Genomic DNA, 56,971 nt, shown 5'->3' with positions numbered 1-56,971 from the left:
GTGGCCGACGTCGAACGGCCGGGTGCTCGCGAAGGTCACGCGCACGACGTCGCCGAGCGTCGCGAGGGTCGGCGTCACATGAGCGGGCAGGTCCCACGCGTGGAGCGCGTCGAACACCGCCTCGGCGTACCGCGCTTCGAAGATCATCGATCCCGCGTGGACCTGGTCGATCTCCAGGAGCTCGAACTCCAGCGCGGTGACGACGTCCGCGACCTCCTCCGTGCGGCGGACGCGGTCCTTCGCCAGGCCGAACTCGCGGACGAGCACGCCGAAGCCACCGCCGAGCGTGTAGCCGACGACGCCGACATCGCTCGCGTCACCGCTCAGCGGTGCCAGGCCGTGCGGCGCTGCCCGCTCGATCACGTCCTGCCACACCGCGCCCGCCTCGGCCCTCGCGGTCCGGGTGGCGGGGTCGACCTCGACGCCGTTCATGCGCTTGGTGGAGATGAGGACACCGCTGGTGGGCGTGGTGAGGCCGTGGCCGGTGGCCTGGACCGCGTGGCCGAGCCCGCGGCTCTCGGCGTACTCGACGGCTTCGCGCACGTCATCGGCGTTCTCCACCGCGAAGATGATCTGAGGTTCGTGGCGAAGCCCGGTCTGGAAACCGCTGCGTTCGTCGTCGTAACCGGGGTCGTCCGGGTGGAAGATCTGCATGTTTCCAGCGTTGTTGAGCTCGTCTTATATGTCCAACATCTAGATGTGCTGACTTCTATAATCGTTGGTTATGGAGATTCGGCAGCTGGAGTACTTCGTCGCGGTGGCGGAGGAAGGTTCGTTCACGCGGGCCGCGGAACGGGTGCACGTCGCGCAGCCGGGCGTCAGCGCGCAGATCCGGCGGCTGGAACGCGAGCTGGGGCACGACCTCCTCGACCGGTCCGGGCGTGCCGTCACGGTGACCGCCGTCGGCGCGGCGGTGCTGCCGTTGGCACGAGCGGCTCTCGGGTCCGTGGAGTCGGCCCGGCGGACCGTCGAGGAGATGGCCGGGCTGGTGCGCGGCGCCGTGCGCGTCGGGATGGTCGTGTCGTGCGGGGTGATGGACGTGCCCGAGCTGCTGGCGGCGTTCCACACGTCGTTCCCGGGTGTGGAGATCACCTTGACGGAAGCCAACTCCGACGAGCTGGTGTCGTCCCTTGTGGACGGCCGCCTGGACCTCGCGCTGATCGGGTACGCCGGTCCCGCACCGGACGGGCTGGCGGTGCGGGTGCTCGCCGACGAACCGCTCGTGGTCGCCGTCACCGACGCCGATCCTTGGCGCGCAAGGGAATCCGTGCCGCTGGACGAGCTGCTGGAGCGCGGGGTGATCTGCCTTCCGCCCGGCACCGGGTTGCGCGGAGCGCTCGACGAGGCGTGCGGGACGCGACGGCCGCGGATCGCGTTCGAAGTCTCCGCTCCGCCGATGGTGATCACGCTGGCGCGGCGCGGACTCGGCCCGGCCGTCCTGGCGGCGTCGATGGTGCCGCCGGACCTGCACGCGGTGCGGATCACCGATCCGGTCCCGTCCGGGGCGCTCGCCTTCGCGTGGCGCGCGGAAGGCCCGCACAGCCCGGCCGCACGGGCGTTGATCGGGCTCGCGGAAAACCGGGTGACAGCGCCGTAGGGCTCCTGTCACGATCATCGGCATGTTCCTGGTCGCGGTGTGCAACGAGTTCGCGGGTGTTCCCGCGGACGCGCTCGCCGCTGCCTCGGCACAGCTGGCCGGCGCCCGACTCTGACCCTTTCCCAGTCCTCCCCTCAGGACCGCTGGGGGAGGGTCGTGGCGGTCCAACGGTTCTGAGCCTCCAGCTGAACGCCTTTCGAGGAACAGGAAATGAAGCAAGAGTTCGTGCGCGCCAAGCCGCACCTCAACATCGGCACGATGGGTCACGTCGACCACGGCAAGACCACGCTGACCGCCGCCATCACCAAGGTTCTGTCCGAACTGGATCCTTCAGGCACGACCTTCACGGCGTTCGACCGCATCGACCGCGCCCCGGAGGAGCTGGCGCGCGGCATCACGATCAACATCGCGCACGTCGAGTACGAGACGCCCACGCGGCACTACGCGCACGTCGACATGCCCGGCCACGCCGACTACGTGAAGAACATGATCACGGGGGCGGCGCAGCTGGACGGCGCGATCCTCGTGGTGTCCGCGGAGGACGGCACCATGCCGCAGACGCGGGAGCACGTGGTGCTCGCGCGCCGGGTGGGCGTGCCGCACGTGGTGGTGGCGCTGAACAAGGCCGACGCCGTGAGCGACCCCGAGCTGCTCGACCTGGTCGAGCTGGAGATCAGGGACCTGCTGTCGCGGTACGGCTTCGACGGCGACGCCACCCCGGTGGTGCGGGTGTCCGGCCTGCGCGCGTTGCAGGGCGACCCGGAGTGGGTGCGGTCGGTCGTGGCGCTGCTCGACGCCGTCGACGAGCACGTGCCGGTGCCGGAGCGGGACCTCGACGGCGCGTTCCTGATGCCGATCGAGAACGTCCTGACCATCACCGGTCGCGGCACCGTCGTGACCGGCGCGGTCGAGCGGGGCGTGCTCGGCGTCGGGGACGACGTCGAGGTCGTCGGTCTCGGCGCCGCGGTGACCTCGGTCGCCACCGGCATCGAGACGTTCGGCAAGCCCATGCGGCAGGCCCAGGCGGGAGACAACGCCGCGGTCCTGCTGCGCGGGGTGAAGCGCGGTGAGGTGCGGCGGGGCCAGGTGCTGGCCCTGCCGGGCAGCGTCGCGCCGCACACCCGGTTCCGGGCGTCGGTGTACCTGCTGTCGCACGCGGAGGGCGGCAGGCACACCGGAATCACGTCGAACTACCGGCCGCAGTTCCACTTCCGCACCGGCGACGTCGTCGGTGTGGTGGAGCTGTCCGGCACCACGCTCGCCATGCCGGGCGACACCGTCGAGGTGACGGTGGAGCTGGGCAAGGCGGTGGCGATGGACGCCGGGCTGGGGTTCGCGATCCGCGAGGGCGGCAAGACCGTGGGAGCGGGCACGGTCCGCGAGGTCCTCGCCTAGGCGGCGGCTGACGGCCCGAGAAGGTGGTCGCGCCGCCTGGAGGAAGGCGCGCCGGGAGACGTCCCGGCGCGCCTTTCCCGTGCGGTCAGCCGGACTCGTCGCTCGTGGAGTGCGCGGTCCCGACCGGCTTCGACTCCGGCGAGCCGCGTTCGCGCAGGTAGACGCTGAGGATCGCCATCGACGCGATGGCGAGGAACTCGGACTGCCAGTTCTGCAGCGACCGGCTCCAGAAGTCGGCGCTGAAGAAGTACGCACCGAGCCCCATCGGCTCGGCGAGCGGGTCGGAGTTGTTCGAGTACCAGCCCGCGACCCACTGCAGGCCCCACGAGAACAGGAACAACGCCAGCATCACGAGGCCCAGCGACTTCGAGAACACCGCGGTGCGCCAGCCGCCGGCACGGGCCCACTTCGGCGACGACTCGTCGGCGAACCGCCCGACCTGCTGCTCCCGGTCGCTCTCCAGACCGACCTTCCCCGCCGGCTTCGACTCCGGCGAGCCCTTCTGGACCAGCCAGACGGTGGCGGTCACGTACAGGAAGAACTGCAGGTACTCGGACTGCCAGTTCTCCACGACGTCGACCAGGAAGTCGGCGGAGAACAGGTACGACCCCAGGGTCAGCACCGGCTGACCCAGCGCGGCCTGACGCTCGTTGTACTCGGCGTGGCCCGCGAAGAGCTGGCCCACCAGCGCCGCGAGGAAGAGACCGAAGAAGACGAGCGTCAGGCTGTGCTCGCGCAGGAATCTCCTCATAGGACCGGATGCCCTGCGCCCAAACCCCTAAACGTCGAGCAGGGGCACGACCTCCTTGGTCCAGAACTCGAAGAACTCCTCCTGGTTCTTGCCGATCTGCTGCACGTAGACCTCGTCGAACCCGGCGTCGGCGAACTCCTTGAGCTTCTTCGCGTACTGCTCCGGGTCGGGGCCGCACGGCATGGAGTCGCGGATCATCTCCGGCGTCACGAGCTCGGACGCCTGCTCGAAGTGCTTGGGCGTCGGCAGCACCTGGGCCAGCTCACCGGGCAGGCCGTCGTTGGGCCACAACCGGTGCGCCGTCGACACCGCCTCCTCCTCGGTCCGCGCGTAGCAGATCTTGAGGCCGCTCTGGGCGGGTCCGCGACCGCCTTCCTCGCGGTACTTCTCGACCAGGTCGCCTGCCGGGCCGACGCTCACGTAACCGTCACCGCAGCGCGCCGCCAGCTTGACGGCCTTCGGGCCGAACGCGGACACGTAGATCGGCACCGGGCGTTCGGGCACGGTGTAGATGCGGGCGTTCTCGACGGTGTAGTGCTTGCCGTGGTGGGTGACCTCGTCGCCCTGGTGCAGCGTGCGGATGAGGCCGATCGCCTCCTCCAGCATCTCCAGCCGCACGTCGGCGGACGGCCAGTGGTCGCCCAGCACGTGCTCGTTCAGCGCCTCGCCGCTGCCGACGCCGAGGACGAACCTGCCCTCGGTCTGGACGGCCGCGGTGGCCGCGGCCTGGGCGATGACCGCCGGGTGGATGCGGACCGTCGGGCACGTCACGGCCGTGGTGATCGGCAGCGCGACCCGCTCGGACAGGGCGCCGATCGTGCCCCACACGAACGGCGACTGGCCCTGCTCGTCGTTCCACGGGTGGTAGTGGTCCGAGATCCACAACGCCTCGAACCCGTTGTCCTCGGCCATCTTCGCGTGCCGGACGAGCTCGCGCGGGCCGTGTTCTTCTGACGAGAGGAAGTAGCCGAGTTTCACGGGAGGAACTCCTGGATCTTGGTCTGCACGCCCCTGCGCAGCAGGTCCCAGGCATCGGGATCGCCACGCAGCACGGCTTCGGTCATGTCCTTGATCTGGTCGAACGTCGCGTGCGGCGGGATCGGCGGCACGTTCGGGTCGCAGCGCACGTCGAGCACGGTCGTCCCGTCGAACGCGAGCGCGGTGTCCCACGCGGCGCCGAGCTTCTCCGGGTCGTCGACCTCGATGCCCTGCAACCCGATCGATTGCGCGAAGGCCGCGTACGACAGGTCCGGAAGGGTCTGCGACTCCTCGAACTTAGGAGCGCCGCCCATCGCGCGCAGCTCCCACGTGACCTGGTTGAGGTCGTTGTTGTGGAAGACGCACACCACACAGCGGATGCCGTAGTGCCGCAACGTGAGCAGTTCCGCCATCCCGTTCATCTGCATCGCGCCGTCACCGACCAGCGCGATCAGCGGCCGGTCCGGCTGGGCGAACGCGGCGCCCAGCGCGTACGGGACCGCGCAGCCCATCGTGGCGAGGGTGCCGGACAGCGACGACCGCACCCCCTCCTTGATCTTGAGCTGCCGGGCGTACCAGTTCGTCGCCGAACCGGAGTCCGCGGTGACGATCGCGTTGGCGGGCAGGCGGTCCGAGAGCTCCGAGACGATCCGCATCGGGTTGACGGGGTCGGCGGGCACCCGCGACTGCCGGTCCATGACCTCCCACCAGCGGGCGACGTCCGACTCGATCTTCTCCCGCCACGAGCGGTCGGTCTTGTGCCGCAGCAACGGGATCAGCGCCCGCAGCGTCTCCAGCGCGTCACCGACGAGGTTCACCTCGGTCGGGTAGCGCATGCCGATGGAGCGGCCGTCCAGGTCGATCTGCACGCCGCGCGCGGAGCCGAACTTCGGCAGGAACTGCGAGTACGGGAAGTTCGACCCGACGATCAGCAACCTGTCGCAGTCGCGCATCATCTCGTACGACGGCCGGGTGCCCAGGATGCCGATCGAGCCTGTCACGTACGGCAGGTCGTCGGGCAGGACGTCCTTGCCCAGCAACGCCTTCGCGACTCCCGCGCCGAGCAGGTCCGCGACCTCTCCCACCTCGGCGGCGGCACCGCGGGCGCCCTGCCCGACGAGGATCGCGACCTTCTCGCCGGAGTTGAGCACCTCGGCGGCGGCGCGCAGCTCCTCGTCCGACGGCACGGTGACCGAGAACGGACGGGACGGCGGGCTGGACGGGATGTGCTTGAACTCGTGCTGGGGCGGCTCGTAGTCCTGCTCCTGCACGTCGTTCGGGATGATCAGCACGGCCGGGGCGCGCTCGGTCCGCGCGGTGCGCATCGCCCGGTCGAGGGCGTTCGGCAGCTGCTCGGGCACCGTGACGTCGACCAGGTACGAGGCGACGTCGCGGAACAGCGAGTGGAGGTCGACCTCCTGCTGGTAGCTGCCGCCGATCGCGGTGCGGGCGGTCTGGCCGACGATCGCGACGACCGGCACGTGGTCGAGCTTGGCGTCGTAGAGACCGTTGAGCAGGTGGATCGCGCCGGGGCCGCTGGTGGCCAGGCACACGCCGACGTCGCCGCTGAACTTCGCGAACCCCACGGCGGCGAACGCGGCCATCTCCTCGTGCCGGGTCTGGACGAACTTCGGGTCGTTGTCCGCCTTGCCGAACGCGGCCACGATCCCGTTGATGCCGTCGCCGGGGTAGGCGAAGACCTGCTTCACGCCCCAGTCGCGCAAGCGTCCGACGACGTAGTCACCGACGGTCATGAGGAGTTCCCCTCCAGGACGTACACCGTGTAGGCGGACCGGATGATCGGCTGCGCGACGTTGCGGACGCGCACACCACCCGGGGTCATGCCCTGTTCGGTGCCGAAGTGCGCGTGGCCGTGCACCGCGAGGTGCGTGCCGGTGGCGTCGATGGCCTCGCCGAGCAGGTAGGAGCCGAGGAACGGGTAGATCTCCGGCGGCTCGCCGCGCAACGTGTCGGGCACCGGCGCGTAGTGCGTCAGCGCCACCTTGATGTCGGTGTCCAGTTCGGACAGTGCGCCGCGCAGGTCGTCCGCGATGTCGCAGGTGTGCTGGATGAACGCCTTCATCTCGCGTTCGCCGAACGCGCTGCCGCACTTGCCCGCGAACCCGCCGCCGAACCCCTTCACGCCCGCGACGCCGATCGAGCAGCCGTTCACCCGGTGGGTGAAGGTCGTGCCCTCCAGCACGTGGATGCCCTTGTCCTGCAACGTCTTGGTGACTTCGAGCGGCTTGTCGTCGTGGTGGTCGTGGTTGCCGAGCACGGCGACCACCGGCACCGGGAGGTCGGCGAACTCGTCCGCGACCACCTCGGCCTCCGCCACGGTGCCGTGCCGGGTCAGGTCACCGGCCAGCAGCAGCACGTCCGCGCGCTCGCCGACGTTCTCCAGAGCGGGGCGCAGGTGCCCGCGCATGTCCTCGCCGAGGTGGATGTCCCCGACCGCCGCGACGCGGATCATCGCAGGTCCTCCTCACCCTCCGGTTCACCCGCCGGGGTCACCCGGACGTCGTTCAGGATCTTGAGATCGGGCGCGGCCTCGCGCAGGACCTCCTCGATCAGCGCGCGTCGTTCGGCGCAGGCCACGTCGCCGGAGAGCATCGCGTTGTCCCCGCGCACCGTGATCCGGACGCCGAGCTCCGCCGTTCTGGGGTCCTCGGCCACCGCCCTACGCAGATTTGCCGCCAGGTACTGCTCGGATTCCATTGCCGCCCCTCCCGATGATCTCCAAGCGCTCGATGAGCAGCAGGAACGCCTCGGCGTACGGCGAGTGCCTCGTGTCCTCGCGCACGCGGTCCCAGTCGATCTGCTCGCGGAGAGCGCGCGCGAACGGCAGCAGCTCGCTGAAGTCGCACCGGTGCCCGTCCAGCACCAGCAGCTTGCTGGTGAGGACGAACGTCGCGGGCATCACCGGCAGCAGCACCGACCCGACGGGCATCTCCTCGGCCAGCGCCAGGACCTCGTCGGTGACCGGCCGCTCGTTCGGCCGGAACAGCAGGTCCACCAGCGAGTCGCCGTCGTAGACCTTCAGCAGCCAGTCCTCCGGCGGCTCGGCGGCGCGCATCCCCGCCCCCACCAGCACCCGCACGGCCTCGGTGGCGTCCTCCTCGCGCACCAGGAGGTCGACGTCGTGCTCACTCGTCGGTCCTCCCCGCGCGTAGCCGGCACAGCCTCCGGTCAGGGCGAACGGGATCTCCGCGCCACGTAGTGCCTTGGCGACCTTGGTCAACGTCCGCAGCAGTTCCGCCTGCACGTCGCTCATGCACTCGCGGTTACCCGGCGGCGCGCGGGGTGAACCTCAGTCCGTGGCGAGGCGCGCGTGGGTCTCGGTGTCGTAGCGGACGCCGTCGTAGAGCAGCCGGGCCCGTTCCACCCCTTCGGTCAGGAAGCCCGCCGCCGTGGCGACCCGGCAGGACGCGGGGTTGTCCAGGCGGTGCGCGAGCTCCAGGCGGAACAGGCCCAGCTCCGCGAAGGCGAACTCGGCGACCGCCCGGCAGGCCCTGGTCGCGAGCCCGCGGCCCCGCGCCTCCTCGCGCGTCCAGTAGGAGATCCAGCCGGTCAGGTGACGACGCTCCACGCCGGACACGGTGACGTTGCCCGCGGGCACGCCCTCGTGCAGCACGGCGAACGAGTAAGCGCTGTCCGCGTGGCGCCGGGTGGTGAGCAGGTCGATCCACTCCTCGGCGGCGGCGAGCGAGTCGATCCGGGCGGCGAACTGGCGTTCCATGAGCGGTTCGCCCGCCGCCGCGAGGATGATCGGCGCGTCGTCGGGCATCCAGGGCCGGAGCAGGGGGTCCACGCGTCCAGCGTAATTCGCGCCGGCGGCGGCAACTCGGGCGTGCCGCCGGACGTCAGAGGGACAGACGACAAGGGAGAGCTGATGGTCATCTTCGGCTGGCGCACGACGATCGAGCAGCTGCGGATGCTGCGGCTCGTGTGCGGGAACTGCCACCACCAGTCCGCGCACCACCTCTACCGGCGCCGCACGAGGCCGACCCTGTTCTTCATCCCGCTGTTCACCATCAGCAGCAAGTACGGGCTGCAGTGCACGTTCTGCGGGGTCTCCTACGACATCACCAAGATGCACGCCGATCAGCTGGTCGGCTGACGGCAGGCGTCGCAGCCGGGCGCGAACTCGTCGGTCGTGACGCGCCCGCACTCCGGGCACACCAGCTCCAGGAGGCAGACGGACTCGCCCTCGGGAACGACCTCGGCCTCGCCACCACGCTCGTCACCCGCCATTCCTCCAGCCTACGCGCGGTCCTCGCCGACAACTTTTTTGTTCAAGACCGCCTCCGCAGCCTTGACAAGAAAAGTTGTCGGTAAGAGGATGGGACCATCACGCCGGCACGAACGGGAGAAGAACCGATGGGTCACGAGTTCAAGAGCACCGACGAGATCACGGTGCCCGCCTCCGTCGAGGACGTCTGGACGGCCATCGCGACCGGACCGGGCATCGACTCGTGGTTCATGGGCCGCAACGAGGTCGCGGACGGCCGGGTCAGGACGGCGTTCGGCGAGTACGGGCCGACGTTCGAGGTCACCGGGTCCGAGTCGCCGCACCGCTTCGCCTACGGCACCGGCAAGGCACCCGACGGCCGGTTCATCGCCCACGAGTTCCTCGTCGAGGGCCGCGGCCACGGCAGCACCGTGCTGCGCATGGTCACGAGCGGCTTCCTGCCCGGCGACGACTGGGCCGACGAGTTCGAGGCGATGACGCTGGGCGGCGCGCTGTTCCGCGCCACGCTCGCCACCTACCTGACGCACTTCGCCGGCCGCACCGCCCGGCCACTCACCGTCTTCGGACCGGTGGTCGGCGACTGGGACGACGCCTGGAAGAGGCTCGACGCGGCCGTCGCCGAGAAGCTCCCGGACGCCGTCGAGTACCACCGCAACGCCCACACCGTCGGCCTGCGCACCGACAGGGCCCTGTACCGCTTCCTGCGCGGCTTCGGCGGCCCGATGATCGCCGCGCACCACGTCTTCGACGGCGACGAGTCCGAGCAGGACTGGCAGAGCTTCCTCGACACGACCCTGGGAGAGCAGGGATGACCCGCTTCACCACCTCCGCCGACGGCACGGAGATCGCCTACTCGGTCACCGGCTCCGGCCCCGCGCTCGTGCTCGTGGACGGCGCGCTGTGCCACCGGATGTTCGGTCCCTCCACCGAGCTGGCGTCCGTGCTGGACAAGAACTTCACGGTCTACACGTACGACCGGCGCGGTCGCGGTGAGACGGGCGAGGGCGTGACGCCGTGGTCGCTGGAGCGCGAGGTCGAGGACGTCGACGCGGTCATCAAGGCGGCCGGCGGCAGCGCGTTCGTCTACGGCTCGTCGTCGGGCGCGGTCCTCGCGATGGAGGCGGCCTCCCGCCTGCCAGGCATCACCCGGCTCGCGCTCTACGAGGTCCCGTTCGTCGTCGACGACACCTACCCGGCGCGGCCCGCGGACATCATCGAGCGGATGAACGCCATGCTGGAGCGCGGCGAACGCTCGAAGATGGTCTCGACGTTCATGAGGATGGTCGGCGTGCCCGGCATCGGTCTCGCGGTCATGAAGCTGACGCCGGTGTGGAAGAAGCTCAAGCTCGTCGCGCACACGCTGCCGTGGGACCTCGCGCTCCTCGGCTCGGACGGACGCGGCTCGAAGCTGCCGGCCGACCGGTGGAACGTGAAGGTGCCGACGCTCGCGATGGACGGCGGGAAGAGCCCCGAGTACCTCCGCAACGCCATGAGCGACGCGGCGGAGGTGCTGGGTGCGGACCACAAGACGCTGCCGGGTCAGACGCACGTGGTCAAGTCCTCGGTCATCGCGCCGGAGCTGGTGGAGTTCTTCTCACGGGCCCAGCGCACCGCCGGTCCCATCGCGTAGCCCGCCACGACGAACAGCCCGCCGACCAGCAGCCACCCCACCGCGCCCCAGCCGAGCACGACGGTGGTGAGCAGGGCGGGGCCGACCATGCGCGCGACGGCCGTGCCGGTCGCGAAGAAGCCCTGGTACTGGCCCTGCCGGTCGGCGGGGGCGAGGGCGAAGCCGATCTCCCACGCCCCGGAGGCGAGCATCATCTCCCCGAGCACCTGCAACGCGGCGGCCACGACGAGCAGCACCGCCGCGGACCAGGCGCCGAAGCTCGCCGCCGTCACCGCGAACACCACGCACGACGCGAGCATCACGAGACCGGCGTTCGCGACGAGCTTCGACGCGCTGCCGAGCCCGGTGACGCGTCCGGCGATCCGCACCTGGAACAGCACGACGGCCGCGGTGTTGAGCACCAGCAACGCGGCCGCGAGCCAGGTCGGCGCGGCGGTGCGCTGCACGATCCACAGCGGGATGATCAGGCTGAGCAGCGGCATGTAGAGCAGCATCACGGCGTTGACCAGGGTGACCAGGGCGTACGGGCGGTCCTTGAGCACGTCGAACCGGCCCGCGGCCTTGGTCATCACCGTCTCCGGCAGCGTCGCCAGGATCGCGGCGGCGACGAGGAAGCTCACCACGTCGAGGACGAACACGGCCGTGTACGCGGCCTCCGTGCCGATGTGCAGCGCGACACCGCCCGCCGCCGCGCCGATCGCGATGCCCGCGTTGGCGGTCGACTGGATGCGGGCACGGGCCCGCGTGCGCTCCAGCGGCGTGGTCAGTCCGGCGAGCAGGGCCTGCCTGGCCGCCTGCAACCCGCTCTGGCAGCTCGCGTACACGCACATGACCAGCACGAACGCGATGAAGCCTCGGGTGAGGAGCAGGACGCCGATGCTCGCGGCGGTCGCGCCCGCGAGCACGACGGCGGTGGTGCGCGGCCCCCACCGGTCGGCGAGGTGCCCCAGGGCGACCCCGGCGACGGCGCCGACGCCCCACGCGAGGGTCAGCGCGAGGCCGACCCGCGTGGCGCTCAGGCCCACGACCTGGGTGAAGTACAGCGCGGAGACGACGATGAAGCCGCCGTCCCCGATCGAGTTGCTGAGCTGTGCGCCCGCGAGCCGCCTGGTCATGTCTTGACCGTAGAACCGCGATTGACCCTCTTCACGGGCCAAGTCCGACCGCTTTTCTTGGGCCAATCCGCCGCGCGGTCAGGGGTGCATCTTCGCGCCCTTGAAGATCTTGTCCACGGCGTTCTTCTGGCCGTGCACCGCGATGCCGACCAGGTCGAGGTCCTGGGTGTGCACCTTGCGGACGGCGGCGCGGTTGTCGGCGTCGTTGCCGGTCGCGAACAGGTCGGCGGTGAAGATCGTCATCGGCTGGTTGCGGGTCAACGCGCGCTGGTGGGCCTTCTTGACCAGGCCGGCGTCGCCTTGGAGAACCACGACGGGCTGGCCGAACATCGGCAGGTACCGCACGTCGTCGGCGTCGACGTACGGCTCACCGCGCAGCGTCTCGGGGAGCCCGCTGATGAGGAAGGCCGTCACGTTCAACGCCTGCCAGCCAGCCAGGTCGTCGCGCAGCAACACAGCGATCTTGGTGTCGAACATGGCCACCACGATCGTGGCAGCACCCGTTTTCCGTCTTGTACGTTCCTGACATGACCGTCGCGGCCTGGAAGCCTGCGGTGGAGGGCATCAAGGAGGTCTTCCACGCCTCCTTCACCACGCACGTCTACCCGGCGCACACGCACGACGCGTGGACGTTGATGCTGCTCGACACCGGTGCCGTGCGCTACGAGCTGGACCGGCACGAGCACGGCGCCCTCGTGGACGGCGTCACGCTGCTGCCCCCGCACGTGCCGCACGACGGCCGGTCCGCGCACCCCGCCGGGTTCCACAAGCGCGTGCTCTACCTCGACGGCTCGGTGCTGCCGTCCACACTGGTCGGCAAGGCCGTCGACACGCCGATGCTCGCCGACCCGCTGCTGCGCCACCGCGTGCACCAGCTGCACCTCGCGCTGGACGAGCCGTTCGAGGCCGCGAGCAGGCTGGCGTTGATCACCGAACGGCTGGCGCACCACTTCGCGGGCACCGCGCCTGCCCGCCACGCCGACCCGACGCTGGCCGACCGGTTGCGGCAGCTGCTGGACGCCTCGCTGCCGGACGGGATGACGCTGACCGCGGCGGCCCAGGAGCTGCGGACGAGCCCGACGCACCTGGTGCGGGCGTTCAGCCGCCGGTTCGGGCTGCCGCCGCACCGGTACCTGACCGGGCGCAGGGTCGACCTCGCACGCGGGTTCCTCGTGGAGGGACGGCCGGTGGCGGAGGCGGCGGTGCTGGCCGGGTTCCACGACCAGTCGCACCTCACCCGCCACTTCCGCCGTGTGCTGGGTACGAGCCCCGGCCGGTTCGTACGCTGAGCCCGTGCACGTCGGCATCCTCGGCCCCGTTGAAGCCCGGTCCCCCGAAGGCGAGATCGCGATCGGTGGGCCGCGTCCGCGCACCCTGCTGGCGTTGCTCGCGGTGCGGGTCGGCGAGATCGTGCCGCTCGACCGGCTGGTGGACGAGCTCTACGGCTCCGCGCCACCGGCGGACGCCGCGAACGCCTTGCAGGCCCAGGTGTCGCGGCTGCGGCGGGCGCTCGGCGACGCCGGGCTGGTCGAGTTCCACCCGGCCGGCTACCGCCTCGCGCTCGCGCCGGACCAGGTCGACGCGCACCGGTTCGCCGCGCTGGCCGCCGACGGCGAGAAGGCGTTGGAGCAGGGCGACGCGCGGGCGGCCGAATCCCTTCTGACACAAGCACTTCAGCTCTGGCGCGGCCCCGCGCTCGCCGACGTGCCCGCCCCCGGCCACGCGACCCGGCTGGAACAACAGCGGTCCGCGGCCACGAGCGCGCTGGTGGCCGCACGGCTGCGGCTCGGCACGGCCGACGTGGCGGAGATCGAGGAACTGGTGCGGCAGCACCCGTTGGACGAACGGCTGCGCGGCTACCTCATGCGGGCGTTGCACCAGGACGGCCGCCAGGCCGAGGCGCTGCGGGCGTTCGAGGACGCCCGCGCGGTGCTGGCGGAGGAGCTCGGCGTCGACCCGTCCGCCGAGCTGCGGGACGTCCACCTGCAGATCCTGCGCGGGCAGACCCACCGCACACCCCCGGCCCAGCTGACCAGCTTCGTGGGCAGGCAGGACGAGCTGCGCCGGATCGCCGCGCTCACGTCGAGGCTCGTCACGCTCACCGGCCCCGGCGGCGCGGGCAAGACCCGCCTCGCGGTGCAGGCCGCGCCGTCGGCGATCTTCGTGGACCTGGCACCGGCCAAGGACGTCGCGGCGGCGACGTTGCAAGCGCTGGGGCTCAAGGAAACCGTGCTCGAACCCCAGGACCGGCTCACGCTGGCGCTGCGCGAACGCGACGCGGTGCTGGTGCTCGACAACTGCGAGCACGTGGTCGTCCAGGCCGCCCAGCTGGCCCAGCACCTGCTCGGCACGTGCCCGTCGCTGCGCATCCTCGCCACCAGCCGCGAGCCGCTCGGCATCATCGGCGAGACGCTGTGCCCGGTGCCGCCGCTCGACGCGGAGCAGAGCGTCGCGCTGTTCACCGACCGGGCCCGGCTGGTGCACCCCGCGTTCGTGCCGGACGAGCACACCGCCCGCATCTGCCGCGAGCTCGACGGGCTGCCGCTCGCCATCGAGCTCGCCGCCGCCCGCGTGCGGACGCTGACCACCGAGGAGATCGCGAACCGGCTGGACGACCGGTTCCGCCTGCTCACCAAGGGCAACCGCGCCGCCGCACCGCGCCACCGGACGTTGCGCGCCGTCGTCGAGTGGAGCTGGGACCTGCTGTCCGAGGACGAACGCGACCTCGCCGCGTGCCTCGCCACGTTCGACGGCGGCGCGACGCTGGAGGCCGTGGAACGGGTGTGCGGGCACGACGTCGAGGTGCTCGACGCGTTGGTGGACAAGTCGCTGGTGGAGGCGGTCGACGGCCGCTACCGGATGCTGGCGACCATCCGCGAGTTCTGCGCCGAGCACAAACGCGTCGACGCCGGGCACGCCGCGTACTTCGAGGACCTCGCCCGGCGGGCCGACCCCGAGCTGCGCCGCCACGACCAGCTCCGGTGGCTCGCGCGGATGTCCGCCGAGCACGCCAACCTCGTGCAGGCCGTCGAGTGGGCCACCGAGCACGACCCGGACCGGGCGCTGCGGCTCGTCGGCGCCCTCGCCTGGTACTGGTACGTGAAGGGCAGCCGCGCGGAGGTCGGGGACGTCGCCAAGAAGCTCCTCGCGCGGGTGCCGGAGGAGGTCACCGAGGAGTACGCGACCCTGCTGGCCCTAGCGGCCCCCGACCGCGTGGAGGCCGTCCTGCGGCAGCTGTCCGGCCCGATCCGGCAGCCGTTCGTCCTCGTCGCCTGGGCGTTGCTGACCGGCCCGCCGGACCCCGGCTCGCCGCGCACCCCGCTGCAGGAGGCCGTCCGGACCAGCGACGACCCGTGGATGCAGGGCCTGCTGGGGTTCAGCGACGCCTACACGACGTGGGTCACGACCGGCGACCGGGCGGAGGCGATCCGCGCGGCGCGCGTGGCGCTGGGACGGTTCCAGGACCTGGGCGAGCGCTGGGGCCGCGCCCAGATCATCGACGTGCTGGCCTCCCTGACCGAGGACCCCCGCGAAGCCCTGGAGCTGACCGACGAGGCGCTCAGGGCGGTCTCCGAGCTGGGTGCCGTCGAGGAGCTGGCCGAGCTGCGCGTCCGCCGCGCCGACCGGCTGCTCGACCTCGACCAGGACCAGGCGGAGCGCGACTACCGGCTGGCGCTCGACCTGGCCACGCGGGCCGGACTCGCCACCACCCGCACCCTCGCCACCGCGGGCCTCGCCGAGATCGCCCTCCGCCGGGGCGACCCGGCACGGGCCGAGGCGTTGCTGCACGAGGCCCGCGGGGAGGCCGGGTCCGGGTGGAGCCACGCGACGGCCCAGCGGCAGGTGGAGGAGGCGCTCAGCGCGCTGGCGCGTACTCGGGGAGCTTGATGGCCGTCGCCGCGCGCAGGTCCATCCGCGCGACCGCCGGCATCTTCGGCAGCAGCCCGTACGCCCGGTCCCGCAGCCACATGCCGAGCCTGCTGCCGGGCGCGAGGAACGGCCCGGGGTTGCCCTGGCAGCCACGCGCGTACGGGCCGACCAGGGCCTCGTACCGGGCGAACGCGTCCCCGCCCGCCGCCAGCTCCCCCGCCAGCACGTAGGCGGACACGACGGCGAGCCCGGTGCCCATGCCGCCGAGCGTCGACCCGTACCCGGCGTCGCCGACCAGCGTGACGCGGCCGGAGCTGACCGTCGGCATCCGCACCTGGCTGATCGAGTCGAAGTAGACGTGCGGTGCCACCAGGTCCGGCATGAGCTCCGGTGGCACGGACGACTTGTACATCAACCATCCCGGCGCGCTGATCACACCGGGCGCGCACGTGAGGTCGCGGTCGTCGCCGTCGGTGTCCCAGATCGCGAAGTAGTAGCCCTGGAACTTCGGCCGGTACTCGGGGAAGACCAGGCGCCGCACGCCGGACCGCATCCCGTCGGCGCCGATCACGAAGCTGAACCTCCGTGACGCCCCACGGGCGAACGTGACGTCCACGCCGTCGCCGTCGTCGTGCAGCGACGTGATCCAGTCGCCGAACACGTACTCCGTGTCGGCGGCAGTGCGTTCGTAGAGCAACCGCGAGAGATCGCCGCGGAGGATCTCCACCTCCCCCGCGGTGAACGACGCGGGCAGCCGTGCCCGTTCGCGTCCGTCGAGACCGCGGAACACCATGTCCCGCGGCGTGGTCCGGGCGGCCCGCACCGCGTCGAGCACGCCCATCCGCCTCAGCACGGACAGGTGCGCCTCGCCGCGGAAGTCGACGGCCTGGCCACCGGGGCGCAACGACGGCGCCCGTTCGACGACGACCGGGGTGAAACCGAAGTGCCGCAACCAGTAGGCGAGCGCGGGCCCGGCGATCCCCGCTCCCGAGATGAGTACGTCCATGCCGGGAAGGGAACGCCGGGCCGCTGACCGTCCGCCTACGACTGGCTGATGATCTTCAACATCTGCTGGACCTGGCCCTGGCGCGTGGTCACCACGCGCTCGGCGTACGCGGTGGCCTCCGGGTTCGACCCCTCCTTCTGCTCCTTGAGGGCCATCTCCACGGCGGAGCCCTGGTGACCGGCCATCAGGTTGAGGAAGGTGGCGTCGAACTCGGCTCCGCTCTGGTTCTTGGTGTCGTCGATGACAGCGGCGTCGAGCAGCGGCTCGCCACCGTGGGCGGCGTGCAGGCTCGCCCCGTCACCTTCCGGCTTGTCCCAGAGCTTCAGCCAGGACTTCAGCATGTCGAGCTCCTCGCGCTGGGTCACGTCGATCGCGCCCGCGAGGTCCTTGGCCTCCTGGCTGGTGGCCTTGGACAGCGCCACCTGCGACAGGCTGATGCCGAGCTGCAGGTGGTCGACCATCATCTGCACGAACACGACGTCCGTGTCGTTGAACCGCGCGCCGGCCGCGGGTGGCGCGGCGGAGGACGCGTCGTGGCCGTGGGCACCCTGGCCCTGCGGCACGACCGCCTCCCCGCCGCACCCCGCGAGCGCCAGTGCAGCGACCGTCATCACGATCACCAGGCGCTTCATCGGATCAGACCCGCTCCCACAGAGCAGGGACGATCGGCGGCTCCCAGCCGGTCAGCGTGGTGTGGCCCTGGCGGCACCGGTAGGTGGCACCGCCGAAGGTCACCTGCGACCCGGTCGCGTACGCGACGTTCGGCGCCCACGACCCGCCACCGCCACCGGGCTGCTGGGTGGGCTGGGTCGGGTTCGGCCGGGTGGGCTCCGACGTGGGAGCGGGCGGCTTCGTGGTGGTGCTGGTGGGCGGAGGCGTCGTGGTGCCACCACCACCGCCACCGTTGATGTTGACGTCGATGCAGTTGTAGAACGCGTTGCCGGTGTCGGCGATGTTCCAGACGGCGAAGATCTTCTGCCGTCCGGAGAACCCGCTCAGGTCGATGGTGTGCCGCACCGACCCGGACGGCGCCGCGTTGCCGCCGTCGACGAACCCGACGCGCGTGCCGTTGATGAAGTACTCGTAGTTGCTCGTCTTGTGCCGGGCCGTGAAGGTCCAGCCGATCGTCAGACTGGTGCCGGTGCTGGTCACCTGCCAGTTCTTGTTGTCGTCGTTGAGCTCCTCGAAGTCGCCACGGGCGCCGTTGCAGTTCATCATGCCCTTGGGACCTTCCGAGCTCTGCGGCTCGAAGGTCGGCGCTCCACAGGGGACGGTCTTGAGCGCGCACTGCGCCGACCGGCTGGGCGGCGACGAGACGTACCCGTGCGCGCTGGCCGAGCCGACCGGCGAGATGACCACGATTGCAGGGACAGCGGCCAGGACCAGCGCCGCTTTACGCGTGAACTTCATTCTTTCCGAACTCCTCGGATCGTTCCCGGACAGGGGGGAATCCCGTAGGCAGGGGGGCGGGAACCGGAAGCGCGCTCCAGCGACGCTCACCGATCCAGTTTCGGTTGGTCTAGACCATAAACCGGTCTTCGGAAAGTGGTCAAGTGACCACGACTGACGAACCGAAGCCATTGTGCACCAACAGGTCCACCACACAAACCGGTACCACCGGTAACCCGTTCGGCCGCACCACCCCCGCCACTCGGCCCACCGGTAGGACCTCCGGAAAACGGGTACACCCCACCCATGCGTGATTTCGACGAACCCAGCAGGGCAGCGGGCCCCGGCGTGGTGGCCGACGGACCGGCAGGCGCGCCAACGGTCCTCGTGATCGATCCAGCAGGCGAGGCCCTGCACAACGAGATCCCCGCGACCTGGCGAGACCTGACCGACCGCCTCCGGGTGGTCTGGCTGCGCGTCCCGGCCGCACCGGGCTGGCAATCCACAGTGGACACCGTCCTGACCAGGCACAGCGACGAGGAACACCCGGTCCTCGACGTCGTCTCCAGCGGCCCCATCGCGGCAGAGGTCCTGGACCTGGCCCGCCAGCACGAGGACCTGGTCCGCTCGGTCCTGCTGGTGGACCCGGAGGTCGAAGTGGACGATCCCTTCGCCAGGACGATCGTCCGCAGCCACAACGCCGAGGACGACCGAATCCCGCCCCCACTCCCCCTGGGCCACCCCGACGTCGTGTTCAACGTGGTCAAAGCCCTGAACGAGCACTCATGACAGCTTTGTCGAAACTCGACTGAACCGGACACAACGGCCACCCGTATCCCCCGGCAGGGAACCGAGACGGGAGGCATTCATGCGTGCGCGTCTGCTCATGATCGTGCTAGGCGGCCTGCTGGCACTGACGACAGGCTGTTCCACGGTCAGCGGCGGCAACGCGGGAGAACCAGCGGCCAACGAGGCCGACGCGACGTTCTCGCTGCGCATGATTCCCCACCACCGCCAGACGATCGACATCGCCAAGGTGGCGATGGAACGCTCCCAGGACCCGTTCGTGGTGGACGTGGCCCAGAAGATCGCGAACGCGGAAGCGGGCGAGATCGAGCAGATGACCACCTACCTGCGCAGCTGGAACGTCCCCATCCCCGGCGACGACGCCAACACCACGCACAAGATGGCGGGCATGATGACCGCCAAGGACGTCGAGAACCTCAAGGCAGCACAGGGAAAGCAGTTCGACGACCTCTTCCTCGCCACCCTGTCCCGCCACCTCCGCAGCGGCATCGACATGGCCAAGGACGCCCAGGCCCAAGGCGAGCACATCGGCTCGAAGGCGTTGGCAGGCAAGATCATCGTGTCGCAGTCGGAGGTCCTGGACCAGATCGCGGCGAAGCAGAAGCCCTGACACACGGATCGGCTGGCGGAGCCCCGCGCCCGAAAACCGAGGAGACACAACCGGCAAGCCCCAATACCCTCCGCCCCCATGTACGAACAGGTGGAGCCCTACGCCCAAGGCATGCTCGAAGTAGGAGACGACCAGCAGATCCACTGGGAAGCCAGCGGCAACCCCGCCGGCAAACCGGCGGTCATCTTCCACGGCGGCCCAGGCGCCGGCCTGAACCCACGATGGCGAGCCGACTTCGACCCGTCCCACTGGAACCTGATCCTCTGGGACCAACGAGGAGTGGGCAAAAGCACCCCACCGGCCAGTGACCCGACAACGAGCCTCCGCCACAACACCACCCAGCACCTGGTCGACGACGCGGAAAAGCTCCGCACCCACCTGAACATCGACAAGTGGCTGCTGATCGGCGGCTCCTGGGGCTCGACCCTGGCCCTCGCCTACGCCATCCAGCACCCGGCCAGGGTGAGCGAGATCATCATCCCGGCGGTGACCACCTCCCGCCCCGAGGAACACGCCTGGATCACCCGCGGCCTCGGCATGTTCTTCCCCGACTACTTCGAAGCCTTCCGAAACGGCGTCCCGGAGGAGGACCGGGACGGCAACCTGGCCGTCGCCTACGACAAGCTCCTCAACTCACCGGACGAGAAGGTCCGCGAGAAGGCGGCCTGGGACTGGAACAAGTGGGACCTCGCCACCATGACCGGCGGCGACAACGACTTCACCGGCACCCGCTACGAGGACCCGACGACCCGCTACCTGATGGCGAGGATGGTCGCGCACTACTGGGCCAACGAGGCGTTCCTGGAGCCGGACCACATCCTCGACAACCTGGACGAGCTCAAGGGCATCCCCGGCATCCTGATCCACGGCCGCAACGACTTCGGCGGCCCGCTGCACACCGCCTGGGAGGTGGCCAAGCGCTGGACCGACGCCGAGCTGGTGATCCTGAACGACGCCGGCCACCAGGCCAAGGACGGCAACAGCATGGACCGGGCGATCGCGGCGGCGGTCGAGAAGTTCCGGTGAGGGAAACGGGTCAGGGCCGGAAGTCGGCGGGGAAGCCCGCCTCCTGGACCGACAGCCCGGACGGGCGCAGCATCCCGATGGTCCCCTGCGTGTGCAGGTCGAGGAACATGTCCACCACGTCCGGGTCGAACTGCCGCCCCCGTTCGGCCCACAGCTCGCGGCGGGCCCGGTTCTCGTCCAGCGCGGTCTGGTGTGGACGGTTGGACCGCATCGCGGCCCACGCCACGCAGACGGACAGGATGCGGGCCTCCGCGCGGATGTCGGCGCCGCGCAGCCCGTCCGGGTAGCCGGTGCCGTCGTAGCGCTCGTGCTGCTGCCTGATCACGTGCGCCACGCCCGCGAACCCCGGCACCATCCTGGCGAGCCGGTAGCCGAAGTCGGGGTGCTGGCGCAACAGCCGCCACTCCTCCTCCGACAGCGCGCCGGGCTTGGTGAGCACCACCTCGGGGATGATGATCTTGCCGATGTCGTGCAGGCGGCCGGCGAGCTGGGCGACCCTGATCGTCGGGGCGTCGAGCCCGAACTCGCCCGCCGCCACCCCCGCCCAGCGCGACACCGACCGGCTGTGGTCGTAGCGGTGCAGCCAGCCGTCGACGCGGTCGGCGACCTGGCAGAGGAACTCGGCCATCGCTCCGTCGGTGTCCGGGTCGACCGCGGGCAGCGGCTCCGGACCCACCGCGATCCTGTTGCGGCCCGCCGCCTTGGCCGCGTACAGCGCCCGGTCGGCGATGACGACGATGTCGTCGGGGCCGTCGCCGTGCGTGGGAAAGCTCGCGGACCCCACGGACACCGTGACGGACAGCGGGATGTCGTCGTGGCTCGCGTTCACCGGGATGGGTTTCTCCGCGACGCGCTCGCGCAGCCGGTTCGCGATCACGGACAGCCTGCCGGGACCCGCGTCCGGGACGAGCAGGGCGAACTCCTCGCCGCCGTAGCGCGCGAGCACCTCCCCCGCGCGGGAGGCCGCGCGCAGCCGGGCCGCGACCTCCATCAGCACGTCGTCCCCCGCCGGGTGACCGTAGTTGTCGTTGATCGACTTGAAGCGGTCGACGTCGATGATGAACACCGCCACCGAGCCGTCGTTGCGCCGGGCGCGGGAGATCTCCAGCGGCAGCTGCGCCTCGAAGAACCGGCGCGTGTGCAGGCCGGTGAGGCTGTCGGTGATCGCGAGCTTGCGCTGGTCGGCGACGAGCCCGGCGAGCCTGGCGATGATCAGCAGCGACAGCAGCGCGCTGCACGCCGCGAGCACCCAGACGTCCTGCGACGACTCGCCCACGTCGTGCACCAGCATCAGGATGGGAGCCGCCAGCGCGGCCGAGGACAGCGCGACGATCCGGCCTCGGCTCAGCCCGACGTCCTTGACGTGCGCCCGGTCCACCAGCCGCGCCATCGTCGGGTGCAACGCCGCCGCGCCGATGCAGAGGTTCGCCGACAGCCAGATGGCGTCCAGGAAGTTGCCCGCCTGGTAGGTGCCGTCGAGGCGCTGTAGCACGTAGATCGTGTCGGCGGTGAAGATGCCGAGCAGGTTGCACGTCAGCAGCACGAACGCGCGGGGCCGCGGACCGGCGCCGAAGATCAGGCGCAGCGCCACGACGAACAGCGCGAGGTCCATCATCGGGTAGCCGACCGACGCGATCTTCACCAGCACCGGTGACGTGAGCCGGGCCTGCGGGCCGATCACGTACAGCCAGGAGGCCATGCCCGCGACGACCGCGAGCACCGCGGCGTCGAGCAGGCTCGGCAGGTCGAGGCCCGGTGTGCGGCGGCGGATCAGCAGGATCACACCCGCCACCATCAACGGGTAGTGGCCCAGGTAGAAGATGTCCGCATAGGACGGATAAAGCGTGTGCTCGAAGATGTAGTGCGATGCGTAGAACGTCAGGTCCGCCATCGCGTAAACGACCTGGCTGAGTGCGAGCAACACCCACGGCCGCCGCCATTGGGGGCGGTTGCGCTTGACACCGGCGAAAGTCGCGATAGCGGCGGAAGCGCTGATCGTGCAGTAGAGCGCCACCCGTACCGTTTGCCCCGCTGTCCCCGCAGGGCTCACCGGAATCAGGTAGTAGATGCCGAGCAGCAGGTGTCCTGCCACCAGGTACATCCACCACGCTCCGGTGCGGCCGGCACGGAAGATGGTCACACGAGACCCCTCGTTCTACGACTTGGTCGAGCCAGGTGATGATGCCCGACTTGGGATGTTCGCGGCACCGCCGTTACTCCAATGAGGTGACCCCCCAATACGGACGCTACCGCAGACCGCTGTTCTGTTTTCCACGTGAAAGAAATCCGACTGCCGCAGTGGCAGGCAGTTCACGTGGTCCGCGGAGGTCCCCCGAACGATTTTGGCACGACTTTTCACCGTGCGAAGCGGATTCACCCGAGCCGCGCCGAATCCGTGCACGCGCGGCCTCCCGGGTGGTCGTTCGCCGTTCACCGTTGCCGGTCGTGGGGTCCGCACAATGACCAGCGGCACCCGTGCGAGAACGATGGCGAGGTCGATCAACGGACTATCGTGGCTCCCGTGGACGGCGTTCGGTTCGGTGTGCTCGGCCCGCTGCTCGTCACCCACGGGCAGCGCACTGTGCGCATCCCTGCCGGCCAGCCGCGCCAGGTCCTCGTCCTGCTGCTCCTGCACGCCGGTCGGACCGTCGGCGTCGACCACCTCATGTCGATCCTGTGGGAGGGCGATCCGCCCGCCAGCGCGCGCAAGGCCGTGCAGGTGCACGTGTCGCAGCTGAGACGGGCGTTGAAGGACCTCCCGGGCGTGTCGCTGGAGTGGTCGCGGCAGGGCTACCGGCTCGACGTGCCGGAAGGGTCGCTCGACCTGCAACTCTTCCGCGCCGCGACCGATCCCGACGAGGCGCTGTCGCACTGGCGCGGTCCCGCGCTCGCGGAGCTGACCACGAACACCCAGCTCGCCCACCAGCTGGAGGAGGAACGGCTCGCCGCGATCGAGCGCAGGGTCGAGAAGGCGATCGAGCAGGGCCGCCACCTGGAGGTGACCGGCGAGCTGACCCGGTACGTCGCGGACCACCCGACCAGGGAACGGCTGCGCGGCGCGCTCATGGTCGCGCTGCACCGCGGCGGGCGGCGGGCGGACGCGCTCAGGACGTATGACGAGGGCAGGCGGCTGCTGGCGGAGGAGCTCGGCCTCGACCCCGGCCAGGAGCTGAGGGACCTGCACGCCGCGATCCTGCGGGGCGACATCCCGGCGGTCCCGCGCGAGCTGCCGAAGGCGCCGGACCCGTTCGTCGGGCGGCGGGCCGAGATCGAGCTGGTCACCTCCTCGGCGGAGCCGGTGATCGCCGTGCACGGACCGGGCGGCCAGGGCAAGAGCGCGCTGGCCACCGCCGCGGCGCACGCGATGGCCGGCCGGTACCCGGACGGTCAGCTGTACGCGGACCTGCACGGCGCCACACCGGGCCGGGCGCCGCTGGACCCCGCCGAGGTGGTCAGGCGGTTCCTGCGCGCGCTGGGCACGCCTCCGCTGGCGGTGCCGACGGACCCGGCGGAGGCCGCCGCGCTCTACCGGTCGGCGCTCGCCCGGCGCAGGGTGCTGGTGCTGCTGGACAACGCCGTGGACGCGGCCCAGGTGGGCCCGCTGCTGCCGGGCGGGCCCGGCTCGACCGTGCTGATCACGAGCAGGCGGATGCTCGCCACGGTCGGCGCCCTGCACGTGCGGCTCGGCCCGTTGCCGGAGGAGGACGCGCTGCGGCTGCTGGGCGACGACGGCCCAGCGGCGAAGCAGGTGGCGAAGGCGTGCGACCACCTGCCGCTCGCGCTCACCATCGCGGCGGCGCGGCTGCGGTCGCGGCCCGACTGGACGACGGCGACGCTGGCCGGACGGCTCGCGGACCAGCGGCACCGGCTCGACGAGCTGCGCTTCGACGACCTGGGCGTGCGGTCGAGCTTCCAGCTGGGCTTCGAAGGGCTGGGTGAGCCGTCCACCAGGGCGTTCACCCTCCTGTGCTGCCTGAACGTGCCGACCGTCGGCGAACCGGCCGCACGGGCGCTGCTCGGGCAGGACGACGTCCACCGCGCGCTGGACCCGCTGGTGGACGCGAAGCTCGTGGAGCCGTGCGGACCGGACCGGTACCGGGTGCACGACCTGCTGCGGCTGTTCGGCGCGGAGCGGGTGGGCGACGAGAAGCAGGAGGCGCTCGGTCGCGCGTTGACGCACTACCGCGAGACGCTCACCGCCGCGGTGAAGAAGCTGCGCCCGCACGCGTACGGCGCGCTCACGAACTCCGCCACGCAGCAGGACATCGACGAGCCGCTGCGGTGGCTCACGGACGAGGCCGAGAACCTGCTGGCGGCGGCACGGTCCACTGTGGATGATCCGGCACTGGCCGGGCACGGGCTGGCGATCGCGCACATGCTCTACCCGCATCTGTTCAAACAGGACAGAGTCGCGGACCTCGTGGAACTGGGCCGGGTCGCGGACCGGGCCGCACGCACGGTCGGCACCTCCGCCGCGGTGCAGACGGCGCTGCTGGTGCAGTCGGCGGCGAACCGGCGGGTCGGCCGGTTCGAGACTGCGCGCGCCCAGCTCGAAGAGGTGCTGCGGGCCCGTGCCGACGACCCGTTCGGACAGGGCCGCGCGCTTGCCGGGATCGGCACCATCCAGCGCGAGCTGGGCGAGCTGGACGAGGCAGCGGCGACGCTGGAGCAGGCGCTCAAGCTGACCATCGCGCACGGACCCGCTGGTGCGCAACGGGTTCCGCTGTCGGCGTTGGCGCAGGTGCACCAGGTGGCCGGTCGCTACGAGCAGGCGTTGCGGGCCGCGAACGAGAGCCTCCGGCACGCGCGCGAGCACGGGGACGCCGCCGGGACGGCGTACGCGCTGGCGTCACAGGGCCAGGCGCTGTTCAAGCTCGGCAGGCTCGACGAGGCCGCACGCGCGCTGGACGAGTGCATCGAGCTGTGCCGGGCGACCGGGGAGCACAACGACGAGTGGCAGGCCCTGCTGTGCCGCGCGGAGGTCCGGCTGGCGGCGGGCAGCACCGAGGCCGCGGCACGGGACGCCGAACGCTGCCTCGCGATCACCGGTGCTCGCGGCGACCGGTACGGCGAGGGCGTCGCGCACCTCGTGCTCGCGAGAACCGGCGGGAAAACGCACGCGGACCGGGCGGCCGAACTGCTCGGCACACCCGGTCTGCGCAGGGACAACCTGTTGGACAGCCTGATCGGCTAAGCCTTCTTCCAGCAGTGCTGTCCGTAACGCCCCTCCCGCTCGCGACTCTCTTTCGTGTTTCCCGCCGGGGACGCGGGGGCCCCGCGTACCTTCCACGGGTACGCGGGGCCCCCGCGTACTAAAGCCACGTCACGTAGCGGAGGCGGGAACCACTGGGTGGGTGACACGCGGGCGGGTGTGTGACGGGGCCTAGGCGGGACAGACCTCCAACGCAGCGCTTCGAAGGTCAGTCGCCGTAGGGGTTCTGCATCGACACGTGGACGTGGTCGTAGTGTCCACCCGTCACACCGCTACCGGCGGTGTAGTTGCGCCAGCCCTCGGACGAGCGCGCGACGCTCCAGATCTTGCCGTCCCAGATCACGTAGCGGACGTCGAGCCGGACCGCGTGCTTCTTCAGCCAGTTGGCGAGCTTCCACCCCTGAGCCTCCTGGGCGGAGTTCGGGTACTGGCCGATCGCGTTCGAGATGGTGCAGTCGAGCGCGTTGCCGGTGTTGTGGTTGCTCGTCGCCGACTCGCCCGGCCGGAAGTCGCCCACGTAGCAGTGCTTCTCACCGGTCAACTCGGCGATCTGCGTGCGCACGAACTTCGTGCGGGCGGACGCCTCCGGTGCGCGGACCGCCTGCGACGGCTGCGTGTTCTCCGGCGGAGTGGGGTACGGGCCGGGGTCGCCGGGGTCGGGGTCGGAACCGCCGCCGCCACCGCTGTCGCCGATGCGGTGCGCCGCGTTCTCGTTCTTCAGCCCCGACTTCAGGTTGCCCTTGGCACCGGCGGCGAACGTCTGGTTGGTGCCGCCGTAACCGCTGTTGTAGTACACGGTCACCGGCTTGTCGGTGCGGTTCCACACCGACGCGGCGTTGTTCTTCACGCAGACGCCCTGGCCGTTGCCGGAGCCCTTGAACTCGTAGCAGCTCGGCTGGCTGTCGCCGTAGTTGGAGACCGACGTGTTGAAGTCGGACACCGAACCGGCCTGGTCGCTGTTGTAGTACAGGCAGAACTCGTCGTCGTTGCAGACACCGTCACGCGCAGCGGCGGGAGAGCCGATGCGGTGCGCGGCGTTCTCGTTCTTCAGCCCCGACTTGAGGTTCGCCTTGCCACCGGCCGCGATCGTCTGGCTGGTGCCCGCGTACCCGCTGTTGTAGAAGACCGTGACCGGCCTGCTCATCCGGTTCCACACGGCGGCCGCGTTGTTCTTGACGCAGACGCCCTTGCCGTTGCCGGAACCCTTGAACTCGTAGCAGCTCGGCTGGCTGTCGCCGTAGTCCGAGATGGACGTGTCGAAGTCCGACACGGAACCCTGCTGGTCGCTGTTGTAGTACAGGCAGAACTCGCCTGACTCGCAGACCCCGTTGCGCGCCGTCGCCGCGGAGGCCGGCGACGCGGTGAACACCACGCTCAGCAGCGCACCTGCCAGCGCCGCGAAAGCCACTCTTCGTAACACCCTGAGCCCTTCTGTCGAGGTTCTCGGGAGATCAGCCGCAGTGCTCGAACGCGCTGGTGTAGCTGGAGGAACCGACGTTGCCGCCCCACTTGACGCACGTGCCGGCCGCCTTCTTCTTGACGGGGCCCGCGTAGTAGGCGAAGTTGCCGCGGTCGGTCGCGCGGCTGCCGCCCTGGGGCTCCAGGAACGCGCCGACGTCGGACGCCGTGCCGATCTTCGTGGTCTTGATGGTGACCACGCAGTTGTAGCCGTTGGAGGCGTTGTAGAGCAGCGAGACGCGGCCACCGGTGACGTTCGCGCCGTCGATCACCTTGTAGCCGGAGCCGCACGCCTCGACCGGCGTGTACGGGTTGGTGGCGCCGCCACACTTGTTGTTGCTCTTGTAGCTCTTCGAGCCGTAGTACAGCGCCTGCGAGCCGTTCATGACGACGCGCTGCGGGGTGCCGCTCTTCAGCTGTTCGAAGTGCAGGTGCGGGCCGGTCGAGTTGCCGGTGCTGCCCACGGTGCCGATCTTCTGGCCCTGCGAGACGCTCTGGCCGACCGAGACGGACTGCGAGGCGAGGTGGGCGTAGCGGGTGGTCCAGCCACTGCCGTGGTCGATCTCGATCCACCGGCCGTAGCTCGCGTTGCCGAGGTTCTCGACCCGCTTGACCGTGCCGGACGCGGACGCGACGACGGTGTCGCCCTGCGCGTTGGTGCGGCTGAAGTCGATGGCGGCGAGCGGGCTGTGCGGGTTCGCGTCGTTCGGGCCGCGTGTCTGGCCCGTCCAGGTCTGGCCGCACGGGAACGGCATCTGCCAGTTGGTCGCGGCCGACACCTGCGGTGCGACGGCCACGAACACCCCCAGTCCGACCGCGAGGCTCGCGACCGCGGAGACGATTCTCTTGACGTTCATGGACTTCCCCTCGTTCACCCGAAGACCCTGCGGACTTCGGAGTACGGCGTGCCATGGCTGGTGAGATCACTGATCCGGACGCTCTGCCGGTTGCGCGGTGGCGAAGCCTCCAAGATCTTGTCGTCGCCCAGGAACAGCGCGACGTGCGTGGTGGCGTCCGGCTTGCTGCCGGACCGTTTCCAAATGACGAGATCGCCCGGCTTCTGGTTCCCTGTTGCCACCACGCGGCCTTTGGTGTGCTGCGCGCCGGTCCACGCGCCGATGTCGATTTCCGCGCCCTTCCGCAAGGCGTGGAGGGTCAAGCCGGAGCAGTCGCGGCCGAACCGGTCGTAGTCGTCGTCCTGCGCCGGTTCGCCGTCGGGGTAGTGGTGGACGCCATAGGACGGCCCGCCCTGGCCGCCCGCGCCCCACGAGTGGAGAAACCCCTGCTGAACTGGGCTTTCGCGATGCCGATGACCGCTGGACCTTCTCGGTGGCCGTGCCGGTCGCCGGTCCGGCGGGCCCGGAGTCGCGGCCGTCTGTGTCGCACCGCGGCAGGCCCTGGACGAAGCCGTCGGTACCGGTCTTGAGGTAGGTGCCGGGCACCCGCGGTTCATCGGTCGCGAGGTCCCGGAGTGTGCCGTTTTGGGCCGTTGCTTGACTTTTGACAGGGATCTGCCGACCCGCCGTCGTGGCGGTGAACGTGCGCCCCTCGGCCTGGGCCGTGCCGACGCCCGTGAGGGGCACCGGCACGGTCAGGACGGCGGCTGCGGTCAGCGCCGTCCTGAGGGGTTCAGCACCGCTGGCTGGACACCGCGTAGCCCTCACCGTTCGACCACTGCAGCTGGCCGTACGCCTTGGTGCAGACGTTGAGCGTGCTGGCGCCGGAGGACCACGCCTCCGCCTTGCGGTTGCCGCCGCACTTGTAGTCCTGCAGCCCGCTGCTGGTGGAGATGCCCGAGCAGGCCCACCAGTCGCCGCCGTGCGAGTTGCGGAAGCTCTCCCACACGTAGGTGTAGGCCCAGTTCTTGTTGCAGCCCTTGAACTGCTTGACCGACGCGATGTTCGCGCCGCCCGACTTGATGTAGCCCGTGGTGCCGATCTGCGTCACGGACGAGCAGTAGGGGTTCGTCTCGGCGTTGGCCGGCGACGCGATGCCGAACAGGGTGCCCACGACGAGCGCGGCGATGCCGGCTGCCCCTGCGATCTTGCGGTACATGTCTCTCCTAGCGTGGAACTGTTCTCTGACAGGTCAGTCGGTGATGTAGCCGGTCACGGTGGGCCCCCTCAGCAGGCGCTCGACGCGAGGCGGGCGGTGCGGTGCACGCCGCGGGAGTCGACGTAGAGCACCTCGCCGCGGGCGCAGCCGGGCGCGTAGACCATGTTTCCCCAGTGGTTGCCGGGAGTTCCCGGCGCGACGAAGCCGACGGCGTCGCTGTTCGACCACACGGTGATGCGCAGCGCCGAGTCGCCGCCGGAGTAGTTGGAGATCCGCACCCAGTTGGTCTGGCAGCCGGGCGACCAGCGCAGCTCGGCGGTGCCGCCGGTGTACATCGGCGCGGTGTCGGCCGTCGTGGTGCTGCCGGAGCAGCCCGCGGCGACCGGGTCCTTGCCGTTGCAGCCACGTCCGCTGCACGACGCCGCCTGGGCGTCCGGCGCCGCCAGGAGCGTGAGCGCGGCGGCGGCGATCAGTGCTGTCGACTTCATGGCGCAGACAGTGCTGACGTGCGCTCACAGCGATCTGACAGCTACCCCCCGTCAGATGTCAGCGGCGTGTCAGAACCGCAGCACAAGGCTGCTTTCCGGGGTGTCGGTGGCGCCGTGGCGGAGCCTCTCGGCGAGGGCGGCACGTCACCGTCCTTTGTGGAGCGAGCACGCATCGGCCCCTGGGATCGTGGGACGTCAGCGAGCGGTGCGCGAGCGGTAAGCGGGCCTTGCGACCGTCTGCCCCATGACGTGGTTGCGCAAACCCTGGGTGGGCCCGCTGGCCTTCGTGGTCGTCGCCTTCGTGGCGTTCTCCCTGCCGCCGTACCTGACCGGTGACCGGGTGCAGGCCCGCGTGCAGTCGGACTGGGGACCGCACTACCCCCTGCTCGTGATGCACGTCGTGTTCGCGTCGGTCGCGATCCTGACGAGCGTGGTGCAGGTCTGGCCGTGGTTCCGGTCGCGCTTCCCGGCGTGGCACCGCCGGACCGGCCGCGTGTACGTGTTCGCCGGTGTGCTGCCGGCCGGGCTGTCCGGTCTGGTGCTCGGCTGGACGACCCCGTTCGGGCCGGTGGCGGCGGTGAGCAACGTGCTGCTCGCGGTGCTGTGGCTGGTGTTCACGTGGCTGGCGTGGCGCGCGGCCCGGCGCCGCCAGTTCCGCGACCACCGCAAGTGGATGATCCGCAGCTTCGTGCTCACCGTCTCGATCATCACGAACCGGGTCTGGGGCGTCGTGGCGTTCCTGGCGGTCGCCGACCGGGTGCCGGAGGCGGAGCTGCCGCACGTCGTCGCGGGCATCTCGACCTGGACCGGGTGGGTGGTGCCGCTGCTGCTGTCGCAGTGGTGGCTGGAACGTCGGCCGGTCCGTCGGCGCGCGGTGGCCGAGCAGCGCGAGACCGTTCCCGTGTGACCGTCCGGCGACTACGTTCGGCAAGCATGAGGCTACTGCTCGCTGTCATCCTGATGGTCGTCCTCGCCCCGGTCGCGTCCGCATCCCCGGTCGTCCCGACGACGCGGTGCGAGTTCATCCCGACGCCGGAGAACCCCGCCGCACGGCCGGTGCACCCGCCACGGGCGGTCGTGCCGGCCCGCGGCACCGTCAAGGTCACCATCGTGACGAACTACGGCGTGGTGCTGGCGGACCTCGACCGCGGCAACGCGCCGTGCGGGGTGCAGAACTTCGCCCACCTGGCGCGGAGCTGGTTCTACACGATGACGCAGTGCTGGCGGCTGACGGACACCACGCGGCTGGGCGTGCTGCAGTGCGGCGACATCTACCGCGCGGAAGAGGGCGGGCCGGGCTATCGGTTCGCCGACGAGGTGACGGGGAAGGAGACCTATCCCCGCGGCACGATCGCGTACGGCAACCAAGGCCCCGGCACGAACGGCAGCGAGTTCTTCATCGTGCACTCGTTCGCCAACATCAGTCCCGTGTACACGGTGATGGGTCACGTCACCCACGGCATGGACACGCTCGACCGGATCGTGCGGGCCGGGATCGTGCCGCAGCCGGACGGTCTGCTCGACGGGGCGCCGAAGAAGCCCGTCCGGATCCTGCACGTGCTCGCGGCGTGACGACGATCTCCGGCGCCCGCGCGCCCGCACGGCACCGGCGCGCGGAGATCCGTCCTACTGTGTCGGGATGCGGAAGATCCTGGTCATCGGTATCGGCGCGGGCAACCCCGACCACCTGACGGTGCAGGCCGTCAAGGCGCTGCGGACGGTCGACGTGTTCTTCGTGCTGGACAAGGGATCGGTGAAGCAGGAGCTCGTCGACCTGCGGGCGGCGATCCTGGCGGAGCACGTGACGCGGCCGTACCGGTGGGTCGAGGGCCGCGACCCGGAGCGGGACAGGTCGGCGGGCGACTACGTGGCGGCGGTCGGCGACTGGCGCCGCGCCCGCGCCGACGTCTGCCTGTCGCTGCTGGCGGAGCTGGGTGACGACGAGGTCGGCGCGTTCCTGGTGTGGGGCGACCCGTCGCTGTACGACTCGACGCTCGCGATCCTCGACGACCTGGCGGACCGCGGCGAGGAGTTCGACGTCGAGGTCATCCCCGGCGTGACGTCGGTGGCGGCGCTGACGGCGGGGCACCGCGTGGCGCTCAACCAGGTCGGCAAGCCGGTCCAGGTCACCACCGGGCGGCGGCTGGCGGAGGGGTGGCCGGCCGGGGTGGACGACGTCGCCGTGATGCTGGACGCGAAGTGCTCGTTCGAGGGCGTCGACCCGGACACGTGGATCTACTGGGGCGCCTACCTCGGGATGCCGGACGAGATCCTGGTGTCGGGCCGAGTCGGGGACGTGGCCGCGGAGATCCGCGCGGTGCGCGAGGAGGCCCGTGCGCGCAAGGGCTGGATCATGGACACCTACCTGCTGCGCAGGCCCTGAGACGCCGAGGGGGGCCGGTGCACGAGGGGTTGTCGCCGGAGGGCGAGGAGCTGTACCTGGCGATGCTGCGCGGGGAACGCGGCGGTGCGGGTGCGGCACGCGCCGAGCTGGAACGGCTCGGGCTGGTGCGGGGGAACGAGGTGCGGCCACCGCGGTCGGCGCTGGCCGCGATCGCCTCCGGGCACGAGGTCGCCGCGCTCCGGGCGCGGGAGACGGCCGAGTTGCTGGCCGCCGCGTACGCAGAGCACGGCGCGAAGGAGGTCGACTTCGTCGAGGTGCTCTCCGGCGCCGACGAGGTGATCAGCACCTTCGAGGAGATGCAGGCGAGGGCCGTCGGGGAGATCAGGGCGCTCGACCCCGGCTCGTACCTCAGCCCGCAGCCGGAGGCCACGCCCGCGCAGCCGCCCGCGCTCGCCCGCGGTGTGGCGTACCGGGTCGTCTACTCCTGCGAGGTGCTGGGCACCGAGCCGGGGTTCGCGTCGGTGCAGCAGAGCATCGCGGCGGGCGAGCAGGCGCGGACGTTCCCGGACGTGCCGCTCAAGCTCGTGATCGCCGACTCGGACCGGGCGCTGATCGCGGTGCCGACGGTCACCGGCGGGAACGTCGTGGCGCTGCTCATTCACCCGTCCGTGCTCCTCAGTGCGTTGATCGAGCTGTTCGAGGCGTTCTGGCGGATGGGCGTCGCGGTCACGCCGGTCGGTCCCGCCGCGGCCGACGAGGAGCCGACGACGGAGACCAGGAAGCTGATGGCACTGCTCAGCGCCGGTCTGACGGACGAGTCGATCGCGCGCGAGCTGGGCGTGAGCGAACGGACCGTGCACCGGCGGGTGAGCAGGCTGCAACAGCTGCTGGGAGCGCAGACGCGGTTCCAGCTCGGCGTGCAGGCGTCACGGCACGGGTGGCTTTAGTTACCTGAAGTCACCACCGGACGAGCGTTCATCACTCTGCGAACACTTTCGGTGACAGTTTTCGGACATGGCGACTTTCCGCCATCACCCAGGAGTGTCAAACGGGCGTTTTCCCCTTCTCCCCTGGTGCAAGCGCGGCCCTCACCGGGCCGTGCGGGGGCAGGAAGGGATCCACCTGTGAGGAAGTACTTCAGAGGCGGCATGGCCGCGCTGGCGGGGGTGCTGGTCGCGGGCAGCGTCGTGCTCACCCCGGCGGCGAACGCCGCCGCGCCGGCCGAACCGGACACGCGGGCGCTCGCGGGCGCGCTGGCCACCCAGGAGGTCGCCTGGGAGGAGTGCACGTTCCCCGGCGTCGCCGAGGAGACCGTCGCGCAGTTCAAGACCGTCAAGGGCCTCGCCTGCGCCACCGTCCAGGTGCCGCGCGACTGGCACGACCCGGCCGACGGCAACACGATCGGCATCCGGGTCTCGAAGACCCAGACCGCCTACAAGGGCACCGGCCGCCAGGGCATCGCCCTGGTCAACCCCGGTGGTCCCGGCGGCTCCGGCCTGCCGTGGGGCGCCGCGATGGCGCTGCGCGCACCGGTGCTCGCGAGCCAGTACGACTTCATCGGCTTCGACCCGCGCGGTGTCGGCCTCTCCACGCCGCTCATGTGCAGCTACACCGTCCCGAACAGCACCGACGCGCACGTGCTGAACAAGGCGAAGGTCGACGGCTGCCTCGCGAACCCGCTGACGAGGTTCATCACCACCGAGCAGACCGCGTACGACATGGACTTCATCCGGGTCCTGCTCGGGGAGAAGAAGACCAGCTACATCGGCTACTCCTACGGCACGTGGCTCGGCACCTGGTACGCCTCGACGTTCCCGTCGAAGGTCCACCGGATGCTGCTCGACTCGGCCGTCGACGCCTCGCAGCCGACCCTCGAGAAGACCTGGGACCTGCAGCCGCGCACCCGCGACCGCCAGTTCCAGGAGGCGCTGCTGCCGTACCTGGCGCGCCACGACGACGAGTTCGCCCAGGGCACCGACCCGATGGAGATCCGCCGCAGGTGGGAGCAGGCGGGCGGCACGCGCGAGTTCATCGGCCAGCTCTTCGTCGCCTGGTTCGTGATCCCGGCGATGTACGACACCACCCAGTACGACGTGGCCGCCGCGGCCGTGGCCGCCGTGATCGACTCGGGCAGCGGGACCGGCACCAACAGCGTGCGGGTCGAGCAGATCGTCTCGAAGATGCTGACCTACCCCGGTCTCACCGCCGAGAACAAGGCGGTCATCGCCAAGGGCAAGCAGAACGCGCTCGCCGCGATCGCCAAGAAGGAGCGCGTCGCGGTGAAGTCCACGACCGCCGCTGCCGAGGTCGAGGAGTGGGACGCGACCTTCGAGGCGATCCGCTGCCAGGACGGCCAGTGGAACCAGAACCTGCACTACTGGAACTACTGGCTGGCCGACCTGACCGTGAACGCGCCGTTCATCGCGCCGTTCATGGACACGCCGCTCTGCGCGTACTGGCCGGCGACGAACTCCATGCCGAAGGCGGACAAGAAGACGTTCCCGAAGCTGCTCGTCGCGCAGTCCGAGCTCGACGCCGCCACGGCGTACGAGGGTGGCCTCGCCACCGCCGAGAAGCTGCCGGGCGCCAAGATGATCAGCGTCGACAACGAGGGTTCGCACGGCCTGTTCCCGTACAACACCGACTGCGTCGACGACCCGATCACGTTCTACTTCCAGACCGGTGCGACCCCGCGCAAGCAGTTCACCGGCTGCCAGGCGGTCCCGCTGCCGGGTGAGACCGAGACCTTCGAGGTCGGCGGCAAGCTGGCAGGCGGCAAGGTGAAGATCAAGATGATCACGCCGGCCGTGAAGAAGGCCAACAAGATCGTGAAGGACCTGCTCAGCGGTGCCGCCACGGCGGCGGCCGACGAGTCGGGCATGCCGGCGAACCTGTAACACCCGCCGGACGCGGCCCCCGGTGCACCGCGCCGGGGGCCGTCTTCATCTCTTGCGCTGCCACCACTTCTTCCTGGCCACGTCGACGATGACGCACGTGACGTTGTCCGGGCCGCCGTTGCCGTTGGCCAGCGCGACGAGCTGCCACGCCGCCTCCGTGCCGTCCTGAGTGGACAGCAGGATGTCGTGGACGTCGTCCAGGTCCGTGTAGTCGGTGAGCCCGTCGCTGCACAGCAGGTAGCGGTCGCCCACCGACGCCTGGTGCCACGTGAGGTCCGGGTCGTGCGAGTTGCCGGACTGCAACGCCCGCAGCACGTACGCGCGCCGCGGGTGCACGAGCGCCTCCTCCGGGGTCATTCGCCCCGCGTCCACGAGCGCCTGGACCATCGTGTGGTCGTGCGAGATCTGCCGGAGCTCGCCCTCCCTGAGCAGGTACGCGCGGGAGTCGCCGATGTGCGCGAGCTGGAACTCCAGGCCCTCCCAGCGCATCGCGGTGAGCGTGGTGCCCGCGCCCTGCGGCGCCTCCGCGTCGAGCCTGCGGGCGATCTCGGCCACCGCGGGCCCGAGGTCGTCGTGCCACTCCGCGAGCACGTTCACCGCGAGAGCGCTCGCGACCTCACCGTGCTCGTGGCCGCCCATGCCGTCGGCGACGGCCTGCAGGTCGGGGCGGACGTACACCGAGTCCTCGTTGTGCTCGCGCACCAGTCCGGGATCGGTGGCCACGGCGATGCGCAGCTCGTGTGTCATGTGACCAGTAGATCAGTTGTGAAGTGAGTTCACAAGCAATACGGTGGCGAACATGGATGAGACTGTCAGCGCCGGCGACATAGCCAGGCTCGCCGACGTGGGGCGGGCGGCCGTGTCCAACTGGCGTCGGCGGTTCGAGGACTTCCCGTCGCCGGTCGGCGGGACGGCCTCCAGTCCGTTGTACCTGCTGCGCGACGTCGAGTCATGGCTCCGGCGCAACGGGAAGCCGTTCCAGGTCTCCCCGGCCGAACGCCTGTGGACGCGGCTGCGCACCGTCGACGACCTGAAGCTGGGCGAGGCGCTGGCCGAGGTCGACGCCGACGCGGCGACGTTCGAGTTCCTGCACGCCCGCTACCTGGAGGCGCACTCCCGCCTGCTCAGCCCCACTCCGCCCGAGGTCGTCGAGGTCGTGCTGGCCACCACCGACGGCGACACCGTCGTCGACCCCGCGTGCGGCACCGGCTCGTTGCTGAGGGCCTCCCGCGGCCGTCACAAGTCAGGCCAGGAGCTGGACCCGGTGTCCGCGCGGATCGCCCGGCGGCGGCTTCCGGACGCCGAGATCGTCACCGGCGACTCGCTGCGCCGCAACGGGCTTCCCGGTCACGCGGACGCCGTCGTGTGCGATCCGCCGTGGCACGACCGCGCGTGGGGCCACGAGGAGCTCGTCGGCGACGCCCGCTGGACCTACGGCCTGCCGCCGCGCGGCGAACCGGAGCTGGCCTGGCTGCAGCACTGCCTGTCGCTGGCCAAGCCGGGCGGCCTGGTCGCCGTCCTGCTGCCGTCCGCCACGGCGTCGCGCAGGCCGGGCAAGCGGATCCGCGGCAACCTGCTGCGCGCCGGTGCCGTGCGCGGCGTGATGACCGTGCAGCCGGGCAGGGACCTGTGGCTGCTGCGCAACCCGGTGGGCCGTGTGCCGGAGCGGATCGCCCTGCTGGACGCTCCCGGACCGGTCGAGCCGAACACCCGCGTCCTCGACCTGCTGGACGACGACGTGGACCTGAGCCCCGCGCGCAGGTCCGGCACCGACGTGTCGGCGTACCTGGCCGCCCAGCCGACGTTCGCGCTGCCGCCGCTGCCCGCGCTGCGCGGCCAGGACGTGCCGGAGCACACGACGATCGGTGAGCTGGTGCGGGGTGCGCCGGGTGCGCACGCCGTCACCTCGCCCACGGGCGCCGTCTACGAGATCGACCCCGAGCGGCTCGACCCCGGCTTCCTGGAGGGGGTGCTGCGGGCGGCGTTCTCCCGCACGCCCACCGGATCCACCCGGCTCGACGTCCGGCGGACGAGGGTGCCGCTGCTGCCGCTGGCCGAGCAACGGCGCTACGGCGCGGCGTTCGCTCAGCTCAGGGCGCTGGAGGAAGGGCTGGGGGACGCGGCCGAGCTGGTGCGGCTGGGCTACTCCGGGCTGCTCGGCGGACAGGTGGGACCGGTGTGAGCAGGACCGCCCCGCCCCCATCGCGGACACCGGCCGCCTCCCCGGGCTTTAGGCTGCCCTGGTGCTGATCGCCGACCGCTACGAGATCGACGACCTGCCGCTGGGGCGGGGTGGCATGGGCGCCGTGCACGAGGGCCGGGACCTGCGGCTGGACCGGCGCGTGGCGGTCAAGCTGCTGCGGCTGCCCGGCAGCGACGACGAGGTGCGGCAGCGGTTCGCGCGGGAGGCCAGGATCGTCGCCCGGCTGGAGCATCCCGGGGTGCCCGTCCTGTACGACTTCGGCACCTACGAGCAGCGGCTGTTCCAGGTCATGCAGTTCGTCGACGGCGTGACGGTCGCGGACCTGGTCGGCGAGTTCGGGCCGCTGCCGCAGCCCTGGGCCGCGGGCATCGCCGCGCAGACCGCCGCCGTGCTGGCGGCGGCGCACGAACGCGGCATCTGCCACCGCGACCTCAAGCCCACCAACCTGATGCTGTGCCAGGACGGCGCGGTGAAGGTGCTGGACTTCGGGCTGGCGCTGCTGCGCGAGAGCGACGTGGCGCCGTTCAGCAGGGCAGGGCAGATCCTCGGCACGCCGTCGTACATGGCGCCGGAGCAGATCCAGCGCGGGACCGCCGAGCCACGCAGCGACCTGTACGCGCTGGGATGCGTGCTGCACGAGATGCTGACGGGTGAGCAGCTGTTCACCGGGCCGACGGCGTACGCGGTGTTCGACAAGCACGTCAAGGAGCCGCCGCCGCGGGTGAACGGACCGCTCGACCCGGTCGTGCAGGGGTTGCTGGCCAAGGAACCGGCGCAGCGGCCCGCCACGGCGGTCGAGGTGTTCGAGGCGTTGCGCGGGTTCGCGCGGGACCTGCCGCCGCTGCCGGGGTTCGTGCGCGACGGCGCGTCGCCCGAGGGCTGGACGGGCGCGATGTACGCGAGCGTCCAGCTCAAGCCGGGATCCGGTTCACCTCGTGATCGCCGGTCGCCCACAGGTGCTGCACCGCGTAGGAACGGTACGGGCGCCACGCCTCCGCACGCCTGAGCAACGCCGCCGGGGTCGTCGGAAGGCCCAGGGACTCGGCCGCCAGGCGGATGCCCAGGTCCGTCGGCAGGAACGCGTCCTGGTCGCCCAGCGCCCTCATCAGGATCGTCTCGACGGTCCACGGGCCGAAGCCGGGCAGCGACGTGAGCCAGGCGCGCGCCGCCGCGCGGTCCTCACCCGGCGAGAGGTCCAAACCGGACCGCAGCGCGTCCAGCAACGCGGCCATCGTGCGGCGGCGCGACCCGGGCACGGCGAGCTCGGCCGGGTCGAACTCCAGCGGGAACAGGAGCAGGTCGCCGACCGGGGTGCCGTGGGCCGTGGCGAGCCGCGCCGCGTGCGTGCGGGCCGCCTTCGTCGAGACCTGCTGGCCCAGCACGGCACGAATGGCGAACTCCGCGCCGTCGACCGTGCGCGGGACACGGCGTCCCGGCGCGGCTTCGACCAGAGGGGCCAGCAACGGGTCCGCCGCCAAGGCGCCGTCGACCGCCGCCGGATCCGCGTCGAGGTCGAGCAGAAAACGGCACAGGGTCAGCGCCTCGGCCAGATCGCGGTCGTCGGACAGCTCCACCGTGCACGCCACGTGATCCGGGAAGAGCCGCAAAGCCGCTGTGCCGCAACCGAAAGACAGCCGCAGGCTGCGGCGGTACACGCCGTCGCGCCATTCCTCCACGCCCGGAACGGCGGTGGCGATGAGGTGTCCGAACAGGTTGCCGGGGCACAAAGGTGCTTGAAACGACAACCTTTCCGTGAACGTACGCAGGCGCATGAGGACCCAGCATGCCCCCGTTCCCATCGGGACGCTGGCGGAAAACCGCCCTCACATCGGACGGGGCCAACCGGGTGACCTGCTACGCGGCGCGAAAATCCGTGGCTAGTCTGGCAATGCGCCGTGCGGGGAACAGGTTTTCAGCAGGGAAGGGCGGCGTCGCGTGCGATGAGAGCGGCCTGGACGCGGTTGTCGCACCGGAGCTTGGTCAGCAACCTGCTGACGTGGGCCTTGATCGCCCCCTCCGAGAGGTACATGAGCCGAGCGATGCGCGCGTTCGCCATGCCCTGTGCCAGGTACACCAGCACTTCCTGCTCCCGCCGCGTGAGCAGGCTGATGCGGTTGCGCGCGGCGTCACGCCGTTCCGAGTCGGCGCCGGTGAAGTGGTCGATCAACGCGCGCGTCGCGGACGGCGAGAGCATCGCCTCCCCGGCGGCGACCGCGCGCACGGCGTTGCGCAGCGCCTCGGCGTCGCCGGTCTTGAACAGGAACCCCGCCGCCCCCGCACGCAACGCGGGGAACAGCATGTCCTCGGTCTGCGGGCCGCACAGCACGATCACCTGCGTTCCCGGCACGTGCCGCCGGACGACGCGCACCGCCGAAAGGCCCTCCATGCCCGGCATCGAGGCGTCCATCAGCAGCACCTGCGGGCGCTGCCGGCGGGCGAGCTCCACCGCCCCGTTGCCGTCACCGGCCTCGCCGACGACCGCGATGCCGCCCGACTGCTCCAGCGCGCCGCGGACTCCCGTCCTGACCAGGACCTCGTCGTCGGCGACCCCGACGGTGATGGTGCGCGGCTCGTCCACCACCTGCAGACCCCCAGTCGCCCACGAGGTGCTCGGTGTCAACGTCATGCGTGCTCCCTGTCAGACCGGACCCGTCGCCAGTTTCTTCCCGAACGAGGGACACCGGAAGGCAGGCATAACGACGAGGTCGCGAACCGTCTCGCGCACGCGGCGGCGTAACGCGCCGCACCCGCGAGCACACCCCTCACGACCTGCGCGAACGCCGGACCACGCCGGGAGAGCCCTGCCGTTACGGCTGGAGGAGAAGGACTGATGACCAGCACCGGACGTTGCGCGCTGTGCGCCGGCGAGCTGCCTGTCTCCGAGCAGCGCAGGTCCTACTGCTCCAACGCCTGCCGGCAGCGCGCCTACCGCCGCCGTGCCACCGTCGCGGCTCCGGTGAGCAGGCAGAACCCGCGGGTGCTGTCGAACCTCCCGGCGGCGCGGGACACGTTCGTCGGGCGGCAGCAGGAGCTGTCGAAGCTCGACCAGCTGCTGCGCAGGCATCGGCTCGTCACGCTCGTGGGCAGTGCGGGCGCGGGCAAGACGCGGCTCGCGCTGGAGGCCGCCGGGCGGTTGCGGCGCGGCCGGACGGACCGGGTCGTGCTCGTCGAGCTGGGCGAGATCGACGAGCCGGGTGACGTCCTGCCCGCGCTGGCGAGCGCTCTCGGCGTGGTCGCGCAGCCCGACGAACCGTTGCGCGACACCGTGGTCGAGACGCTCGTCAACATGCGGGCGGTCGTGGTCCTCGACAACTGCGAGCACCTGCTCGACGCGTGCGCCGAGCTGACCGACGTGCTGCTCAACCGCTGTCCCGGCGTCCGGGTGCTGGCCACCTCGCGCGAGGCCCTGTGGATCACCGGCGAGGTGAGCTTCCCCGTCGGCGGCCTGCCCGTGCCCTCCACGGACCGGGACCTGGTCACGACGGCGGCGCCGCGGTCGGAGGCGGTCAAGCTGTTCGTGGAACGGGCGCGGGAGCGCAAGCCCGACTTCCGGCTGACACCGGGCGACACCGCCGCGGTGGCGCTGCTGTGCGCGCGGCTGGAGGGCATGCCGCTCGCGATCGAACTGGCGGCGCGCTGGGTGCAGCTGCTGCCCGTCGCGGACATCTGCGACCGCGTGGACGAGCCGCTGGAGCTGCTGACGCGGGGCTGCCGGAAGTCGCCGTCCCGGCAGCGGTCGCTGCGGGAGGCGATCGACTGGGGCTACCGGCTGCTCGCGCCGGACGAGCAGTTCGCGCTGCGGCGGCTCTCGGTGTTCGACGGCGGCTTCGACCTGGCGGCGGCCACCGAGGTCTGCTCGTCGGAACGGTCGGCGGAACCGGTGCTGGACGTGCTGTCGCGGTTGCAGGCGAAGTCGCTGCTGACGGCCGTCGCGGGCGCGACCCGGTTCCGGCAGCTGGAGACGGTCCGGCTGCACGCCAGGGAGAAGCTGGTGGCCGCGGGAGAGCTGGACGTCGCCTACGAGGCGCTGGCGCGCTGGTTCACCGACCTGGCGGACGTGCTCGTCACCGCTCCCCTGTCGGTGCCCGCGGAGGTGCAGCGCAAGCTGGACGACCACGTCGACAGCCTGCTCGGCACCGTCGAGTGGGCGGCGGGCCGGTCGGACGAGCGGCTGTTGCTGCTCACCACGGCCCTCGCCGACTGCGCGGCGCGCAGCGGGCGGCTCGGGCAGGCGCGGGTGATGCTGCGCGACGCGCTGCGGCGGCCGTCCACCCGTGACGACTACCGGTGCGTGGCGCTGAACCACGCGGCCCGGTTCGCCGCCGAGCAGGGCGACCACGCCGAGGCCGCCGAGCTGTCCGCGGAGGCGGCCGGGCTGGTCCGCGCGCTCGGCCTGCCCGCCCTGCTGATGAGCTCGCGCAGCACGCTGGCGGCGGTGCAGCAGTCGTCGGGCGAGTGGGAGGCGTCGGTCAGGAACAACACCGAGTGCCTGCGGGTCGCCGAACTGCTGGGCGAGCCGCTGGCGCGGGCGAAGTGCCTGGTGGACCTGGCCCGCACGTCGGTGTCGCTGGGCAGGCACGACCGCGCGCAGAGCAACGTCATGAAGGCGTTGCCGATCTCGCGCGCCTCGGGCATGCCCGCCCGGATCGCCTCCGCCCTGAACACGCGGGGCGTCGTCGCGCTGGTGCGCGGCGAGCTGGAGGAGGCCGAGCACGCCTTCCGCGAGGCGTTGCGGATGGACGGGATCAACCCGCTGACCGCACCGGACGCGCTGGAGGGGCTGGCGGTCGTCGCGCTGACCCGCGGCCGGGCCGAGCGGGCGTTGCGGCTCGAAGCGACGGGGCGGGCCCTGCGGCGTTCCGTCGGGGTCGTGCCCGACCCGTTCTGGGCGGGGAAGGTCGCCGGGGCGATGCGCACCGCGCGGCTGATGCTGCCCGCCGCGTGCGCGGACGCCGCCTCCACGCCGCTGACGGCCGCCGAGACCGAGGCGTTCATCCAGGACGACGTGTGGCTGGACCGCACGGCCGCCGGTGAGGCGCTGGACGACGGCGAGCGGCGGGTGATCGCCCTGATCGCCTCGGGGCTGACGAACCAGCAGATCGCCAACCGCCTGGGCGTCTCGGTGCGGACCGTGGCGGCGCGGTTGCAGCGGCTGCGGGAGAAGCTCGGACTGCGCAGCCGGGAGGACCTCGCGGCCTGGGGCGCGGAGCGCGCCATCGGCTGATCCCCGCTGTCCAGGGGACGTGTCGCTTTGGCACGGAACGAAAAAAGGAAACTTCGATACCGGTTTCGGTTGCTCCGTTCGAGTGATGCAAGAGGTCTAGACCTTGACCGGTAAGTGGTCTAAACCACATCGTTCCGGTACCCCCTGCGACTGAGGAGACCGATGTCCAAGTTCCGATGGCATCTCGCTGCTCTCTTCGCGGCAGTCGCCGCGATGGTCCTCGGAATCGTCGTCGTGCCCGCCGCGAGCGGTGCCGGTGGCGTTTCCGCCACGTTCTCCAAGGGTTCGGACTGGGGAACGGGCTTCGAAGGCAAGTACACGATCACGAACAACTCCGCGACGGCCCTGACGTCGTGGACCGTGGAGTTCACGCTCCCCGCCAACCACCGCGTCACGTCGTTGTGGGACGGCTCCTACACGACGAACGGCCAGACCGTCACGGTCAAGAACACCTGGAACGGCAGCGTCGGTGTCGGCGGGTCGGTGAGCTTCGGCTTCAACGGCGCGTACAGCGGCACGTTCGGCGCTCCGACCAACTGCAAGCTCAACGGTGCGTCGTGTGACGCGGGCGGGACGAACCCGACCACCACGACCACGACCACGACGACCACCACCACGACCACCACGACGACGACCACGACCGGTCCGCCGCCGCCTCCCGGGAAGATCAACCTGGGCTACTTCGCGGAGTGGGGCGTCTACCCGGCTCGCAACTACCAGGTGAAGAACATCGACACCTCGGGCTCGGCGAGCAAGCTGACGCACATCAACTACGCGTTCGGCAACGTGACCAACGGCCAGTGCACCATCGGTGAGACGTTCCCGGCCATCGACAAGGCCATGACGGCGGCCGAGAGCGTCGACGGCGTCGCCGACACGTGGGACCAGCCGGTGCGCGGCAACTTCAACCAGCTGATGAAGCTGAAGAAGAAGTACCCGCACCTCAAGGTCCTGTACTCGTTCGGCGGCTGGACCTGGTCCGGCGGCTTCGGCCAGGCCGCGCAGAACCCGGCGGCGTTCGCCGAGTCCTGCTACAAGCTGCTCGAGGACCCGCGCTGGGCGAACCTGTTCGACGGCATCGACATCGACTGGGAGTACCCGAACGCCTGTGGTCTCTCCTGCGACACGAGCGGCCCGGCGGCGTACAAGAACCTGATGCAGGCGCTGCGCGCCCGCTTCGGCCCGAACTACCTGGTCACCTCGGCGATCACCGCCGACGGCTCGGCCGGCGGCAAGATCGACGCGGCCGACTACGGCCCCGCGGCGCAGTACCTCGACTGGTACAACGTCATGACGTACGACTACTTCGGCGCGTGGTCGGCGCAGGGCCCGACGGCCCCGCACTCCCCGCTCACGTCGTACACGGGCATCCCGGCCGCCGGCTTCAACTCCGAGGCCGCGATCTCGAAGCTGCGCGCCAAGGGCGTCCCGGCCAGCAAGCTCCTGCTCGGCATCGGCTTCTACGGCCGCGGCTGGCAGGGCGTGACCCAGGCGGCGCCCGGCGGCACCGCGACCGGCCCGGCTCCCGGCACGTTCGAGCAGGGCATCGAGGACTACAAGGTCCTCAAGACGAAGTGCCCCGCCACCGGCACGGTCGCCGGCACCGCCTACGCGTTCTGCAACGGCCAGTGGTGGAGCTACGACACCCCCCAGACGATCACCAGCAAGATCCAGTGGGCTCGCAGCCAGGGCCTGGGTGGAGCGTTCTTCTGGGAGCTGACGGGTGACACCGCGAACGGAGAGTTGATCACCGCGATGAAGAACGCCCTCGGCTAGCCCTGGGAGTCTTCGCAACGCCGGGAGGGGAGCTGGTCAGCCCAGCTCCCCTTTCGCATGCCCGGATCAGCAGAACACGGCGGTCAGCAGCCTGTTCAGCGGCTCACGCGGGTTGCCAGGCTGGGGCGAGCTGGTCGCCGAGAGCTCCAGCCGCTTCTTCGTGTCCGGCGTCGAGATCATCTCCGTGTTGTAGCCGGGGATGCCACCGCTGTGGCCGTACACCTTCGTGCCGCACGGCAACGTCTGCACGACCAGGCCCAGCCCGTAGTCCGGGCTGACCTCGGTGGTCTTCGTCAGCTCCCGCTGCTGCGCGGGCTTGAGCAGCTTGCCGCTCGTCAGCGCGACGACGAACGTGTCCAGGTCGCGGGTCGTCGAGATCATCTCCCCGGCCGCCCAGGCGACGGACGGGTTGAGCCGGGTGATGTCGGACGGCTTGCCGTTCACCGTCCAGTAGCCGTGCGCGTGCGGGCCCTTGATGTTCGGGCTGTCACCCGGCACCTCGGTGTCGTGCAGGCGCAACGGCTTGATGATCCGCTGCTCGACCGCCTTCTCGTACGGCTTGCCGGTCAGCTTCTCGACCAGCAGGCCGGCCACGACGTAGTTGGTGTTGCTGTAGTTCCAGCTCGTGCCCGGCTCGAAGTCGAGCGGCTTCGCCGTGGCGATCGCCAGGAGCTCCTGCGGCGACCAGTGCTTGTAGCGGACCTCCTCGAACTCGTCCGGGTTGACCGGCAGGTCGTTGGTGTAGCTGTACAGGCCGCTGGTGTGCTGCAACACCTGGCGGACCGTGATGCGTTCGTCGACCAGCCCCGGCAGGTATCGGACGACCGGTGCGTCCAGGTCGACCTTGCCCTCCCCGGCGAGCTGCAACAGGACCGTCGAGACGAACGTCTTCGTGATGCTGCCGACCCGGAACCTGCCGTCGAGCGGCACCGGCCGCTCGCTGTCCAGCTCGGCCTTGCCGGAGCGGGCGGTGTGCTGCCGCCGCCCGTCCGTGACGCGCGCCTGCACGCCGAGCACTCCCCCGCTCCGCGTGACCTCGTCGAGCGCCTCCTGGACCACTCCGCGGTCGACGGTCGTGTCCGCCGTGGCGACGCCCGCGGTCGTGAGTGCCAGCAAGCTGGTTGCGGTAACCGTTGCTACCAGTCGTATCCCCATGTCCCCCACCTTGGCCGTACGGGTTCTCTGCCCGCATCAGACTCCGGTCTCACCCCGTCTCAGGGTTTTCCCTGGTATGTCAGCAGAGATCTCCCCGAACGCCGTCGACCCCGGTGAAGAACAACGCGAACGTGGTGGCGGTGGCCGGCGATCTCGTCCCGACGCCACCCCAACGCGTCAGTACGGATTCTTTGTCGCCTTCATGGCCGAAACGAGCATCGGCCGCACTTTCGGCCAATGCACGTCCTGCTGGCAGGAGAACGGCGGGACGAAGCCGCCGCACCTGCCGGACTCGGCACCGATCTCCCACACGAAGCTCGGCACGCCGAGGTCCTCGTACACCCAGTCGTCGGTGGCACCGGAGGAGTTGTAGAGCAGCTCACCCGGTTGTCCCGCGCGGAACCCCGAGACCGCGGCCATGTCCTCGGCCATCCGGCGCAGCGCGGCGTCGTTGCCCGTCTTCCGGGTGCTCCAGCCCCACGGGAAGAGCACGTAGTTCCCGTAGCTGTGCATGGAGATCACCACGCCGGTGGTGTCGGGAGTGGCCGCCGCCGTGTCGCCGGGCGCACGGGTGTCGCGGTAGAGCTTGCGCCACAACGACTCCAGCGCGCGCACCTCCACCTCGGAGTCGGCCCGCACGCCCCGGTAGATCTCACTGCACCTGTCCGCCGACGAACCGACCTCGCCCCAGTGCGAGCCGGCGTTGCGGTTGAGGTCGACGCCCTTGGAACCGCTCGTGCAGGTGCCGTTGGCGTTCTTGCGGTGCAGGACCGGAGTGTCGCCGCCGGACTCGACGATCTCGACGCCGTCGGGGTTCGCGATCGGCACCACCCAGACCTCGACCTCGTCGAGCATCGCGGTGAGGTCCGAGCCGACCAGGTCGTCGACGAACCGCCACGCCATGTCGCCGGAGGTGATCTCCCGCGCGTGCAGCTGGCCCATCACGAACAGCCGCGGCTTCGGCGCGGTGGGCGTCAGCTCGCAGTCACCCGGCCCGATCCGCGTGATGCAGATGGCCTTCAGGTCGTACCCGCCCTTGCCCCGGGTCTTGAGCCAGGAGTCGCCGTAGTCGACGACGGTGGCGAGGTCCGGGTGGGCAGCCGCGACCTGGTCCAGGTGCGCGAGCTGCGCGGTGATCGTGCGGTAGCCGCCGTAGTACGTCTGGTCGGCGAGAGCGCGCGGTTCCCGGCGGGGCGGGGGCAGCACCGACTCCACCGCGGACCGGTAGCCGTCGCCGCGCAGCCGGTCCTCGGTCGTCCGGTCACCGAGGACGAACAGGTCGTCGCCGTCGCGCTGCTCCAGCACGTCGTAGCCCAGCCCCAGCAACCGCTGCGCGGAGTCGCCGAGAGGCGCGGGGACCCGCAGCACGTACGTCTCCTCCTGGCCTCCCGCCGGAGCCGGGACCGGGCTGAGCAGGAGGGCGAGACAGGCGAGCAGTGCGACGGCGGAACGCATGGTCGACGATGATCAGGGGTGCCGGCGGGTCCCGCCATCCGGGTTCGACCGACCGGATGAATACCGTCCGATTAGTGGGACGTGACCACGCCCTCTTGTCGCGGTGTGACGAAAATCAATATCATCTCACCCTGCACCGCAGCGGTTATTGTGCAAGGAAGCCGAAACCGACTCGACGGACAGTGAGGTTCCCCCACAGCCGCCATTCGGGAAGGATCGGGAGATCACGTCATGGACCACCTGTACAACGCCGGTGTCGTCGAGATTCCCCCGCCGTGGCGCGGCTCCCCCTCCGACGACGACGAGGGCCTGGAACCGACCATCGTCCGCAGCCTGGACTGACGAAACCCGAGGTGTCGTGTACGACCTGACCAGCGTGGTCACGGGCGCGGGACCCGCTCTGCTGCTCGTGCACGGCGCGGGCGGGAGCATCCGGTCCAACTACGGCCCCGTTCTCGTGCCCCTCTCGCGGCACTTCACCGTCATCGCGCCCGACCTGCCCGGCTCCGGCCGGTCCCCGGTGGCCGACGGCCCGCTCGACCTCGACGCGCTCGCCGACGAGCTCGTGGACATCGCCGTGGCGGCCGGGCACGAGTCGTTCCACGTCTGCGGGTACTCGATGGGGTGCGCGGTCGCCGTCGCGACGGCCGTCCGCCACCCCGGCCGGGTGCGCGGGCTCGTGCTGAGCGCACCGTTCACCTCGGTCGACGCCACGACGAAGACGCTGGTCGACCGCTGGCTGGCGTTGCTCGACGGGTCGCGCGACGAGCTGGCGCGGTTCATCCTCTCGATCATGTGCAGCGAGCGGTACCTGGCCCGGCTGCGCCCGTCCGACCTGGAGGCGTTCCTCCAGCTGGCGGCGGCGACCGTCGCGCCGGGCACCGCCTCGCACGTCGACCTGGTCCGGCGGGTCGACCTGGCCCCGCTGCTGGAGCGGGTCGACCGGCCGACCCTGGTGATCGGCGCGACGGAGGACCGGCTGCTCACGCCCGGCCTGGCCGAGCAGGTCGCGGACCTCGTGCCCGGCGCGAAGTACGCCGACCTCGCCTGCGGGCACGCGATCGCCCTGGAGGCGGCGGCGCCGTGGGCGGCTCTGATCACGGAGTTCCTGACGTCTGCGCCGTCCTGAGCCGGTGGGCGAGCGCCGTGTGCCTGCGGCCCGCCCCGACCGTCCGGACGGCCTGGCCGATGGCCCGCTTCGAGCCGACCAGCACGACGAGCTTCTTCGCGCGGGTGACCGCGGTGTAGAGCAGGTTGCGCTGCAACATCATCCACGCGCTGGTCGTGATCGGGATGACCACGCACGGGTACTCGCTGCCCTGCGAGCGGTGGATGGTCATGGCGTAGGCGTGGCTGAGCTCGTCCAGCTCGGAGAACTCGTAGTCGACCTCTTCGTCCTCGTCGGTGCGGATCGTGAGCTTCTGCTCGACGGTGTCGAGCGCGATGACGACGCCGAGCGTGCCGTTGAAGACGCCGTTGCTGCCCTTGTCGTAGTTGTTGCGGATCTGGGTGACCTTGTCGCCGAGCTTGAACACCCGTCCGCCGAAGCGCTTCTCCGGCAGGTTGTCCCGCGACGGCGTCAGCGCCTCCTGCAACAGGGTGTTGAGCGTGCCCGCCCCGGCCGGGCCGCGGTGCATCGGCGCGAGCACCTGGACGTCCTTGCGCGGGTCGAGGCCGAACTTGCGCGGGATGCGGTTCGCGACGACGTCGACGGTCGTGGCCGCCGCCTCCTCGGCCTCGTCGGTGCTGAACAGGAAGAAGTCCGGCAGCCCCTGCACGAGCGGGTAGTCGCCGCTGTTGATGCGGTGGGCGTTCGTGACGACACCGGACTCCTGGGCCTGGCGGAAGATGTGCGTGAGCCGGACGTTCGGGACCGGGCTGCCCTGCGCCAGCACGTCCCGCAGCACCTCGCCCGCGCCGACGCTGGGCAGCTGGTCGACGTCACCGACGAGCAGCAGGTGCGCGCCGGGTGGCACGGCCTTCACGAGCTTGTTGGCGAGCAGCAGGTCCAGCATCGACGCCTCGTCCACGACCACCAGGTCGGCGTCGAGCGGGTGGTCCCTGTCGAACGCCGCGTCGCCGCCGGGCTTGAGCTCCAGCAGGCGGTGCACGGTGCGGGCCTCGTGGCCGGTCAGCTCGGTGAGGCGCTTCGCCGCCCGGCCGGTGGGCGCGGCCAGCACGATCTTGGCGCGCTTGGCCTGCGCCAGCCGGACGATCGACCGCACGGTGAAGCTCTTGCCGCAGCCGGGACCGCCCGTCAGCACCGCGACCTTCTTCGTCAGCGCGAGCTTCACCGCCTCCGCCTGGTGCTCTTCGAGGCCGGCGCCGAGCCAGGCGAACGCCTTGTCCCAGTCGACGCCCTGGAAGCTCGGCATCCGGTCGGTGTCGGCGTGCAGCAGCCGTTTGAGCTGCGCGGCCAGCGAGATCTCCGCGCGGTGGAACGGCACCAGGTAGATCGCGATCTCGTCGTCCGGAAGCTCCTCGCGGACGACGCCCTCCTCCTCGACCAGTTCGGCGAGGCAGTCGATGACCAGGCCCGCGTCCACCTGGAGGATCTTGATCGCCTCCGCGATGAGCGCCTGCTCGGGCAGGTAGCAGTTGCCGTCCGTGGTGGCCTCGGAGAGCGTGAACTGCAACCCGGCCTTGACCCGCTGCGGGCTGTCGTGCGGGATGCCGACGGCCTTCGCGATCACGTCGGCGGTCTTGAACCCGATGCCCCACACGTCGCTCGCCAGCCGGTAGGGCTCCTCGCGCACGACGTCGATGGCCTTGTCCGTGTACTGCTTGTAGATGCGGACGGCCAGTGACGTGGAGACGCCGACGCCCTGGAGGAAGACCATGACCTCCTTGATGGCCTTCTGCTCCTCCCAGGCGTCCGCGATGAGCTTGGTGCGCTTGGGGCCGAGCTTCGGCACCTCGACGAGCCGCTCGGGGCTGTTCTCGATGACGTCCAGCGCGTCCACGCCGAAGTGGGTGACGATCTTGTCGGCGAGCACCGGGCCGATGCCCTTGATCAGGCCGGAGCCCAGGTAGCGGCGGATGCCCTGGATCGTCGCGGGCAGCACCGTCGTGTAGTCGTCGACGTGGAACTGCTTGCCGTACTGCGGGTGCGAACCCCAGTGGCCGCGCATCCGGATCGACTCGCCCGGCTGCGCGCCGAGCAGCGCGCCGACGACCGTGACCAGGTCACCGCGGCCGGTGTCGACCTTGGCGACGGTGTAGCCGTTGTCCTCGTTGGCGTAGGTGATCCTCTCCAGGACCGCTTCGAGGACGTTCATCCTGCGAACCTACATCGAGCTTCTGCACACGATCTTCACAACATGTCCCGGCGTCCTCCACGACATGGTCATAAAGTCGCCGGCATGACAGGTCAGCGCCGGGTGCTCGTCGTGGAGGACGACATCACGATCGCCGAGTCCGTGGCCGCGCGGCTGCGCGCCGAGGGGTTCGTGGTGGCGGTGGCCCACGACGGGCCGTCGGGGGTGGCGCAGGCCGCGTCGTTCCTGCCCGACCTGGTGGTCCTGGACGTGATGCTGCCGGGCTTCGACGGCCTGGAGGTGTGCCGGCGCATCCAGGCGTCGCGCTCCGTCCCGGTGCTGATGCTGACCGCGCGGGGCGACGAGACAGACCTGCTGGTCGGCCTCGCCGTGGGCGCCGACGACTACCTGACCAAGCCGTTCTCGATGCGCGAGCTGGCCGCACGCGTCCACGTGCTGCTGCGCCGCGTCTCGCGGGCGGTGTCGTCGCAGTCGCTGGAGCTGGGCGACCTGGTCATCGACCTGGCCGCCCGCCGGGTGCGCAGGGCGGGCGTCGAGGCGCACCTCACGCCCACCGAGTACGACCTGCTCGTGTTCCTCGCCGAACGCCCCTCCGCCGTGCAGGCACGGGAGCGCCTGCTCGCGGAGGCGTGCGGGTGGCACGAGGGCGCGTCGTCGCGGACCGTCGACAGCCACGTGAAGGCGCTGCGGCGCAAGCTCGGCGCCGACCTGATCAGGACCGTGCACGGCGTGGGCTACGCGCTGGAGGTTCCCCAGCAGAAGGCAACGCCGTGAAACGGGTCCTGGAGCTGCTCGACCTGCTGCCGCGTCCGCTGGACTCGGTGCGGTCGATCAAGCTCAAGCTCGGCATCGTGATCGTGGTGTCGGGGTGCGTGTCGTTCGCGTACTTCCGCTACGTGACGGGCTGGCTGCCACCCAGGACGACGCTGATCGCGCTGGTCCTGGGCCTGCTGACGTCACAGCTGCTCGCGCACGGCATGACCTCGCCGCTGCGCGAGATGACGTCGGCGGCCCGCTCGATGGCCTCCGGCGACTACTCCCGCACCGTCCGGGCCACGTCGTCGGACGAGGTGGGCCAGCTCGCCGAGGCGTTCACCGTCATGGCGTCCGACCTGGCCGCCGCCGACCGCCAGCGCCGCGAGCTGATCGCGAACGTCTCGCACGAGCTGCGCACCCCCATCTCGGCACTGCAGGCCGTGCTGGAGAACGTCGTCGACGGCGTGGCTCAGGCCGACGCCGCCACGATGAGGACCGCGCTCGCCCAGACCGAACGCCTGGGCAGGCTCGTGACCGAGCTGCTCGACCTGTCGAAGATCGACGCCGGGGTCCTGTCCCTGAACCGCGAGACCCTGTCCGTCTCGTCCCTGGTGGCCGACGTGGTGGCCGAAGCGGCCGTCGCCGCGCCCACCGCGTCGTTCTCCATCGACGTGCCGGACGACCTGACCGTCTTCGCCGACGGCGAACGGCTGCACCAGGTGCTGGTCAACCTGGTCGACAACGCGGCCCGGCACGGACCCACCGGGGGGTTGGTGTCCGTGACCGGGTCCGCCACCGCCGCGTCGGTGGTGCTGGAGGTCCGCGACCAGGGACCGGGCATCGCCCCGGAGGACAGGTCCCGGATCTTCGAGAGGTTCACCCGCGGGGAACGGGCGGGCGGCGGCGGAACCGGCCTCGGCCTCGCCATCGCCCGCTGGGTGGTGGACCTGCACGGCGGCACCATCGCCGTCGTGGACCCCGGGTCGTGCATCCGGGTGACCTTGCCCCGCTGACCTCCGCTTGGTTCTTCATGCGCACCGGCTCGGCCGGTGCGCCGGTGACGCGCGCCCGTTTCCGGGCTTGGGAGATGACATGACTGACTCAGGACCTGGCTCCACGCCCGACTCCGGGGCTGGCTTGACGGGCTCCGGGCCCGGCTCGGCGGGTTCCGGCTCGGCGGGTTCCGGCTCGACGGGTTCCGGGCCCGGCTCGGCTGACTCGGGCTCGACGCCGGACTCGGGTGGCCGGAGGGTTCGGCGGTACCGGCACCTCCGGAAGGTGGGGTACCGGCCTGCCGCCGGGAAGCCGGCCGACACGACGGCGGACACCACGGCCGAGAAGCCCGCCGAAGCCGGAAAGGCGGCCGAAGCAGGCTCTCGCAGGGGTACCCCCGAACCGGGAACCCCTGCGACTCAACCTACTCAGGAGGTCCGACAAGATCGTCCGGCGAGCGAGGCGGCTGACGAGGCGGTCGTGTCCGCGGCACCCGAGCCCACCGCGGGCAAGGCGGCCACCACCACCGCGCCCAAGCCCCAGCCCCAGGCGCCCCGGCCCGGCCAGGTGGCCACCGCCACCCGCCCCCAGCCCTCCGCCTGGCACGGCTCACCCCACATCCCGCCCCCCTCGGTCATCACCCCGGCCCCCGGCGTCCCCTTCATGCCCTGGTGGACCCCACCCACCACCGGCGCCCCCGTCCAGGTCCTCGTCGTCGGCCTCATCGCGGGCCTCGCCGGTGCCTTCCTGGCCCCGCCGGCCAACGGCGTCGGCTGGTTCCTCACCGGCCTGTGCACGGTGGGCGCCGTGCTGATCCACACCGGCAAGCCGTCCGTCGAGCGTGCGCTCTGGCTCGCGGGGGCGCTGGCGTTCCTGGCGATGGGGTTCCTGCGGGCCGCCGAGTGGATCTTCCCGCTGGCGGTCCTGGCGTCGATCCTGTGCGGCTCGATCGCGATGGCGGGCGGGCGGACGGTGCGCGGGCTCGTGTTCGGTGCGGCCGGGATCGGGCTGGCTGCTCTGCGGTCCGTCCCGTGGGTCGCGAGAGGGCTCAGCAGGCGGGGGCCGATCGGGGTCAGGCCGTTCGTGTCCGTTGGTGTGGCGGTGTTGTTGCTGTTCGTGTTCGGGTCGTTGCTCGCGGGGGCGGACAAGGGGTTCGGCGACTTCCTCGAGAACCTGGTGCCGGAGCTGGAAGTCGGCACATTCGTGCGGATGGGGTTCTTCGGGCTGGTCGCGGCGCTCGGGGCGCTCGGGGCCTGTTACCTCGTGGCGTCGCCGCCGCGGATCAACGAGGACGCCGAGGCGAAGCCGGGGTCGTTGCGGCTCAAGGACTACGGGTTGCCGGTCGGGGCGCTCGTCGTGCTGTTCGCGGGGTTCGTGGGGACTCAGCTGGCCGTGCTGTTCGGTGGTGAGGGCTACGTGCTGCGGACGGCGGGGGTGACGTTCGCCGAGTACGCGCGGTCCGGGTTCTGGCAGTTGCTGTGGGTCACGATCCTGACGCTCGGCGTCATCGCGGGGGTGGCGCGGTTCGCGGTGAGGAAGACGGCACGGGACCAGTTGTGGCTGCGGGTTCTTCTGGGTTCACTGGCTGTTCTCACACTCGTCATCGTCGCGAGCGCGTTGAGCCGCATGTGGTTCTACCAGCAGGCGTACGGGTGGACGGTGCTGCGGCTGCTCGTGTCGGCGTGCGAGATCTGGCTGGCCGTGGTCTACGTGATGGTGATCGCGAGTGGGATCTCGTTGCGCGCCAAGTGGTTGCCGAAGGCGATCGTCGCGACCGGGGCCGCGTTCTTCCTCGTCGTGCTCGCCGTGAATCCCGAACGCGTGGTGGCCGACTACAACGTGTCTCGGTTCGAGAGCACGCGGAAGATCGACATCGACTACCTCAGGGAGCTGTCGGAGGACGCGGTGCCGGCACTCGACCGGTTGCCCGATCCGGAACGGACGTGTGCCTTGCGCCCCTTGGCCTTCCGCCACCACACGGAGGACTGGAGGGAGTTCAACCTCGCCCGGTACACCGCTCGTGAATCACTCGAAAGGGTTGCGGTGACTCAACTCACCTGTGAAGTGTTCTACTCGGGTGGGCGATAAGTCGTTAAGCGCCGGTAAAGTCGCAGGTCCACCAGTTGCCGAGAGGGTGAGAAGTGACGCTGTCGTGACCGTTGCGGCCGAACCCGTTGTCCTCCGTTCGATGTTCACGGCAGGTGAGGCGCCCGCGCCGCGCACCCTCCTGGACATCCTGCGCACGAGTGCCGAACAGCACCCGGACGCGCCGGCCGTCGACGACGGCACCACCGCGCTCACGTACCGCGCGCTGCTCGCGGAAGTGGTGGAGCTGAAGGAAAAGCTCGCCGCCGAAGGCATCGGGCGCGGCGACCGGGTCGGCATCCGCGTGCCGTCGGGGACGGCCGACCTCTACGTGTCGATCCTCGCGGCGGTGGCGGCGGGCGCGGCGTACGTGCCGGTCGACTTCGAAGACCCGGACGAACGGGCCGGGCTCGTCTTCGGTGAGGCACAGGTGAGTGCCGTGCTCGGCGAGGGACGATCCCTTGTGCTGCACGGCACCCCGCTCGGCGTTCCCGGTGAGCCCGAGCTGGACGACGACGCGTGGATCATCTTCACGTCCGGTTCGACCGGCAAGCCGAAGGGCGTCGCCGTCACGCACCGGTCGGCGGCGGCGTTCGTGGACGCGGAGGCCCGGCTGTTCCTCCAGGACGAGCCGATCGGGCCGGAAGACCGCGTGCTGGCGGGACTTTCCGTCGCGTTCGACGCCTCCTGCGAGGAGATGTGGCTCGCGTGGCGGTACGGCGCGTGCCTGGTGCCCGCGCCGCGGTCGCTGGTGCGCACCGGCATGGACCTGGGTCCGTGGCTGGTCGAGCAGGAGATCACCGTCGTGTCCACGGTGCCGACGCTGGCCGCGCTGTGGCCGGTCGAGGCGCTGGACGACGTGCGGCTGCTGATCTTCGGCGGCGAAGCCTGCCCGCCGGAGCTGGCCGAGCGGCTCGCCGTGCCGGGCCGGGAGGTCTGGAACACCTACGGGCCGACGGAGGCGACGGTCGTCGCGTGCGCCGCGCGGATGACCGGGGACGGTCCCGTGCGGATCGGCCTGCCGCTGGACGGCTGGGAGCTCGCCGTCGTGGACGCGCGGGGCGAGGTCGTCGCGATGGGCGAGCCCGGCGAGCTGGTCATCGGCGGCGTCGGCCTGGCGCGCTACCTCGACGCCGGGAAGGACGCGGAGAAGTACGCGCCGCTGCCCTCGATGGGCTGGGAGCGCGCCTACCGCAGCGGTGACGTCGTCCGCGCCGAACCGGAGGGTCTCGTCTTCCTCGGCCGCGCGGACGAGCAGATCAAGCTCGGCGGCCGGCGCATCGAGCTGGGCGAGGTCGACTCGGCCCTGGCGGCGCTGCCCGGTGTCGCGGGTGCCGCCGCGGCGGTGCGCACGACGCGGGGCGGCAACCAGGTCCTCGTCGGCTACGTCGTCGCCGAGGACGGGTTCGACCAGTCCGCGGCCGTGGAGCAGCTGCGCGCCGAGCTGCCCGCCGCGCTGGTGCCGCTCATCGCCGTCGTCGGCACGCTGCCCACCCGCACGTCCGGCAAGGTCGACCGCGACGCCCTGCCGTGGCCGCTGGAGTCGATGGACACCGCCGGAGTGGTGTTCTCCGGGCTCGAAGGCTGGCTCGCCGAGCAGTGGGCCGCGGTGCTGGGGTCCGGACCGGCTTCCGAGGACGCGGACTTCTTCGCGTCCGGCGGCAGCTCGTTGTCCGCGGCACAGCTCGTCTCGCTGGTGCGCACGCGCTACCCGAGCACGTCCGTCTCGGACATCTACCAGAACACGACGCTGCACGCGCTCGCGAAGCGCCTGGAGACGTACGGCGACACCGCCGAGGTGCGGGAGGTCGTGCCGACGCCGCGCTGGACCGGCCTGGTCCAGACGCTGCTCATGATCCCGCTGCTCACGATCGCGGGCGCGCGCTGGGTCGTGGCGCTGACGGCGCTGTCGAACGTGCTGGGCTGGACTTCCGTGTCGTGGTGGTGGGTCGCCGTCGGGGCCGTGGTGTTCCTCAGCCCGGCCGGACGGCTGGCGATCTCGGCCGGTGGCGCGCGGTTGCTGCTGCGCGGCGTCAGACCGGGCGTGTACCCGCGTGGTGGTTCCGTCCACTTGAGACTGTGGACGGCCGAGACGCTCGCGCGGCTGTCGAAGGCCACCGAGCTGTCCGGCTCCTGGGTCACGCACTACGCGCGGGCGCTGGGCGCCAAGATCGGGCCCGGGGTCGACCTGCACTCGCTGCCGCCGGTCACCGGCCTGCTCAAGGTCGGGCGCGGCGCGGCCGTCGAGCCCGAGGTCGACCTGTCCGGCTGGTGGCTCGACGGCGACCGGCTGCGCATCGGCCGCGTCCGGATCGGCGCGGGCGCGACGGTCGGGGCGCGCAGCACGCTGTTCCCCGGCGCGAAGATCGGCAAGCGAGCCGAGGTGGCGCCCGGTTCGGGGGTCGTGGGATCGGTGCCGACCGGGCAGCGCTGGGCCGGTGTGCCCGCCGTCCGCGAGGGCAAGGCGGCGCGGTCGTTCCCGTCCCGGCGTCCCGAGCGGTCGCGCTTCTGGAACCTGATGTACGGCGTCTCGTCCGGCCTGCTGGCCGCGCTGCCGCTGCTCGCGGCGGCCCCGGCCGTGCTGTACGTGCTGCGGCGGCCCGTGACGCTCACGTCGGCGCTGTGGGACGTCCCGGTCGCCTCCGCGATCTGGTTCGGCTCGTACGCGCTGCTCGTGCTGGGCGCCGTGCGGCTCCTGGGCATCGGCATGCGCGAGGGCCACTACCCCGTGCACAGCCGCGTGGCGTGGCAGGCGTGGACGACCGAGCGGCTGATGAACCTCGCCCGCACGGCCCTGTTCCCGCTGTACGCCTCGCTGTTCACGCCGGTCTGGCTGCGGCTGCTCGGCATGAAGGTCGGACGCCGCGTCGAGGCGTCCACCGTGGTCGCGCTGCCGAAGATGACCCGCGTCGGCGACGGCGCGTTCCTGGCGGACGACACGATGGTCGCCTCCTACGAGCTGGGCGGCGGCTGGCTGCGGATCGCGACCGCCCGCGTGGGCAAGCGGGCGTTCCTGGGCAACTCGGGCATGACGGCGCCGGGGCGCGCGGTGCCGAAGGGCGGGCTCGTCGGCGTCCTGTCGGCCGCTCCGAAGCGGGCCAAGGCCGGCTCGTCGTACCTGGGCATGCCGCCGATGAAGCTGCCGCGGGCGGCCGAGGTGTCGGAC

General features: G+C 71.0%; 51 protein-coding genes (2 of these 51 only partly in view). 25 read left to right on the top strand and 26 right to left on the bottom strand.

The features are described 5' to 3' along the window. On the bottom strand, nt 1-654 hold the 5' portion of the coding sequence (locus tag BLT23_RS11605) for an FAD-binding oxidoreductase (protein ID WP_090048353.1). The gene continues 336 nt to the left of window position 1, outside the view; only the first 654 of its 990 coding nucleotides appear in the window; it begins with the start codon at nt 652-654; the stop codon falls past the left edge of the window. A 70-nt stretch (nt 655-724) separates the two neighbouring features. Between BLT23_RS11605 and BLT23_RS11600 the strand changes: the two genes are divergently transcribed. Next, complete coding sequence (locus BLT23_RS11600; protein ID WP_090048351.1) at nt 725-1,597, top strand: LysR family transcriptional regulator; 873 nt, start codon at nt 725-727, stop codon at nt 1,595-1,597. A 210-nt stretch (nt 1,598-1,807) separates the two neighbouring features. Beyond that, nucleotides 1,808-2,992 carry an elongation factor Tu gene (tuf, locus tag BLT23_RS11595; RefSeq protein ID WP_090048350.1) on the top strand — a complete coding sequence of 395 codons (1,185 nt, stop codon included), beginning with the start codon at nt 1,808-1,810 and terminating at the stop codon, nt 2,990-2,992. 85 nt (nt 2,993-3,077) lie between these two features. Here the strand turns inward: tuf and BLT23_RS11590 are convergent, their stop codons facing one another. From BLT23_RS11590 to BLT23_RS11560, 7 genes are read right to left on the bottom strand one after another with little or no spacing between them, the layout of a single operon-like run. Next, complete coding sequence (locus BLT23_RS11590; protein ID WP_090048348.1) at nt 3,078-3,743, bottom strand: DUF6766 family protein; 666 nt, start codon at nt 3,741-3,743, stop codon at nt 3,078-3,080. A 27-nt stretch (nt 3,744-3,770) separates the two neighbouring features. Then, nucleotides 3,771-4,721, bottom strand: coding sequence for a TIGR03557 family F420-dependent LLM class oxidoreductase (locus tag BLT23_RS11585; protein ID WP_090048346.1), 951 nt, complete (start codon nt 4,719-4,721; stop codon nt 3,771-3,773). Continuing rightward, nucleotides 4,718-6,475, bottom strand: a complete 1,758-nt coding sequence (locus BLT23_RS11580; protein ID WP_090048344.1) for a thiamine pyrophosphate-requiring protein — start codon at nt 6,473-6,475, stop codon at nt 4,718-4,720. Before BLT23_RS11580 ends, BLT23_RS11585 begins: the two co-directional genes overlap by 4 nt. Beyond that, nucleotides 6,472-7,194: a metallophosphoesterase family protein gene (locus tag BLT23_RS11575; RefSeq protein WP_176946694.1), complete on the bottom strand. Its 723-nt coding sequence runs from the start codon at nt 7,192-7,194 to the stop codon at nt 6,472-6,474. The genes BLT23_RS11580 and BLT23_RS11575 overlap by 4 nt, the downstream gene beginning before the upstream one ends. After that, complete coding sequence (locus BLT23_RS11570) at nt 7,191-7,397, bottom strand: BON domain-containing protein (protein WP_342713654.1); 207 nt, start codon at nt 7,395-7,397, stop codon at nt 7,191-7,193. Before BLT23_RS11570 ends, BLT23_RS11575 begins: the two co-directional genes overlap by 4 nt. 4 nt (nt 7,398-7,401) lie before the next feature. Beyond that, on the bottom strand, nt 7,402-7,995 hold the full coding sequence (locus BLT23_RS11565; RefSeq protein ID WP_090048340.1) for a nucleotidyltransferase family protein: 594 nt from the start codon (nt 7,993-7,995) through the stop codon (nt 7,402-7,404). Between the two features lie 36 nt (nt 7,996-8,031). Further along, the gene (locus tag BLT23_RS11560; RefSeq protein ID WP_218133716.1) at nt 8,032-8,532 is read right to left on the bottom strand and encodes a GNAT family N-acetyltransferase; all 501 of its coding nucleotides are present in this window, start codon (nt 8,530-8,532) and stop codon (nt 8,032-8,034) included. An 81-nt stretch (nt 8,533-8,613) separates the two neighbouring features. Here BLT23_RS11560 and BLT23_RS11555 point away from each other — a divergent pair, with 81 nt between their 5' ends. Beyond that, nucleotides 8,614-8,841, top strand: coding sequence for a zinc-ribbon domain-containing protein (locus BLT23_RS11555; RefSeq protein WP_090048338.1), 228 nt, complete (start codon nt 8,614-8,616; stop codon nt 8,839-8,841). Here the strand turns inward: BLT23_RS11555 and BLT23_RS40665 are convergent. Next, nucleotides 8,826-8,975, bottom strand: coding sequence for a hypothetical protein (locus tag BLT23_RS40665; protein ID WP_176946693.1), 150 nt, complete (start codon nt 8,973-8,975; stop codon nt 8,826-8,828). The genes BLT23_RS11555 and BLT23_RS40665 overlap by 16 nt on opposite strands. Nucleotides 8,976-9,101: 126 nt before the next feature. Between BLT23_RS40665 and BLT23_RS11550 the strand changes: the two genes are divergently transcribed. Both BLT23_RS11550 and BLT23_RS11545 read left to right on the top strand, forming a co-directional pair. Beyond that, complete coding sequence (locus BLT23_RS11550; RefSeq protein WP_090048336.1) at nt 9,102-9,785, top strand: SRPBCC family protein; 684 nt, start codon at nt 9,102-9,104, stop codon at nt 9,783-9,785. Then, complete coding sequence (locus BLT23_RS11545; protein ID WP_090048334.1) at nt 9,782-10,603, top strand: alpha/beta fold hydrolase; 822 nt, start codon at nt 9,782-9,784, stop codon at nt 10,601-10,603. The genes BLT23_RS11550 and BLT23_RS11545 overlap by 4 nt, the downstream gene beginning before the upstream one ends. Here the strand turns inward: BLT23_RS11545 and BLT23_RS11540 are convergent. Next, on the bottom strand, nt 10,513-11,718 hold the full coding sequence (locus tag BLT23_RS11540; RefSeq protein WP_090048332.1) for an MFS transporter: 1,206 nt from the start codon (nt 11,716-11,718) through the stop codon (nt 10,513-10,515). The two genes, BLT23_RS11545 and BLT23_RS11540, sit on opposite strands and share 91 nt — an antisense overlap. A 78-nt stretch (nt 11,719-11,796) precedes the next feature. Continuing rightward, a complete protein-coding gene (locus BLT23_RS11535; protein WP_090048602.1) occupies nt 11,797-12,195 on the bottom strand; it encodes a DUF2000 domain-containing protein in 399 nt (132 codons plus the stop codon). Between the two features lie 50 nt (nt 12,196-12,245). On the opposite strand from BLT23_RS11535, the gene BLT23_RS11530 reads away from it, so the two are divergent. Both BLT23_RS11530 and BLT23_RS11525 read left to right on the top strand, forming a co-directional pair. After that, complete coding sequence (locus tag BLT23_RS11530) at nt 12,246-13,007, top strand: AraC family transcriptional regulator (protein WP_090048328.1); 762 nt, start codon at nt 12,246-12,248, stop codon at nt 13,005-13,007. A 4-nt stretch (nt 13,008-13,011) separates the two neighbouring features. Next, a complete protein-coding gene (locus BLT23_RS11525; RefSeq protein WP_176946692.1) occupies nt 13,012-15,606 on the top strand; it encodes an AfsR/SARP family transcriptional regulator in 2,595 nt (864 codons plus the stop codon). On the opposite strand, the gene BLT23_RS11520 is transcribed toward BLT23_RS11525, so the two are convergent. From BLT23_RS11520 to BLT23_RS11510, 3 genes are read right to left on the bottom strand one after another with little or no spacing between them, the layout of a single operon-like run. After that, the gene (locus BLT23_RS11520) at nt 15,575-16,594 is read right to left on the bottom strand and encodes an FAD-dependent monooxygenase (protein WP_090048324.1); all 1,020 of its coding nucleotides are present in this window, start codon (nt 16,592-16,594) and stop codon (nt 15,575-15,577) included. The genes BLT23_RS11525 and BLT23_RS11520 overlap by 32 nt on opposite strands. A 35-nt stretch (nt 16,595-16,629) precedes the next feature. Next, nucleotides 16,630-17,226 (bottom strand): DUF305 domain-containing protein, encoded by a 597-nt coding sequence (locus BLT23_RS11515; protein ID WP_090048322.1) that lies wholly within the window; start codon nt 17,224-17,226, stop codon nt 16,630-16,632. Nucleotides 17,227-17,230: 4 nt separating this feature from the next. Beyond that, the gene (locus BLT23_RS11510; RefSeq protein ID WP_090048320.1) at nt 17,231-18,004 is read right to left on the bottom strand and encodes a lytic polysaccharide monooxygenase; all 774 of its coding nucleotides are present in this window, start codon (nt 18,002-18,004) and stop codon (nt 17,231-17,233) included. 285 nt (nt 18,005-18,289) lie between these two features. Here BLT23_RS11510 and BLT23_RS11505 point away from each other — a divergent pair, with 285 nt between their 5' ends. The 3 genes from BLT23_RS11505 (at nt 18,290) to pip (ending at nt 20,426) form a co-directional block, all read left to right on the top strand. Further along, nucleotides 18,290-18,772, top strand: a complete 483-nt coding sequence (locus tag BLT23_RS11505) for a hypothetical protein (protein ID WP_143035901.1) — start codon at nt 18,290-18,292, stop codon at nt 18,770-18,772. Nucleotides 18,773-18,851: 79 nt separating this feature from the next. Next, nucleotides 18,852-19,400 carry a DUF305 domain-containing protein gene (locus BLT23_RS11500; protein ID WP_090048317.1) on the top strand — a complete coding sequence of 183 codons (549 nt, stop codon included), beginning with the start codon at nt 18,852-18,854 and terminating at the stop codon, nt 19,398-19,400. Between the two features lie 78 nt (nt 19,401-19,478). Beyond that, complete coding sequence (pip, locus tag BLT23_RS11495) at nt 19,479-20,426, top strand: prolyl aminopeptidase (RefSeq protein ID WP_090048315.1); 948 nt, start codon at nt 19,479-19,481, stop codon at nt 20,424-20,426. Nucleotides 20,427-20,436: 10 nt separating this feature from the next. Here the strand turns inward: pip and BLT23_RS11490 are convergent, their stop codons facing one another. Continuing rightward, nucleotides 20,437-22,566 carry a bifunctional diguanylate cyclase/phosphohydrolase gene (locus tag BLT23_RS11490; RefSeq protein ID WP_245743899.1) on the bottom strand — a complete coding sequence of 710 codons (2,130 nt, stop codon included), beginning with the start codon at nt 22,564-22,566 and terminating at the stop codon, nt 20,437-20,439. Nucleotides 22,567-22,947: 381 nt separating this feature from the next. Between BLT23_RS11490 and BLT23_RS11485 the strand changes: the two genes are divergently transcribed. Next, complete coding sequence (locus BLT23_RS11485; RefSeq protein ID WP_176946691.1) at nt 22,948-25,620, top strand: AfsR/SARP family transcriptional regulator; 2,673 nt, start codon at nt 22,948-22,950, stop codon at nt 25,618-25,620. A 226-nt stretch (nt 25,621-25,846) separates the two neighbouring features. On the opposite strand, the gene BLT23_RS11480 is transcribed toward BLT23_RS11485, so the two are convergent. The 5 genes from BLT23_RS11480 to BLT23_RS11460 all read right to left on the bottom strand — a co-directional run bounded on the left by BLT23_RS11480 (nt 25,847) and on the right by BLT23_RS11460 (nt 29,639). Next, complete coding sequence (locus tag BLT23_RS11480; protein ID WP_218133715.1) at nt 25,847-27,046, bottom strand: peptidase inhibitor family I36 protein; 1,200 nt, start codon at nt 27,044-27,046, stop codon at nt 25,847-25,849. A 43-nt stretch (nt 27,047-27,089) separates the two neighbouring features. Next, nucleotides 27,090-27,953 (bottom strand): M23 family metallopeptidase, encoded by an 864-nt coding sequence (locus tag BLT23_RS11475; RefSeq protein WP_090048309.1) that lies wholly within the window; start codon nt 27,951-27,953, stop codon nt 27,090-27,092. 14 nt (nt 27,954-27,967) lie between these two features. After that, nucleotides 27,968-28,549, bottom strand: coding sequence for a C40 family peptidase (locus BLT23_RS42030; RefSeq protein ID WP_090048307.1), 582 nt, complete (start codon nt 28,547-28,549; stop codon nt 27,968-27,970). A gap of 176 nt (nt 28,550-28,725) precedes the next feature. Beyond that, complete coding sequence (locus BLT23_RS11465) at nt 28,726-29,151, bottom strand: hypothetical protein (protein WP_090048305.1); 426 nt, start codon at nt 29,149-29,151, stop codon at nt 28,726-28,728. 68 nt (nt 29,152-29,219) lie between these two features. Beyond that, entirely contained in the window at nt 29,220-29,639 is a 420-nt protein-coding gene (locus BLT23_RS11460; RefSeq protein ID WP_090048303.1) for a DUF2690 domain-containing protein, read from the bottom strand. A 244-nt stretch (nt 29,640-29,883) separates the two neighbouring features. Here BLT23_RS11460 and BLT23_RS11455 point away from each other — a divergent pair, with 244 nt between their 5' ends. The 5 genes from BLT23_RS11455 (at nt 29,884) to BLT23_RS11435 (ending at nt 34,880) form a co-directional block, all read left to right on the top strand. Further along, the gene (locus tag BLT23_RS11455; protein ID WP_090048301.1) at nt 29,884-30,546 is read left to right on the top strand and encodes a DUF2306 domain-containing protein; all 663 of its coding nucleotides are present in this window, start codon (nt 29,884-29,886) and stop codon (nt 30,544-30,546) included. A gap of 26 nt (nt 30,547-30,572) precedes the next feature. Next, nucleotides 30,573-31,211, top strand: coding sequence for a peptidylprolyl isomerase (locus BLT23_RS11450; RefSeq protein ID WP_090048299.1), 639 nt, complete (start codon nt 30,573-30,575; stop codon nt 31,209-31,211). A gap of 67 nt (nt 31,212-31,278) precedes the next feature. Beyond that, the gene (gene cobF / locus BLT23_RS11445; protein ID WP_090048296.1) at nt 31,279-32,022 is read left to right on the top strand and encodes a precorrin-6A synthase (deacetylating); all 744 of its coding nucleotides are present in this window, start codon (nt 31,279-31,281) and stop codon (nt 32,020-32,022) included. Nucleotides 32,023-32,039: 17 nt separating this feature from the next. Next, entirely contained in the window at nt 32,040-32,930 is an 891-nt protein-coding gene (locus tag BLT23_RS11440; protein ID WP_245743898.1) for a helix-turn-helix transcriptional regulator, read from the top strand. 177 nt (nt 32,931-33,107) lie between these two features. After that, entirely contained in the window at nt 33,108-34,880 is a 1,773-nt protein-coding gene (locus BLT23_RS11435; RefSeq protein WP_245743897.1) for an alpha/beta hydrolase, read from the top strand. Between the two features lie 45 nt (nt 34,881-34,925). On the opposite strand, the gene BLT23_RS11430 is transcribed toward BLT23_RS11435, so the two are convergent. Continuing rightward, nucleotides 34,926-35,627 carry a PP2C family protein-serine/threonine phosphatase gene (locus tag BLT23_RS11430; protein WP_090048292.1) on the bottom strand — a complete coding sequence of 234 codons (702 nt, stop codon included), beginning with the start codon at nt 35,625-35,627 and terminating at the stop codon, nt 34,926-34,928. 52 nt (nt 35,628-35,679) lie between these two features. Here BLT23_RS11430 and BLT23_RS11425 point away from each other — a divergent pair, with 52 nt between their 5' ends. Then, complete coding sequence (locus tag BLT23_RS11425; RefSeq protein WP_090048597.1) at nt 35,680-37,062, top strand: N-6 DNA methylase; 1,383 nt, start codon at nt 35,680-35,682, stop codon at nt 37,060-37,062. Nucleotides 37,063-37,123: 61 nt separating this feature from the next. After that, nucleotides 37,124-38,089 (top strand): serine/threonine-protein kinase, encoded by a 966-nt coding sequence (locus tag BLT23_RS11420; RefSeq protein WP_090048291.1) that lies wholly within the window; start codon nt 37,124-37,126, stop codon nt 38,087-38,089. Here BLT23_RS11420 and BLT23_RS11415 read toward each other — a convergent pair. Both BLT23_RS11415 and BLT23_RS11410 read right to left on the bottom strand, forming a co-directional pair. Further along, nucleotides 37,995-38,855 (bottom strand): DNA-3-methyladenine glycosylase family protein, encoded by an 861-nt coding sequence (locus tag BLT23_RS11415; RefSeq protein WP_245743896.1) that lies wholly within the window; start codon nt 38,853-38,855, stop codon nt 37,995-37,997. The genes BLT23_RS11420 and BLT23_RS11415 overlap by 95 nt on opposite strands. A 140-nt stretch (nt 38,856-38,995) precedes the next feature. Further along, nucleotides 38,996-39,709, bottom strand: coding sequence for a response regulator (locus BLT23_RS11410; protein ID WP_090048287.1), 714 nt, complete (start codon nt 39,707-39,709; stop codon nt 38,996-38,998). A 204-nt stretch (nt 39,710-39,913) separates the two neighbouring features. Here BLT23_RS11410 and BLT23_RS11405 point away from each other — a divergent pair, with 204 nt between their 5' ends. Next, entirely contained in the window at nt 39,914-42,307 is a 2,394-nt protein-coding gene (locus BLT23_RS11405; RefSeq protein ID WP_090048285.1) for an ATP-binding protein, read from the top strand. A 162-nt stretch (nt 42,308-42,469) separates the two neighbouring features. Then, a complete protein-coding gene (locus BLT23_RS11400; protein ID WP_090048282.1) occupies nt 42,470-44,083 on the top strand; it encodes a glycosyl hydrolase family 18 protein in 1,614 nt (537 codons plus the stop codon). Between the two features lie 66 nt (nt 44,084-44,149). On the opposite strand, the gene BLT23_RS11395 is transcribed toward BLT23_RS11400, so the two are convergent. Beyond that, nucleotides 44,150-45,199, bottom strand: coding sequence for a serine hydrolase domain-containing protein (locus BLT23_RS11395; protein WP_245743895.1), 1,050 nt, complete (start codon nt 45,197-45,199; stop codon nt 44,150-44,152). A gap of 216 nt (nt 45,200-45,415) precedes the next feature. Beyond that, the gene (locus BLT23_RS11390) at nt 45,416-46,693 is read right to left on the bottom strand and encodes a M14 family zinc carboxypeptidase (RefSeq protein ID WP_090048278.1); all 1,278 of its coding nucleotides are present in this window, start codon (nt 46,691-46,693) and stop codon (nt 45,416-45,418) included. Nucleotides 46,694-47,051: 358 nt separating this feature from the next. On the opposite strand from BLT23_RS11390, the gene BLT23_RS11385 reads away from it, so the two are divergent. Further along, nucleotides 47,052-47,822, top strand: a complete 771-nt coding sequence (locus BLT23_RS11385) for an alpha/beta fold hydrolase (RefSeq protein WP_176946689.1) — start codon at nt 47,052-47,054, stop codon at nt 47,820-47,822. On the opposite strand, the gene recD2 is transcribed toward BLT23_RS11385, so the two are convergent. Beyond that, nucleotides 47,791-49,971 carry an SF1B family DNA helicase RecD2 gene (recD2, locus tag BLT23_RS11380; protein ID WP_090048273.1) on the bottom strand — a complete coding sequence of 727 codons (2,181 nt, stop codon included), beginning with the start codon at nt 49,969-49,971 and terminating at the stop codon, nt 47,791-47,793. The genes BLT23_RS11385 and recD2 overlap by 32 nt on opposite strands. Nucleotides 49,972-50,055: 84 nt before the next feature. On the opposite strand from recD2, the gene BLT23_RS11375 reads away from it, so the two are divergent. From BLT23_RS11375 to BLT23_RS11360, 4 genes are all read left to right on the top strand, one after another. Further along, on the top strand, nt 50,056-50,745 hold the full coding sequence (locus tag BLT23_RS11375; protein ID WP_090048271.1) for a response regulator transcription factor: 690 nt from the start codon (nt 50,056-50,058) through the stop codon (nt 50,743-50,745). Continuing rightward, nucleotides 50,742-51,740 (top strand): HAMP domain-containing sensor histidine kinase, encoded by a 999-nt coding sequence (locus BLT23_RS11370; RefSeq protein WP_090048270.1) that lies wholly within the window; start codon nt 50,742-50,744, stop codon nt 51,738-51,740. Before BLT23_RS11375 ends, BLT23_RS11370 begins: the two co-directional genes overlap by 4 nt. A 460-nt stretch (nt 51,741-52,200) precedes the next feature. Beyond that, on the top strand, nt 52,201-53,808 hold the full coding sequence (locus BLT23_RS42025; protein ID WP_090048268.1) for a DUF4153 domain-containing protein: 1,608 nt from the start codon (nt 52,201-52,203) through the stop codon (nt 53,806-53,808). Nucleotides 53,809-53,908: 100 nt separating this feature from the next. Then, on the top strand, nt 53,909-56,971 hold the 5' portion of the coding sequence (locus tag BLT23_RS11360) for a Pls/PosA family non-ribosomal peptide synthetase (RefSeq protein ID WP_090048267.1). The gene runs 675 nt beyond the window's last position; only the first 3,063 of its 3,738 coding nucleotides appear in the window; the start codon lies at nt 53,909-53,911; its stop codon lies off the right edge, out of view.

This window comes from Lentzea fradiae (assembly GCF_900100955.1).
GTDB classification, from domain to species: domain Bacteria; phylum Actinomycetota; class Actinomycetes; order Mycobacteriales; family Pseudonocardiaceae; genus Lentzea; species Lentzea fradiae.
This window is presented reverse-complemented; position numbering and strand designations above follow the sequence as displayed.

Bases quoted from the DNA above. Each gene is read 5' to 3' on its own strand.
- BLT23_RS11550 (WP_090048336.1), top strand. From the start codon at position 9,102: ATGGGTCACGAGTTCAAGAGCACCGACGAGATCACGGTGCCCGCCTCC.
- BLT23_RS11505 (WP_143035901.1), top strand. From the start codon at position 18,290: ATGCGTGATTTCGACGAACCCAGCAGGGCAGCGGGCCCCGGCGTGGTG.
- BLT23_RS11530 (WP_090048328.1), top strand. From the start codon at position 12,246: ATGACCGTCGCGGCCTGGAAGCCTGCGGTGGAGGGCATCAAGGAGGTC.
- tuf (WP_090048350.1), top strand. From the start codon at position 1,808: ATGAAGCAAGAGTTCGTGCGCGCCAAGCCGCACCTCAACATCGGCACG.
- cobF (WP_090048296.1), top strand. From the start codon at position 31,279: ATGCGGAAGATCCTGGTCATCGGTATCGGCGCGGGCAACCCCGACCAC.
- BLT23_RS11500 (WP_090048317.1), top strand. From the start codon at position 18,852: ATGCGTGCGCGTCTGCTCATGATCGTGCTAGGCGGCCTGCTGGCACTG.
- BLT23_RS11600 (WP_090048351.1), top strand. From the start codon at position 725: ATGGAGATTCGGCAGCTGGAGTACTTCGTCGCGGTGGCGGAGGAAGGT.
- recD2 (WP_090048273.1), bottom strand. From the start codon at position 49,971: ATGAACGTCCTCGAAGCGGTCCTGGAGAGGATCACCTACGCCAACGAG.
- BLT23_RS11410 (WP_090048287.1), bottom strand. From the start codon at position 39,709: ATGACGTTGACACCGAGCACCTCGTGGGCGACTGGGGGTCTGCAGGTG.
- BLT23_RS11405 (WP_090048285.1), top strand. From the start codon at position 39,914: ATGACCAGCACCGGACGTTGCGCGCTGTGCGCCGGCGAGCTGCCTGTC.
- BLT23_RS11390 (WP_090048278.1), bottom strand. From the start codon at position 46,693: ATGCGTTCCGCCGTCGCACTGCTCGCCTGTCTCGCCCTCCTGCTCAGC.
- pip (WP_090048315.1), top strand. From the start codon at position 19,479: ATGTACGAACAGGTGGAGCCCTACGCCCAAGGCATGCTCGAAGTAGGA.
- BLT23_RS11575 (WP_176946694.1), bottom strand. From the start codon at position 7,194: ATGATCCGCGTCGCGGCGGTCGGGGACATCCACCTCGGCGAGGACATG.
- BLT23_RS11455 (WP_090048301.1), top strand. From the start codon at position 29,884: ATGACGTGGTTGCGCAAACCCTGGGTGGGCCCGCTGGCCTTCGTGGTC.
- BLT23_RS11510 (WP_090048320.1), bottom strand. From the start codon at position 18,004: ATGAAGTTCACGCGTAAAGCGGCGCTGGTCCTGGCCGCTGTCCCTGCA.
- BLT23_RS42030 (WP_090048307.1), bottom strand. From the start codon at position 28,549: ATGAACCGCGGGTGCCCGGCACCTACCTCAAGACCGGTACCGACGGCT.
- BLT23_RS11450 (WP_090048299.1), top strand. From the start codon at position 30,573: ATGAGGCTACTGCTCGCTGTCATCCTGATGGTCGTCCTCGCCCCGGTC.
- BLT23_RS11375 (WP_090048271.1), top strand. From the start codon at position 50,056: ATGACAGGTCAGCGCCGGGTGCTCGTCGTGGAGGACGACATCACGATC.
- BLT23_RS11415 (WP_245743896.1), bottom strand. From the start codon at position 38,855: ATGCGCCTGCGTACGTTCACGGAAAGGTTGTCGTTTCAAGCACCTTTG.
- BLT23_RS11400 (WP_090048282.1), top strand. From the start codon at position 42,470: ATGTCCAAGTTCCGATGGCATCTCGCTGCTCTCTTCGCGGCAGTCGCC.
- BLT23_RS11425 (WP_090048597.1), top strand. From the start codon at position 35,680: ATGGATGAGACTGTCAGCGCCGGCGACATAGCCAGGCTCGCCGACGTG.
- BLT23_RS11430 (WP_090048292.1), bottom strand. From the start codon at position 35,627: ATGACACACGAGCTGCGCATCGCCGTGGCCACCGATCCCGGACTGGTG.
- BLT23_RS11465 (WP_090048305.1), bottom strand. From the start codon at position 29,151: ATGTACCGCAAGATCGCAGGGGCAGCCGGCATCGCCGCGCTCGTCGTG.
- BLT23_RS11555 (WP_090048338.1), top strand. From the start codon at position 8,614: ATGGTCATCTTCGGCTGGCGCACGACGATCGAGCAGCTGCGGATGCTG.
- BLT23_RS11545 (WP_090048334.1), top strand. From the start codon at position 9,782: ATGACCCGCTTCACCACCTCCGCCGACGGCACGGAGATCGCCTACTCG.
- BLT23_RS11520 (WP_090048324.1), bottom strand. From the start codon at position 16,594: ATGGACGTACTCATCTCGGGAGCGGGGATCGCCGGGCCCGCGCTCGCC.
- BLT23_RS11535 (WP_090048602.1), bottom strand. From the start codon at position 12,195: ATGTTCGACACCAAGATCGCTGTGTTGCTGCGCGACGACCTGGCTGGC.
- BLT23_RS11515 (WP_090048322.1), bottom strand. From the start codon at position 17,226: ATGAAGCGCCTGGTGATCGTGATGACGGTCGCTGCACTGGCGCTCGCG.
- BLT23_RS11565 (WP_090048340.1), bottom strand. From the start codon at position 7,995: ATGAGCGACGTGCAGGCGGAACTGCTGCGGACGTTGACCAAGGTCGCC.
- BLT23_RS11580 (WP_090048344.1), bottom strand. From the start codon at position 6,475: ATGACCGTCGGTGACTACGTCGTCGGACGCTTGCGCGACTGGGGCGTG.
- BLT23_RS11590 (WP_090048348.1), bottom strand. From the start codon at position 3,743: ATGAGGAGATTCCTGCGCGAGCACAGCCTGACGCTCGTCTTCTTCGGT.
- BLT23_RS11475 (WP_090048309.1), bottom strand. From the start codon at position 27,953: ATGAACGTCAAGAGAATCGTCTCCGCGGTCGCGAGCCTCGCGGTCGGA.
- BLT23_RS11540 (WP_090048332.1), bottom strand. From the start codon at position 11,718: ATGACCAGGCGGCTCGCGGGCGCACAGCTCAGCAACTCGATCGGGGAC.
- BLT23_RS11460 (WP_090048303.1), bottom strand. From the start codon at position 29,639: ATGAAGTCGACAGCACTGATCGCCGCCGCCGCGCTCACGCTCCTGGCG.
- BLT23_RS40665 (WP_176946693.1), bottom strand. From the start codon at position 8,975: ATGGCGGGTGACGAGCGTGGTGGCGAGGCCGAGGTCGTTCCCGAGGGC.